Below are 56401 nucleotides of genomic sequence, written 5' to 3'. Positions count from 1 at the left end.
GCCGACCGGGACAGCGCGCTGGAGGCGATCCGTCGGGCGGCCGACGGTCTGTTCGAGCCGGACTTTGTGGAAGTACCGCAAGCCGAGGTGCCGATCAGTGACGCCATCACGTCCTATCTGTTCAATTCCCAGCTGCTGGAATGGCCCGGGGAAGATCGTCTCGTGCTGATTGCTCCCAAAGAGACCGAAGAAACGGCATCCACCCAGGCTTATTGTTCGGCCATGACGGTGGGCAATGGTCCGATCGGCCGGGTGGAGTTCGTCGAGGTCCGCCAGTCCATGCGCAATGGGGGCGGTCCGGCCTGTCTTCGGTTGCGTGTGGTGCTCACGGACCAGGAACTGGCAGCGGTGACGCCCCGGGCCCTGATGTCGGATGCGTTGTATCCGGAGCTCGTCGCCTGGGCCGAGCGGCATTATCGCGAGCAATTGGGTCCGAATGACCTGGCTGATCCGGCCCTGTTGGTCGAATCCCGCGAGGCATTGGACGCATTGACGCAGATTCTGGAATTGGGTGGCGGCTATTATCCCTTCCAGAGGGCCTGATGCGCGAAAGGCCCGCCAGGCAAGGCCTTTCGGGCCGAGGGGACGTGGTCACTATCCAAACCCGAAAATCGTGATAGTTTTCGCGCTTCAATTTCGCCGGGGAGTGGCAGATTGAGTGATCGCCAGAGTGTGACAATCGTTCTCGTGGACGATGATCCGGACGAGCATTTCCTGTTCCGGGCCGATCTCGAGGACGCGGGTATCCATTTTGAGTTCCAGGCGTTTACGCGTCCGGAAGACGCGCTCGACTGGCTGGGCGCCACCCCGGGCATTCCCGTCATGGTGCTCTCAGACCTGTCTCTGGCGGGGCATGATGCTGTGGACTTCATTGCCCGGACCGAACCCCTGATCCGTGACGGAGCCGTGGGGGTCTATTCCGGAACGCGCAATCCGGAGGTTGAGGCCAAGTGTCGTGAAGCCGGGGCGAGCTTCTACATCGTCAAACCGGTGACGCGTCCCGTCTTCGAGGAAACCCTGTCAGGCCTTAGCGTGTTCGAGTTGGAAGACCGCGATGGCAAGCTCCACCTCGTCCTGTCCAGCAGCGCGGCGGCCTGAACGTCAGACAGCGACGGCGTGGCCGGTCAAACCGCCGGCGCTGGCATATTCCTGCGTGCCCCGCGTGTAGATATTGTCGGTCTCCAGGACATCACTGGCGGCGAGTTCCGGCATTTTGGGCAGACGCTCATAGATCGGCTCAAAATCGGCATAGGTCGCTTCCATCAGCTCGTCATAACTGTCGATGACGAAGTAGGACTGTTGGAAGTCGTCATAGCGGTAGTCGGTCCGCATGATGCGTTCGAGATCGAAATGGATCCGGTTCGGCGAGCGGGCCTCCAGCGCAAAAATGCTTTCCGCTTTCGAAGAGACGATGCCCGCCCCGTAGATGCGCCGGCCTTCCGGCGTGTTGATGAGGCCGAATTCCACCGTATACCAGTAGAGGCGCGCCATGTTCTTGATCGTGTCGAACTCCAGCGAGCGCAGTCCGCCCTGACCGAAGGCCTGCATGTAGTCGGCGAACACCGGCTGGGTGAGCAGGGGGACATGACCGAACACGTCATGGAAGATGTCGGGCTCGGGCAGATAGTCCAGCTTCTCGCCATCGCGCATGAATCGTCCGGAGACGAAGCGACGGTTGGCCAGATGCTCGTAGAACTCTTTTTCTGGGATCAGGCCCGGCACCGTCACAACGGTCCAGCCGGTCAGCTTCTCCAGCTTCTCATTGACCCGGCGGAAGTCCGGGATGCCACCCTCATTGAGATTGAGCAGTTCCAGTCCGCGGAAGTGTTCCGGTGCCGCGCGCCCTTTGAGTACGCCCATCTGGCGCTCATAGAGCGTGGTCCAGATGGCGTGTTCCTCCGGTGTGTAGAGGTCCCATTTCTGGTCGATGGTAAAATCGGCGGCCGGGGTCTGTTCGGCGACAACAGGATCATTGACGGGCATGGTGCGGCATCCAGTGATCAACTAGTTTCATATGAAACTAAATATACGCGGGATTGGCGGCTGACCCAAGGGGGTGCGCGCAGGATTCCTGCACAGCACAAAAAAGGGCTGCGCAGCGCGTGCCACGCAGCCCCTGTCTGGCCCGATGTCGGCCCTAGTAGTCGATGCGGCGGACCGAGGAGATTTCCCGGTTCAGGAGGTGGAGATTGTCCACTTCGCCGGAGACTTCCTCGCAGCGGCCGCGGAAATTGGAGTCTTCGCAGACCAGCCAGCGGCCATAGCCACGGACTTCTAGGCTCATCGCGCGATCATTGAAGCCCAAGCGTTCCAGATTGTAGACCTCGTCCTCAATCTGGACAGACCGGCCGGTCTGGCTGAACCCGTCATAGAGGATGATCTCGCCGCCGCGGCTCCAGCCGCCGCCCGGATAGCCGCCCGACGGGCCGTCGAGCCGACGCAGGGACGAGACCCGGTTGGCCAGGCCGAAGCGGCCCAGATTGCTGGCATCCCCGTCGAGCACTTGGCAGCGGCCGCGATAATCGCTGTCATCACAGACTTCCCAGCGCTGGCCGCGCGGGATCTGGATGGACATGGCGTCATCATTGAAGCGGTATTCGCGCAGATTGCGGACATCGCGGTCGATCTCGATGCTCTGGCCGTAAAAGTTGGGGCTGGCGAACAGGGCCACGCTGCGGCGATAGCCGCCATCATCCCAGCCACCACCGGGATAGCCACCGCCATTCCAGTTGCCATCGACACGGCGCATGGAGGTGATCCGGTTGCGCAAGCCCAGTGCGCTCAGATCGCGCACTTCGCCTTGCACACGCTGGCAACGGCCGCGCATGTAATCGTCTTCGCACACCACCCAGGTCTCGCCGCGGGCCACGATCAGGCTGTCAGCCCGGTCATTGAAGCCCATCCGGGTCAGATTGTCCGTGTCAGTGGAGACATCGACGCGCTGGCCCTGGAAGCTCACCCCGTCATAGAGGAAGACACCATTGCGCGGACGGTCATTGCGGTCGCCGCGGCCCGGGCGGGCACCATAATCCGGCTCGGCCGAAGAGATCTCTGCCGACATGCCTCCGCCGATATTGGCAATGTCGCCATCCACCTGCATGCAGGCACCGCCGAAATTGGCGTGCTGGCAGACCCGCCAGGCGCGCCGGCCGGAATGCTGGATGGAGCGGGCTTGGTCGTTGAAATTGTATTGGCGCAGATCCGGCGAAGAGACCGACAGCGTCACCGAACGTCCGGTATAGTTCGGACCGGAATACAGGGTGATGGCTTCACCGCGCGGGCGGCTGCCGCCGCCGGGACGATGGCCACCCGGCTGGATCGGCCGCAGGGAGGTGATCTGGTTGTCCATCCGGCCCAGATTGCGTCCATCCGCCGAATAGGTGATGCACGTGCCGCGGTAATCATCATGCTGACACAGCTCCCACTGCCCGCGGACGACGCGGAAAGAGGAGGTGCGGTCGTTGAAACCGCGTGAATCCAGATTGCGGACATCGCCGGTCACACGCACCTGCTGCCCGTTGAAATTGGGACCATCGAACAGGATGATCTCCTGGGCGGATGCCGTTGCGGCAGCGAAGCCGCTGGCCAGCAGGGCCGCGATGGGTGTCAGATACTTGCGCATGATCAGTCGTCCTCTTTTTCCGTGCAGGCCGTTATCTGTCTGCACGGATACCCCAGACTGGCTGAATGCCAGTTCAGCAAGGGGTTCATTCCCCATTCATTCTCCTGGACGGGATCAGTTCGGACCCTCGTCAGTGGTCTCCTCGTCCGGTTCAGTATCACGCGACCGGCGCGAGTTCAGAAGCCCCTGCAGGAGTTGCTGGGCCGGATCGGTTTGCGTGTCTTCATCCGTTCCGTCATCGGACGTGTCCGAACCGCCCAGTCCGATCGCGTCCCTCAGCGCATTGCGCGCCGTGTCCTCGAGGCTCTGTGAACCATCGCCGCCGATGGCATTGTTCAACGCACCCTGCAGCAGGGCCCGGCCGACCGCTTCGGTATCCACGCCGATGGACACATCATTGAACCCGCCGCGGATCCGGATGGGGACGATCACGCCCTGCAGATCGCTGGCGCCACCCTGGCCCTCGATCGAGGCGACGGCGCGGGGGCGCAGCCGATAGTCCACGCTCTGCCCGGGCAGGTTCACATTGCCCAGGCCTTCCACACGCAGGAGCGGGGACAGCATCAGCAGGTCCTGATTGCTCAACTGGCCGTCGACGATGGTGAAACTGCCGCCCAGACTGGTGAAGTCTGTGGTCTGGGTTTCGCCCGTCTCTGCCGACTCACTGTCCTCGGTCGAGGTGTCCGCACTGTCGGCATTATCGCGATTGAGGAAACCGGACACATTGCGGATCGTCTGGGCGATATTGATCCCGACAATGGCGCCATCGGCGAAGTTGAAAGTGCCGTTTCCGTCCAGCGAGCTCATGATCGCCGCCTGGCTGCTGCCGGTCGCGTTGAAATTCAGGCCCATCGAGCCCGTACCCTGCAGGCGTTCAAACCCGGCCGCGGCCTGCAGGAAGGGGTAGGCGTCCAGACCGTCCAGGCTGGCTTCCAACGAGAAACTGGGCGTGGCCGAGCGGGCATTGGCGATGATGGTGACGGCGCCCTGGCCCTCATAGAGCGAGATCCGCTGCAGGCGGGCGACGAGACGGGAATTCTCCAGCACCACATTGAGGGCCGCGTCGGAGACCTCGATATCCCGATAGGTCAACTCGCCGACGGTCAGGTCAAGCTGCGCATTGACCAAGCCCAGCCCGGCCAGATCGATTTCTTCCTCGCTCCAGGGCGGCACGCCACTGCCGGAGGCCGGAGCCTCGTCCGCTGCTTCCGGCAAGTAGGGCGTGACGTTGAGCGCCGGCAGGTCCAGCGCGCCGGTGATGCGCGGCTTGGCGCCGGACAGGTCCGCGGTCAGTCCGCCGGAGCCCGTGATGTCGTCGAGACGCAGGCTTTCGGCGGTCAGGGCCAGTTGCGAGGTCGTGCCGGAAATCCGGCCCCGCGTGGAAAAGCGTTCCAGATTGTCGCCCGGCGGCAGTTCGGCGCCGGCAAAGGCGGCCAGGGCGCGGATGTTCGGGATGTCGGCGCGGATGTCACCCGCCAAGGCGATGGCCTCGCCCTCGGGAATCTCGCCGTCAAAGCCGAGATCCACAAGGCGGCCGCCCAGATTGAGCGCAATCGGGGTGGCCCGGCCTTCGAAGAAGTCCCGGATCGATCCCAGCGTGGCATCAAACTCCAGCGCCTCGCCATTGGCGGCCAGGGAGCCTTCAATGCGTGTTTCCTCATCCAGCGAGGGCAGGGCGATGGCCAGGTTCAGACCGGTAATGTTCTGGCTCTGCGTGCCGTCGGAAAAATGGATTTCCGCATTCTCGATACGCACATCACCGAAGCTCGCTTCGATCGGCAGGGCGCCCGGCTGTCGGACAAAACCGCCGGACGCGCTCGATGCCGGAGCCGGGGCGGCTTCGTCCGACGCGAAGGTCCAGTTATTGGCGCCGCCGCGCTGTTCCAGCCGGATGACCGGTTCGACCAGCACGAATTCGGTAATCTCGACCCGGCGTGACAGGAGGGGCAGGAGTTCCACCCCGACCCGCATCTGGGTCATTTCGGCAAAGGCGTCTTCGCCGAACCCGTCGGCATTGGCGATGGAGACATTGTCTGCCTGAACCTGCACACGCGGGAAGAGGGTGAGGCGGACATCGCCCGCCAGCACGATGTCCCGGTTCAAGGCTTGGCTGGCGGCCTGCTCGACCCGGTCCTTGTAGGCCGCGGCCGGGATGATGGCCGGCAGGATGAACAGGGCGGCGATGAGGACACCGACGACAACAAGCAGGCCGAGACCCAGGCGTTTCATGGGGAGAGCTCCATCCAGCGATTCCAACGCAGTCTAGCAGGCGTATTTATCGGTTTCTTGGCGAGACGGACGCCCACTTCTGGTTTAGTCTAATCCCGATTGTGTCGGAAAACCAAAGGGGAAGGTGGTATGCCGGACAAGAAATCCACCCTGTCACTCATGCATCGCCGTGAGCTCATCATTGGCCTGGCCGCGGGAACGGTTGTGCCTTTCGTCAGCGGTTGCGCCGACAATGCGGCCCTGGGTCGGTCCCAGCTCATGCTGGTGTCCGACGGTCAGCTGGCCCAGCTGTCCGATCAGGCTTGGCAGGACAGTCTGCGCCGCGAACGCGTCTTGCGCGATCCGGCCTATACCCGCCGTTTGCAACGGGTTGGCGAGCGCGTTGTACGCGCCTCCGGCCAGACCCATCACAATTGGGAATTCGTCGTCTTTGACAGCGATACGGTGAATGCCTGGGTCCTGCCGAACGGCAAGGTCGGCTTCTACAAGGGCATTCTCGACATCATGGAGACGGATGACCATCTCGCCACCGTGATGGGGCATGAGGTCGGCCATGTCGCCGGCCGCCACTCCGCCGAACGGGCCAGCCAGCAGATGGCCGCCCAGATGGGCGTCTCGCTTCTGACCAGCGCGCTGGGGTCGTCCAACACGCAATACGCCCAGTATTCCGACGATATCGGCGCGGCGCTTGGCATGGGCGTCACGCTCGGCGTGATCCTGCCGTATTCGCGCGAACATGAGTATGAGGCCGACCGGCTCGGCGTCGATTACATGGTCGGCTCCGGATACGACCCGCGCCAGGCGGTCGATTTCTGGGTCGGCATGTCGGCGATGAACACCCATAATGTGGCCGAGTTCACCTCGACCCACCCCTCCGACGACAACCGGATCGCGGCCATGCGTGCCCATATCCGCGACCGGGGCTATGTCTGAGGAGTCCAAGGTTTGACGGGCGACCGGTGAGGGGGCGCAGATCGGGCTGCAAAACCGCTGACAAGCCGGTTGCCAGTCACCCGGACTGGCGCTAGTTTCCCGCGCCTTACGCCGAGGTGCTTTGCCCTCGCGCCGCGTGCCGCCTTAGCTCAGTTGGTTAGAGCGCTAGATTGTGGATCTAGAGGTCCCCCGTTCGAACCGGGGAGGCGGTACCATTTTCCATTCTTCAGTGCCTGGAATGCCGGATCATGATTTGAACATCATTCGGCGCTAGCCTATATCTGTGAACGGAGAAGGGAGGAGTTCATGATCGCTTGGATTTTTGATCGCAACCATCGCGTCAGGATTCCGCTCGTTTTGGCGGGACTCTCTCCGGCTATTGGTGCCGTAATTTTGTCTATGATTGCTTCGGCGGGTTAAAAGCTGCGCCGACCAGTCCCACAACGACCCCCAGGAACAGATAGCCGATCACGGCTTGGAGTGAGGCGAGAACTCTCAGCCCGTCTTGTGGCTGCAAGTCCCCATAGCCGAGCGTTGTCCAGGTGACGATCGAGAAATAGAGCGCATCCCACAAGTCGATGGGCTCGGCATCGCCTTTCAGCCCGGCTCCCAAGTGGATGGCCGCGAAGCCGATTATCAGCAAAAAGCTCTGAATGCTCAAAACCCTTAGGGTTTCTCTTAATGTTGTTTCGTGCAGCGTCAGGGCAACGAGGCTCACAATCGTGGCAATGAGCATGAGGGCCGCCACGAGATAGCAAGTCAGGATCGAGGATGCGAACAAGCTCTGGAGCATCCGGTATGACGCCCCGATGAGCACGAGGTTCGAGCCGATCGGAACCAGATCAAGAAACACAACCTTGGGCGAAATGGGTTTGGCCATACGCATCGCTCTATTATTGGTGGTTGGTTTTGTTGCACCTTAAAATAGATGCGTTCTCCCAAGATTGCATCCCACGCATACCCCGCATTCTGACATCGCCAGTGGCGATCTGTGCCAGCCACGCTAGGTTCGACCGCAAGACAAGCGAGGTCGGCATGGACGGTCAGGTCATCGAACCGGAAGAGACATTCATCGCGCTCGCCGATGGCGAGATGGCGGTGCGGCGCTGGGCCAATCCGGGCAAGCCGGTCCTGCTCTTTGCGCATGCCAACGGGTTTTGCGGCTCGGCCTATACGCCCTTCCTCGCGCCCCTCGCGCGTGACTACGAGATCATCGTGCCGGATTTGCGCGGGCATGGGCGTACACGCTTGCAGGCCAATCCCGACACGCATCGCAGCTGGGATATCTATGCGCGCGACCTCCTTGCGCTGATCGGCACGCTGGGACGCCAGCCGGACATCATGGCCGGGCATTCCATGGGGGCGGTGAGTTCGCTTCTGGCGGCCTCGAAGCTGGATGTCGTGCCGCGCCTGGTCCTGATCGAGCCGGTGGTGATGCCGCCTTCGGCCTATTGGGTGTTCGGTGGTCCGCTGCGGTCCTTTTTCAAGAACCGGATGCCGATTGCGCGCCAGGCGCGCCGGCGGCGCAATGGCTGGCCGGACCGCGCGGCAGCGCTGGCCCGCTATGCCAACCACCCGACCTTCAAACGCTGGGCCCCGGGCATGCTGGAGGCCTATCTGCAGGACGGTCTGTCCGAGCAGGCGGACGGGACGATTGCGCTGTCCTGTGACCCGGCCTGGGAAGCGGCCAATTACGAGGCCCAAGGCCATGACATTGCCCGGGCGGCCCGCAAGGCCGCGTCGCGGGCGTCGGTCCTGAAGGCGGAATACGGCTCGACCGTTATCCGTCCCGCCACGCTGACCGGGCAGGGCGCTTCGCTCACCCGGATGGACGGGGTAGGGCATCTGGCGCCGATGGAAGCGCCGGACCGGGTGCGTGACTGGTTCGCCGCCCAGCTGGCGCTCTAGTCTGCGCGAATTTCCTTCGTCCCAAGTCTGGTGAGCGCGCCCCGAGCCAGCGCCGTGTCCGATGGGGCCGGCGCAAAGCAAAACGGCCGGAGCAAGGCTCCGGCCGTTCGGATGGGGTTGTCGAGGTGTTGGGGTCAGCTGTCCTGGGCGTCAGCTTCGGTTTCGGCCTCGGCGCGTTGCGTGATCAGGGCACGCGCCGCGTCAGCATTTTCCACTTCTTCCACTGTATCGATGTAGCAGCGCCCGATGCTCGGGCTGGAGATATACTCCATCGTCGGATGGTACAGCGTCGTGGAGGACGGGAAGCTGGTCGCCATGCGAATCCCGAAATCCAGGCCCTGACAGCGATCGGTCAGTGTCACCAGATAGCGCTTGCGCCCGCCGCCACGCAGCAGGACATGCTCCTCATCGAGGACAGAATAACCGTTGATGTTGAACAGCCGGATCGACTGCGGCGCGTCTTCAGGCGTGCTGGCCCAGCTGGCTGCACCCGTCATTCCCGCCGCCGCCAGGGCAGCCATAATCGCGTATTTCATGAGCACCTCTCCTTGTTCCCTCAACCTGTAGATTGCAAGGATGCGGGTGTGCCCGTCAAGCTTTAAGCCAAAATATCGCGATCGGCTCAGCCCCCGGCGTCATTGGATTCGGCCTCTGCCCGCTCGGCGATAAGGGCCTGGGCGGCCTCTTCGCTCTCGACCGCCTCGACGGTCTCGATATAGCAGCGGCGACCATCATCCAGCACGATATGCTCGTTCATCGGGTAGTAGAGCGTCGCGGTGGACGGGAAGCTGGTGGCCAGCTGGATGCCGAAATTCAGGCCCGAGCACCGGTTGCGCAGGGTCACGAGATAATGCCGGCTGACCCCGCCGTTCAGGAGGACATGTTCCCGGTCCAGAATAGTGTAGCCGTTGACATTGACCACGCGGACCGAGGAGCGGGACTCCGATGGCGTGCTGGCACAGGCTGTCACCCCGAGCAGGGCTGCGGTGGCCATGGCGATGTAGATCGGATGTTTCATCACTATCAAACTCCTAGCATCCCTCGCGTCGGAGGATATCAGGGCCCGGGCCGAATGTTAACGCGGGATTAGCCATGATGGCGCGACTCTGTTGCCCTGATTCGATCCAGTGATTCCGGAGAGCGATGTGGTCAGTCCCGTCGAAAACCCCAGCCAGGACTTCATGACCCGGACCTTGCGCCAGGCGGCGCAGGAAACCGGCACGGATTTCAATTATCTGCTCCAGACGGCGGCGCGCGAAAGCAATTTCGATGTCCGCGCCGAGGCCAGCACGTCCAGCGCATCCGGCCTGTTCCAGTTCATCGAGCAGACCTGGTTGGGCGTGATGCAGCGGCGCGGGGCTGATCATGGCTATGCGGACGCCGCGTCTGCGATCACGCGGGACGAGTCGGGCCGTTTTGTCGTTTCCGATCCGGTCCAGCGTCAGCAAATCCTGGATCTGCGCTTTGACGCCGAGGCTTCGGCCCGAATGGCCGGCGAGCTGGCAGCTGAGAATGCCAGCGTGATCCAGAGCCGTATCGGGCGCGAAGCCACCTCGGGTGAGCTCTATGCCGCCCACTTCCTCGGTGCCCAGGGAGCAGCCAGTCTGATCGAGGCCGCGCAATCGGATCCGTCCCAGCGGGCGGACCAGTTGTTTCCCGCCGCCGCCCGGGCCAATCGTGCCATTTTTTATGAGGGCGGACAGGCCCGCTCGGCCCAGGAAGTCCTGGCCGTCCTGACCCATCGGGGCGATGCGCCCGTGATGCCCTCCCATGCAGCCAGTGGTGCCAATGATGCGCAGACTGTGCGTCTGACAGGCCGGTATTCCCCGGTTCGCAATGCCGTCATGGCCCCGGTTCGTCACCAGATCGGCACGGGCGAATTGTCGCCGACCGTCGTGGAAATCCTGGCCTCTCTGGAGGCTCCGCAGGCCGCGTCCCGTCGTCGCAATTCCTGATCAGGGGCGCGGTTCGGCAAGCTTTCGTTAAGCATGTGAGACCTAGTGTCCGCCTTGCAAAACAATGAGATGATAGTGAGATGAGCGTCGTAGCGCTGCGTAACCGTTTGACCCAGGACGACATTCGCCGCCTCATCAAGGGCGAGAGCGATGAAGTGAGGGCCATGGCCGCGCGGAAGGTCTGCCGGCGGATGGATTCGCCCAATCTCACCCAGACCGAACGCGATGCCGCCCGGAGCGTGCTGGAGCTGATCGCCACCGATGCGGCCGAACTGGTGCGCCGCGCCCTGTCAGTGACGCTTCGCCAGTCTCCCAACCTGCCGCGCGAAATCGCCATTCGTCTGGCCATGGACGTGGATACGGTCGCCCTGCCAGTGATCGAGGACTCACCGGTCCTTGAGGATGAAGACCTGATGGCGGTCCTCAATAAGGCCGACACCGTCAAACGCTGTGCCGTGGCCTCCCGTGCCGACGTGTCGGAACCGATCGTGCATCGCCTGCTGGACTCCGGCGACCGCGCAGCTGTCAGCACGGCGGCCGCCAATGACGGGGCCCGGTTCGATCCGGCGGCTTATCAGCGTGCCTTCGCGGACTTCTGCGAAAATGCTGAGGTGATGGATGCCTTCGTGGCACGCTCGCACCTGCCGCTCGACATCACGGAACGCTTGATCGCCCATATCTCCGACACCGCCATGCAGCGCCTTGTGACGCGTCATGCGCTTCCGCCCCAACTGGCGGTGGAGATCGCCGAGGGCATGCGGGAACGCGCAACCGTCGACCTGGTCGATCAGGCCGGGCTTGCGCAGGATCCCAAACATTTCGTCCAGCAATTGCGCATGAATGCGCGGCTGACGCCGTCGCTGATCCTGCGGGCCCTTATGCGGGGCCATGTGGCGTTTCTGGAGCACGCCTTCGCCGAATTGGCTGGCGTAGCCCATTCCAAAGCCTGGTTGCTCATACACGATGCCGGGCCACTGGGCCTGCGCGCCATTTATGACCGGACCGGCATGCCGCCGCGTCTTTATCCGGCCATCCGGGCCTGTCTCGATGTGATCCATTCCATGCAGCTGCCGCAGGATGAGGCTGGACGCGCCCACTATCGCAGGGTTCTGGCGGAGCGGGCCATCACCCGCTTCCAGGGGCTGCCGGAAGCCGATGTCGATTACATCCTGTCCCGCTTGGACAGCGACGAGGCCGAGCTGGCCCAGGCCAGCTGAGGCACACCCTTCTGCCAGACACGAAAAAGGCCGCCCGGTAAGGCGGCCTTTTTGTTGGGGATTGGTCGGCCCGCTCAGTCTTCCCAGGGCTGGGCGAAGGCGAGGGACTGGCTTTCCAGTTCCTTGGCGAGCTCAGCAGCTACCGGATCATTCTCGTCCCGGATGTTCTGGCTGAGGGCTGCGCGGATCGCGCCGACATGGGCCAGGGCCAGCGGCATGGGGGCCTTCTGGCGCTTTTCCGGCAGGTCGATCATCTTGGTCAGCGACGAGGCCAGACGGGTGATGATCGGGAATTCATAGGTCGTTCCGACGCCGCGCAGGTCATGGGCGCGAACGAAGAGGTTCTCGCCTTCATCGCCTTTGAGCCCCTTGGTCTTCACCTCGGCGGCGGCGGCTTCGAGCTTCTGGACTTCTTCTTCCAGCCAGCCACCGAAATCGGCCCGCAGATCCTTCAGGGCCTCTTCGGCCTTTTCGATCATGTGCAGGTCGCCCTGGCTGATCGGACCGCCGACCTTGGCTTGCAGCAGGTTGGGGACCGAAATCACTTCGACATCATTTTGCTTGGCCATGGAGTGATTCCTCTTAGTTCGTGCAAGCCAGGTCCGTTGCGTTGTGCGCATCGTCCTGGTTGGTCTGGCTCAAGGTTTCTTGGATGACGGAGGCCAGGGAGGCCGCCGTGAAAGGTTTGATCAGGAATGCGTCGACACCGCACTGCCGGGCTTCGGTGATCCGGTCTTCGCGGGAATAGGCCGACAGCATGATGATGGGCAGGAAAGGCGCCGGACTGGTGGCCGAGCGTCGCAGGGTGCGCACCAGGTCCAGTCCGTCCCGCGGCTTCATCTTCCAGTCGGTGATCAGAAGGTCGACCGGTTTGCTTTTCATGACGTCCAGCGCCCGATCCACCGTGTCGGCTTCGAGCACCTCGGCGCAGCCAAAGGCTTGCAGCGTTACGCGCAGGGCACCGCGCAGGGCTGCATTGTCATCGACAAGCAGGACCCGCAAACGGGTGATGTCCTTTGTGGTGCCAGTGCAGCTCATTGTGAGGCCGGTCCAATCCGAAAATCCTGCCTGAACGCTAGCGCAGCTTGCTTAACACCAGCCTAAGCGAGATCAGGATTCGAACTGTTCGGTGAGGATACGCTCCGCCAAGTCTCGACCTTCATCATACAGCAAAGTCATGGTGACGTCGCTGGCTTCTTCGATATCGACCCGGGCGACTTCCCGGAACTCCCGATTGTCGGCTACGGCCGATACGGGCCGATGGCGCGGTTCGACAATCTCGAAACCGACCCGGGCCGTGCAGGGCAGGAGGGCGCCCCGCCAGCGGCGCGGGCGGAAGGCGCTGATCGGGGTCAGGGCGAGGACTTTCGAGTTCAGCGGCAGGATCGGGCCATGGGCCGACAGATTATAGGCTGTCGAGCCGGCCGGCGTGGCGACCAGGACACCGTCCGCCTGCAACTCGCCCATCCGGTCGCGGCCATCGATCATGATCTTGATCTTGGCGGTTTGCCGGGTTTCCCGCAGCAGAGAGACTTCGTTGATGGCCAAGGCTTCGAACGGGTTGCAGTGAATATCCTCTCCGGTCACGCGCAGCGGGTGAATGCGGACCGGGTCGGCGGAGGCCAGGCGTTCCAGCAGGCCGTCGGCCTGGAACTCGTTCATCAGGAAGCCGACAGAACCGAAATTCATCCCGTAAACGCGAGCCCCGGTTTTCAGCGATGTGTGCAGGGCATCCAGCATGAGACCGTCACCACCCAGGGCGATAATGGTCTCCGCTTCCTCGATCGGCACGCAGCCATAATGGCGCTCCAGGCGCGCTTTGGCGGCCTTGGCTTCAGGTCGGGGGCTGGCCAGGAAGGCAATCGGTTCAGTGATGGGGAGGCTCTTGCAAAGACTTGGTCGAACAAGTCTTTATTCAAGCTCTGGTTCCCATCTGACGCAAGACCTTCGCCGCCTTTTCCGCGCCGTACATGCGGAAGACATTGGCAGCCGCAGCCATCGCATCGCCTTCCAGCGACTGGTGCATCCGGCCAGCCCGTTGCAGAGCCTTGTGGATGATCGGGTAGGCCGTCCGGTCGAGATGGGCGGCCTGGCAGGCCATGGCCGCTGCCTTGACGCCGCTCATGGCCAGGGCGACTCGCCATTGCGAGGCCTTGACCCCGCACAGGTGGGCGATGGCGTGGTCGAAAACGGCCTGGTCGCCGCGTTTCACCGCGTCGAGGGCAAATTCACCGGTCAGCTTGCCGGCTTCTGCGGCGTCCGCCACCGTCTTGGCCGCGGCCAGGTCGACATCTTCCGGCGTGGCGCCGAGGGCGGCTTTCACCGTCAGGTTCTCGACCTTGTCCTTGTCCAGGCCAAAGCGGCGATAGAGTTCCTCGCGCCAGTTCTCCGGCAGCATGATGCACAGCTGGGTAGCGTATTCCGTCGACAAATCATGCCGCCGGGCCAGCGCTTCACGCAGTTTGGGGTGATCGCGGGCAACCGTCATGCAGATGCCCAGCGTATTCTCGGAAATCTCGGCCGTGTCGTTATTGGCCAGGGCGCGCAGCACGACGGCCTCGCCCGGTTTGGCCAGGGTGTCGGTGATCGCCAGGCAGATGTTCGGACGCATGGCCAGGTGGCGCCGGTGTTCCGTCGTCCCGGTCTCGGCCAGTTCGACCATGTCCTTCACCGTCAACCGTTCGCTCTTCTTGATGATCACTGCGCCGATTTCGATCGGTTCGAAGGCGAAAAAGCGGATGGCCGCGTGCGGTGCCCAGTCACAATTGGCCAGCTTGGTGGCGATGACCGACTTGGTTTCATCGTCGGCCTTGCTCGACAATGTAACGAGAAGGTCGCCGGCCACAGGCTCGGTCCGGGGCGCAAGCGGTTGCGCCAGGCACAGTTCCGTAATGCCCAGAGCCAGCTCTTTGCGCTTTCCCGGGTCCTTGAGTCTGGCCAGGGTGTTTAGGGTTTCCGCAGTATTAATGTTCATCTTTATCGCGGCTTGCGGGTTGTGGTCAGTCTGTATGAAGACAGAAACGCCTTGAAAACTTGTTAATCCGGCTGTGAAGGGCGGTGCTCACAGTGTTGGATTCGTGAGTGAATCCCCAAGTCTTCCTTTTATTGTTTTGATATCAATGCAGAACAAGCATAGGGGGTCATATCGTATGAGTCGCGCTAAGGTCGAAGTTGCCCTGTTTGACCTGTGACGGATCCGGAGCAATTCTGTGGCGTTGGCGATAAAAACAATCCCCGGGAGGTTTACATGGATGATCAGGCTAACCTGTCAGTAAAAGACCAGGTCTCCGCCGAAGAGTGGAAAGCGCGCTGTGATCTGGCGGCGCTCTACCGTCTCGTGCGCATGCACGGATGGGATGATCTCTTCTTTACCCACATTTCCATGCGGGTCCCCGGACCGGACGAGCATTTCCTGCTCAATCCGTTCGGCCTGCTCTATGAAGACGTGACCGCGAGCAATCTGGTGAAGGTGGACCTGGACGGCAATGTCCTGCCGCCCTCGCAATACGGGATCAATCCGGCCGGCTTCACGATCCACTCCGCGATCCATGACGCGCGGGAAGATGTGGCGGTGGCGATCCACCTGCACTCGGATGCCGGTGTGGCTGTTGCGGCGCAGAAGGGCGGGCTTCGCCCGATCTCGCAGCTCGCAATGAACATCATGAATGATGTGTCCTATCACGACTATGAGGGCATCGCCCTGGAAGCGGAGGAAAAGGTTCGGCTTGTAGCCGATCTGGGCGAAAAGAATCTGATGATCCTGCGCAGCCATGGGACGTTGTCGGTTGGCGACCACCCGTTTAGCGCGTATGTTCGCCTTTATCTACTGGAGCGTGCCTGCAAGATCCAGGTCATGGCCCAGGCTGGTGGGGAGCTGATCGAATGGGATCAGAAGATGCAGGATCGTGTCTTCGGCCAGTCCGACGAGATCTCCTCCAACGAATTCTTCAAGGAGATCGCCTGGGCGGCCGTGCTGGACCGCGTGCGGCGCGAAAGCCCCGGCTTCGACGCCTGACAGGGGCTCTGGCCGGAACCGGCTTGGTGGGCAGTGTGATGATCGCACCGCCTGCCCAGGCCGGGGCCTGGCCCCAGGAAAAGGGTGAGGGCCTTCTGATCTTCACCACTTTGCTGGACCGCGCCGATCAGGGCTTCGGGCCCGACGGCGAGACCGTCGATGACGGTTATTTTCACAAGGACGAAACCGCCGCTTATCTGGAATACGGGCTGACCGGTCGCACGACCTGGGTGTCCCGCCTGGCCTGGCAGTCTGTCGAGCGCCGCCAGGGCACGCGGGTCGACGCGGCCCGCGGCCTGGCGGCCAGCGAGCTGGGATTGCGCCACCGGGTCTGGTCACGCGGCCCGGACACTGTTTCCGGGCAACTCACGGTCCTGCTTCCCGGAGCCGGAGAGAATGTCTCCAATCAGCCGCTTGGATCCGGCGAAACGGCTTGGGAGGTCCGCGGCCTGTGGGGGCGTCATCTCGGCGATGACCAGTTCGCCGATCTCCAACTGTCCCATCGCTGGCGCGGCGGTGATGACCTCAACGAAGCGCGTCTGGATCTGACATGGGGCTGGCAGCCGACAGATCGCTGGCAGGTTCTGGCGCAGAGCTTTTCCGTCTGGAGTGTCGAACCGGCCCGGACGGGCCGGCCCGAATTCGAGCAGCACAAGGTTCAGCTATCGGTCGGCCGGCAATGGGGAGAAGTCCAGTACCATGTCGGTCTGGCCGCAACTCCTGCCGGTCGAAATGTCATCAATGAGCGGATGATCTTCGTCTCGGCCTGGCGCCGGTTCTGATGCCGAGGGGGTCAGAGTTTGCGGCAGGCGTGATCGAAGTCCGTGCTGAGAATGAGCGAGCCCAGTGTGCGCAGCTCATTCGTGCACCGGCCGGGCGTCCGCATGGCATGTTCGAGCACGGATAGCGGAACCCACATGCCCGTCGGGTGGGACCGGGGTGGTGGCGTGTCGCCAACCAGGACGATCCTGTAGCGCGCCCGGGCCTGCATGAAGCGCCCGCCTTCATCACTCTGGGAGATTTCGGCGAGCACTGCACTGTCAGGCTTCATCCAGTGACGCACCTTGTCCCGGTCTGCCTGACCATCCTGGAAGGAGGGCGAGAATTCGCGGCGCAAGCCAAAACCGGGTTCCTGATGGGACCGGATGAAGAATTGGGCGACGCCATCCTCGATCCGCATCAGCAGCACGTGATCCGGTTCTCCCGCATGCGTGAGAAAGGGCTGGCACCAATGGCTCACTTCACGGCCCTGAACGTCAACACGAGCATAGGTGAGGGCCGGTGCGCCCGTTTCCGCATTGATGATCCCGTCCGGCGTGAAATCCCAGCCTTCCAATGAGTCGAGCGGGTCGAACACCCAGTGGAGGCCGGCACGCCCGACTACCGGCGTGACCCGCTCCGAGAGCCGGGCCTTCACCGGTTCCCCGCAGGGTTTCGCATAGGATGCCTTCAGGACGTCGGCCCCGAACAGCTCTCCATGTTCGGCCAGACTCACCCACGGCGCGGTCGCGATGGCAGAACGCGCATCGGTATTGAGACAGTTCGATTGCCCCAGAAGCTCGCGCATTATGTGCGAGGAGCACCATCTGAAGAAAGGCTCCGGGGCTTCGACGGACATGTCCTTTGGCAAGGCGATGACGGAATTCTTGTTGAATTTCCAAAGAAATTTGCTGCCCTGTTCGGAATGGGCCCCTAGGGACAGGTAGAGGGCATTCTTGTGGATGTGTTCCAGGAACAGGGTCGGTGCTCCGCCATGAAGCCGGTTGTAATTGCTTGGCGTGGCCTGGATGCTCGGGGCAATCTGGGTTGGATTGACGTTGCCGGGCTCGGTTTTTGCCTGCAGCAGCCATTCCAGGCCGGACGGGCCTTGACGGACAAGGAAGGCCAGCCAGCCCGGCTGGGGCTGGTCGATCATCGGTGCAACAAACCCGTTTAGCCGGGGCGACGCTGATTCGATCCGCAGCCCGCGCAGCGCAAAGAAGCCGCCTGTGTCATGGATCATCGCGCCTTCGCGAAGGGACCAGTGCTCGCACTCCTCGAAGCGGATTGGTTCGACACGGATCTGGCTGTGTTCGTGCGCGTCCTGCAGCCAATGCTGGATGGTCTGGGTTCCCAGTTTCACAGCATAGCCCTCGCATGGTCGATCATCGCGGCGAGTTCAGCCTGTCTTGCGACGGACTGACCGGTTCTGTGGGTTACAACGCGTCCAAGCATGTCCAGCTTGCTTCCCCGGGCCTTGATCAGGGCCCGGTTGAGATCGATACCGCTTTCTCTGGCCACCCGGGCCAGCTGGGTCGACTGGTCGGGGGGTGAGGGGGGCTCGAACCGGTCTGTCTCGCCGAGAAGGTTCGCCAGCCAGACGTCCTCATCGATTTCGGACCGGATGGCGTCTGTCTCCCCATTTTCGATCATGCGGGTCCAACGTTCCGCATAGGTGCCGTCATGGGCATAGACTGGTGGCCTGAGCCGCATCTGGTCCTTGAGGACGGTTATGTCGTCGAGCGCCTTCAGACGCACGCCTGCCTGGTTGAGGCGTTTGCAATAGTCCTGCAGGGAGGTGCCGTCCACGTCGGCGGCCGGTGTCATCGGGCCAATCCTGCGGAACAGGTCCGTTCGGCCGACCCAACAGCTGATGGGTTCGCCGTAGAAGAAGGGGGCGTCAAAAGCGGCGTCGAGGTTGCGCCCTGGCGGCGTACAGTGGACGAAGTACGGGCGATCGTCTCGAGGGCCGCGGCCTGTGAAGATCGCGGCCTGACTCCAGACGAGTTCGGCCCGCGAGACTTTCAGGGCTTTAAGGGCGTTGGACAAATGATCCGGCAGCCAAAGGTCATCGTGATTGAGAAACGCGATGTAGGGCGTGTCGGCCAAAGCCATGCCGACGGAATTCGGGCCGGACTGTTCGCCGAACCGCTCCGGAAGATTGATGAAGCGCAGGCGCGGATCCTGAAACGCGGCGACACAGTCAGCCGTCTCCTGATCGCACTGATCACCAATGATCAGGGCTCGCCAGTTTCGGTGAGTTTGCTTGAGGACCGTTCTGAGTGCGCGTGAAAGGACGGGTGCACGGTTATAGGTTGACGCCACAATCGTGACGTCACCGCGCAATTCTCCGATAAGTTTGCGCATGAAATACCCCACGCTGTAACGTCCCCCGCAGACGTTTTGTGAGCATGCGCAGCAAAAATCAACAGATTTTGGTATTGCGGGTCATTATCAACTGACCCGCATCGCCCTACTCGTCCGTTTCGTCGAAAGTCGCACCGGTTTCCTGGGCGATGTAGGCGATCACGTCGCGGCGGTCTTCGGCATTGCGAAGGCCGACAAAGCTCATCCGGTTCTGCGGCACCAGGGCGCGCGGGTTCTCGATCCAGGCATTCAGCGTCTCCAGATCCCAGACCAGGCCGGATTCGCGAAGCCGCGGGGAATAGGCAAAGTCGGATTGGCCGGCTGCCGGCGCTCCGATCACGCCATGCAGGTTCGGGCCGATCGTGTGGCGTCCGCCTTCGGCCAGCGTGTGGCAGGACTGACAGCGACGGTATTGCCGGGCCCCATTTGCGAGATCGGCACCGTCCAGGCTGAGAACGGCACTTGCGGGGCTCTCCTCTGCTGCGGGGCTCGCCGTTTCCTCGACCGTCTGCTGAACCGGGGCCGGCGTCTCGGCTTGCGCGCTGGCCTGTGAGCCGGTTCCGCCTTCGCCGGAACCATTGCCGCAGGCTGCCAAAGCGAGAACGGAAATCACGGGGATGAGGGGGCGCAGCATGGTCAACTCCTGAACAGGTCGGTCTCTGTCATGACCTATACCTCGGTGCGTCCGCAAGGCGATGCGTCAGTGTGACGCCCGGCCATCATCCTCGCAGGCGAAGCGCGACGCACACGGAACCAAACAGGACTTCCGGCGTATTTACAGCAGGCCGGCAGGGCATGATGTCCGTAAACAGGGCCGGCGAAGCTTTTTCGCTTGAGTGTTCAGCGCATTCCGTGGCCAAGTTGACCCGGGCGCGCTTTCACCCTTTGGGATGAAGGTCTGGCCGAGGGGACAGAATGAGCAAGACCACCGGACCGGTGAGCGTCATGATATGCGGCGCCGGTCACTCGGGATCCACACTGCTGGGCATGATCCTGGGCAGTCATTCACGCACTTTCTACATGGGAGAGGGCGGCAAGGCCCGTTACCTCGGCGATACCAGAAAGCCGTTGCGCAAGCGCGTCTGCAAGATCTGCGGCGAAGCCTGCCCGGTGTGGTCGGGTTTCGAATGGGATGGCGAGCGCCCCCTGCATGCTGCGGTCGCCGATCATGTCGGCAAGCCTGTGATCATCGACAGCACCAAAGACGAGGCCTGGATCAGGGCGCGTGCCGCGGAAACCGTTGCCGTGGGCGGACGGGCTGTTCTGATCCTGCTCGGGCGGGACGGGCGGGCCGTCGTCAATTCGCGAATCCGCAAATATCCGGACCGCGACCCTGAAGGGCAGATCCGGGACTGGGTCGACAAGATGGCCTCCAGCGAAGCGCTCTTCGCGGCGTTCGAAGGCCCCAAAATCCGTGTCCGCTATGAGGACCTGGCGACGTCGACCGAGGCCGTGGCCCGCGCGCTGTGTGCGGTCGTCGGCTTGGACTTCGAGCCGGGCATGCTGCGTTTTTCCGAGACCGAACAGCATGTTCTGGGGGGCAATAGCGGCACCCAATTCATTGTTGCGCGCGAACAGATGAAGGATCCGGACGAGGCCTTTGTCAGCCTCTCGGACCGCACGCGTGACTATTACGAAAACCACTCCGGCGATATCGAGCTCGATCTGCGCTGGCGGGAGGAGATGTCCCCCGCCCACCTGGCCCTGTTCGAAGACCTGGCTGCTTCAGCCAATGCCGCATTCAAATGGGAAGGGTAGGGAATGGCGAAAGTGGATTTGGTCTTCCGCCAGATAGACGAAAGAACGCGCGATGTGGCGCTCGAACTGGCGATCAAGAATCTCCAGCCGGAGAATGTTCACGTCATCGACGATGTGCGCCCCTTCACCGAATGCGTGAACCAGATGCTGCGGATCGAGCACGACTGCGACTATGTGGTCTATGTCGATGCCGATTGCCTGATCCTGGAGGACATGCGGCCCTTCATCGATCAGTGTGACGCCCCTTATGTCGATGCCTATGTGTCAGACCGGTTCCGCGGGCGTCTGCACTGCGGTGTTCATATCACGCGATCCGACGTGGTCCGGGCGATGGCCGCAGTCGAAATTCCCAAGGACGACATGAAATATGTGCTGCGACCGGAGAGCCGGCTGCGCAATCTCGCCATGAAGAAAATGGGCGAGGCCAAGCAGTTCCGGAATTTCGACATCCTGCATGACCACTTCCAGGCGCACACCCATATTTTCATGAAATACGCCCTGCGCGAATTGCGCAGCCGCACCAAGATCCAGCGCACGCGTCTGGATCGTTCCATGATGCGCTGGACCTATGACGATACCGTGTTCTGCGACCTGACCATGGCGCGCCACGCAGTGGAATATGCCCGCAAGGAAATGCCCAAGACGGCGACGCCGGATGAGGTGCACGCCTTCATCGAGGCCCTGCCGGAACACGCCGAACGGGCGATGAAGCAGCTGGGCGTGCAGGAGAAGGGTGCGTTCACGCGGGACGAACTCGAGTCCTGGCTCGAACAGAATAATGATCGCATCGCCTATGGGCAAAAAGCTGATAAGCCGAAAATCTTCGGTCTCGGTCTGTCCAGGACGGGCACGCGCAGCCTGACAGCGGCCCTGCAGGTTCTGGGCTTCGACACGTCGCATTATCCGATCGACGAGGACACCTATATCGAACTTGCCAATGCCCAGTACGACCTGACCTTGCTGCGCTTCTATGATGGTCTGACCGATATCACCACGATCCCGTTCTACCAGCAGTTCGACAAGCTCTACCCGGGCTCGAAGTTCGTGTTGACCGTGCGCGACAAGGAGGACTGGCTCGGTTCCTGTGCCCGCCACTGGTACAACCGGCCGGCCTTCAAGGATGTCGAGGACCCGGACGAGGAAGTGCATCTGCGCATGCGCCAATTCCTGCGGGCATCGGTTTATGGCTGCTACAATTTCGATCCGGAGCGCTTTTCCTGGGTCTTTGATCGTCACGTCGAGCAGGTGAAGGCCTATTTCAAGGACCGCCCGGACGACCTTCTCATCATTGATGTCTGTGCCGGCGAAGGGTTTGAGAAACTCGCGCCCTTCCTGGACAGGCCGGTTCCGGCGACACCCTTCCCGCACAAGGGCGCGGTGCTGAGTGCGCAGATGAAGGCCGCCGGCGAACCGCAATCCATTCGCGTCGCCTGATGAGGGCCCGCAAGGGCACGAAGGAATGAACGAGACCCGCGATACGGCGGAGCCGGAGCCGCGCCCGGCTCGCCTCGACAGCGTGCGGCAGGCGGTGCGCACCCTGAAGCTGGCCGCGCAGGCGCGTCCGCTCCTGGTTCTGGTGATCGCGGCGCTGACAGTGGCGGCTGCGCTCCTGCCGGCCGCGGCCCTCTACGTGTCCAAACTCATCATTGATGGTGTCGTTGCTGCGATCGAAACCGGCTCGGAGGCGGATCGTCAAACCGCCCTGATCTGGGTCGGTGTGGAATCCGGACTTCTTGCCCTGCTGTTGGCCGCCCGGCGAGGTCTGGTCTTCTTCAAGGGGCAGTTGCACGCCGAGATCGGCTTCATTGTTTCCGAGCGCATTCTCGACAAGGCGGCCGGGTTGACCCTGGCGCAGATCGAGGACCCGGACATCCAGGAAAAGCTGATCCTGGCCCGGCAGTTTTCCGCCAGCCGTCCCTACAGCCTGATCAATCGCGTTTTTGATGTGGCCCAGCACGGCCTGACCCTGGCGTCTCTCCTGGCCCTGTTGCTTGCCAGCGCGCCCTGGTTGGCATTGCTCGTGATTGCCGGTGGTTTGCCGGTCTTCATCGGCAATGTCCGCTTCTCCGGCGACGCTTACCGCTTTTATACGGGGCGGACGCCCCAGATGCGTGAGCGCAATTATCTCGAAGGTCTCATGACGCAGGAAGGCTCTGCCCGGGAGCGCCTGCATTTCGGGCAGAGCCCCGAGCTTAAGGCGCGCTTCCGGGCGCTGTTCGACGATCTGCATGGGGATGACACGGCCCTGAAACGGCGCCAGGCCCTGTTCGGCACCCTGCTGGGACTGGTGGGGTCCGCTGTTTTTCTGGGAGGCAAGCTGTGGATTGTGGCCGTGACGATCGGTGGCGCGTTCTCGCTGGGCCAGATGACCATGCTGATCGGCTTGCTCAAACAGGGACAGGCCGCAGTGAACAATGTGCTGTCCGCCTTTTCGGGCACCTACGAAGATGTGCTGTACGTTACCAACCTCTATGACCTTCTTGATACGCCTGTTCCGCGCTCGCCCGGCCGCGCCGTGGCCGGCCCGGATCCGGAGGACGGGCTTCGCTTCCACAGCGTGACCTATCGCTATCCCGGCCAGAAACGCGCCGCACTGGATGGCGTCAGCTTCCAGCTCCAGCCCGGCATGCGGATGGGCATCGTCGGGGTCAATGGCTCCGGCAAAACCACCTTGGTGAAGCTGGCTACGGGGCTGTACGCCCCCGATGGCGGCCGGGTCACGCTGGACGGACTGGATGTGGCGGACTGGGACTCGGCCGCGCTACGATCGCGGATCGGCGTCTTGTTTCAGCCCCATGTGAACTACAAGCTCTCGGTGCGCGACAATATCAGGGCCGGAACGGGTTGGCGGCCGATCCCGGAGGGGCAGGTCGAGCGGGCGCTGGATGCCGGTCTCGCGCGATCCGTGATTGAGGATCTGCCGGGCGGCCTGGACGCGCGGCTCTCGAAGCGCTTTCCGGACGGGCTCGAACTGTCGGGCGGTCAGTGGCAACGCCTCGCCATGGCGCGGGCCCTGGTCAATGAAGACGCCGACATCCTGATACTGGATGAACCGACGGCGGCGCTGGACCCGGCCGCAGAGGCGGCCTTCCTCAATGAGGAACGGCCTGGCCAGTCGCTCATTCTGATCTCTCACCGACTGTCCAACTTGCGCACGGCGGACACGATTCTGGTGCTGGACAAGGGCAGGCTGGTCGCGGCGGGCAATCATGCCAGCCTGATGGAGGATGGCGGTCTCTATGCCGAGCTCTTCGAGCTCCAGGCGGAGGCCTATCGCTAGGCCTTTGATCTACTCGAAAAAGGCGGAGACAAACTGGCTGTCGGGGTATTTCGTGGCGTAGACATGCACGGCCGCGAACCATTCCGACCAGTCCGTGACCGTCACCGCGCCGAACCTGTGATCCGGGGCGAGCGTGTTCAGATAGTCAACAAGGCGCGCCGTGTCCGCTTCCAGCTCGGCCGCGCTGATCAGGCGTGGGTCCGGTTCGGATCCGTCATGGCCATGGTAATCGGCTTTGGTGAGAAGGGCGATGTCGAGGGCCGGATTTTCGGTCTCGTCGAGATGCCGGGCCAGGTCCCAGGCACCGCGGCCGGAGCCGCCCATCAGTTCCGTCTCGCGGGTCTTGTCGGTCAGGGAATAGGTACGTCCCATGGATGGCGGTGCTCCGCTGCCGGGCGCACAAAATGGCTGTGGCGGCCCGAAAAGGGTGGTGGATGTCGCCAGTGTCCATACTCCCTTCCCGGGATCAAGCGTCCCGAACGGCGTCAGCTTTCAGAACCGACCAGGAATTCCAGCCGGATCGAGGTGAATTCAGCCGGGTGGATCATCGATACTGACACATCCACAACCAGCTTGCCGGAGCGTTGCGCCTCCGGCGGATTATTGGTGGCGTCGCAGATCACGATGAAGGCTTCGCTGGCCTTGCTGCCGACCAGTGCACCCTGGCGCCACAGGTCGGTCAGGAAATCGGAGACCTGGCGGGTGACGATTGCCCAGGTTGAGGGGGTGTTGGGTTCGAAGACGAGGTAGCGCAAACCGCCTCGCAGTGAGGTTTCGATCAGCAGCAAGGTGCGCCGGACCGACAGATAGACAAGCGCGGGATCGCGGGTGAGCGTGCGGGCCCCGTACGCCACAATGCCATAGGTCGGAAACTCACGGATCGCATTGATCCCAATGGGATTGAGCGTGTCCTGGTCATCTGCAGAGATTTTGCGCTCCAGGCCGGTGGCCAAGCTGAGATGTCCATATGTCGTGCCGGCCGGCGCTTGCCAGGGACCAACCGCATGGTCGGTCTGCGCGTAGACACCCGCCATCATCCCGCTGGGCGGTGTCGGGACCTGCCTCATATTCACGGGCAGAAGAATATCGACCCACGGATAATAGAGCGCGCCCAGGCTGGACGTCAGGGCATCGCCGCTCTTCACCGGTCCGGCGCTCGCGCCCGTCTTGAAGGCGGCCGCCTCTTCCACGTCGAGGCCGAAGGGCATGTCGAGAATGGCAAACAGGCCCTTGTCGGTATTCTGCTCGCAATAGGTCAGGATGCGGTTGGCATGGTCGCGTTGCAGGTCCGGATCACTGATCAGGCTGATATCGGGCACGAGGACGAGACTGATATCGTCTGTCTTGTCCAGGGTTTGCAGGGCGGCTTCCAGATCGATGGGCGTATCCACGGGATCGCCCAATCCCCCTGCCAGGGTCAAAAGACTGCCTGCTTTAAGGGGCGTGTCGGACAGGGCCGCCTCATCGACGGACAGGCGGACGAAATAGGATTGCGTGTTGATGCGGTGTTCGAGCGGTGTTTCGGACTTGCTGTCGCCGCTTCGGTCCAACTGCCCGCCAACAACACCGTCATAGTCTTCCAGCACGAGGTAGCTGGCGTCATCACGCGTCAGGGTTTTGAGGGCGTTGATATCGGCAAAGCGGGCCATGAGCTGGCTGTTCAGCTCGGACATCTCCGTCTTGTCGGGGACAGGGTAGAGGACGGAAATCCGGAACACGTCCGCCGTTTCGGGATCGGCTTCGGGGGAGGACGGCTCGACCAGGATCCGGATATCATTGCCCCAAAGGCCCGGCGAAGCGGCCGAGAAAACCAGGGCGCCGGTCTGTCCGGTCGCCGCCGCGCTCCCCGCTGCCGTGACGCGGGTGATGTAGGCAATCGAGCCACCCGCCGCGAAGAAATTGTACACGGACAGGGCCAGCGGCGCATTCCAGGCGAAGCCACCGAATTCAGCGGTGTAGGCGTGCCAGGACGTAATCAGCACGGATTGCCCCGTTTCGCCACGCTCGGCCTGACCGATGAAGGCCGTATGGGAGGTGGGGGCCGCCTGGATGGAGCCTGGTGCGGGCAATTCCTCGACATAAACACCCGGTCCCTTGATTTCGGTCATTGTCCGTCTCTCCTGCGTGTTCTGGCCAAACCGGTTGTTCCGCTGCGGGGTGTCAAGTTTAGCGTGTGGCGCCCTGTTCCGGCAATGTTGCATTGACCCGCACCTCCGGCCGGTCCGCTTTGGGTCGAAATCGGTGCGTTTCCATGCTTCGGTATGTTGTCAGGCGCGCGGAAAGCCTGTTCTCTGTGCCCCGGCCGGTCCGGGCCATCAACAGTTAGAACAATCAGTGCAAGAGCACTCGGGGAGAAACATGGCGGATATCAGTCAGGCAGACGGCAAAACCGTTTCGGACAAGATCGAACCTTTGGCCGCAGGCCCGCGCCGTTATGCGCTGGGGCTGCTTCTGGTCATCTATGTGCTCAACTTCCTGGATCGCCAGGTCGTCAACATTCTGGCCGAGCCGATCAAGCTCGATCTCGGTCTGGCGGACTGGCAATTGGGAGCCCTGACCGGGTTGGCCTTTGCGCTGTTCTACACGGTGCTCGGCCTGCCCATTGCGCGCCTCGCGGAAAAGGCCAACCGGGTCTCGATCATTTCCATTGCGGCCGGTTTCTGGAGTATCTGCACCGTGGCCTGCGGCCTCGCCGGCAATTTCGTTCAGCTCCTCATTGCCCGTATCGGTGTAGGCGTGGGCGAGGCGGGCTGCACGCCGCCGGCACACTCCCTGATTTCCGACTACACACCGCCTGAAAAGCGCTCTTCAGCCATTGCCTTCTATTCCATGGGTATCCCGCTGGGGTCACTGGCTGGCATGGCGCTGGGGGGCATCATTGCCGACAGTTTCGGCTGGCGCGCCGCCTTCTTCATTGCCGGTGCTCCGGGGCTCATCCTGGCCGTCCTGGCGTGGATCACGCTGCCGGAACCGCGCAAGAGCGTGAAAAAGGTCGAAACCACGGCGCACCCCACGGTGATGGATGCCGTGCGCGAACTGGCCAGCAAGCCGGCCTTCATCTGGATGTCGCTGGGGGCCGCCATCAATGCAATGGTGTCCTACGGCCACATCGCGTTCTACGGCTCCTTCTACCTGCGCAATCACAGTGAAGGCCTCCAATCCCTGGCGGATTTCTTCAACGGATTCCTCGGTACGGAACTGGGCGCCATCGGCTTCACGGGACTGGCTCTGGGCCTGCTGATCGGCATCTTCGGTGCCATTGGCACGTTTGCCGGTGGGCAGTTCGCTGACCGCTATGTTCACAAGGATGCTCGTGCCTATGCGGCGATTCCCGCCCTGGCTGGCATTGCCGGATTTGTGCCCTTCCTGGTTGCCATGTTGAGCGGGTCCACGCTCCTGTCCCTGGGCGCCCTTGCCATCGTGACCTGCCTGAACTCGGTCTGGTACGGCCCGGTCTTTGCCAGCGCGCAAAGCTTGGTCAAGCCGCGCACCCGCGCCACGGCCTCGGCCGTGATCCTGTTCGTGATCAATCTGATCGGTCTGGGCCTGGGGCCGCTGGCCGCCGGCGTGATCTCCGATATCTTCGCCGTCCAGCATGGGCCTGCGGAAGGGCTTCGCTATTCGCTCGTCACGATCGGTGTTGTGGGCCTTCTGGCCCTGCCGGCCTTCTGGCTGGCCTCGCTGACGCTTCGCAAGGATGTCGAAGTGTAAGCCTCCCCGTATCGAGGCAAAAAGAAACAGGGACATGCGACGCATGTCCCTGTTTTAGTTTCAGCCATTGCAGGCGGACCTCGCTAAGGTCTGTATCCTTGGACAAGCTAAAGGATCTGCCCGTCATCAATCTGGAAGGCCGAGCCGGTGATCTGCCGGCCGGCATCCCCGGCGAGCATCATCAGGGCGGCGTCCAGCGCATCCTCATCCATCAGGCGGCGGCGCGGGAATTTGCTGATCTGCTTCTTTCCGCCTTCCGTGGCGAACCAGTCCGCATTGATCTCGGTCTCGATATAGCCCGGGCAGATGGCATTCACCGCTATCAAGTGGCGGGCCCATTCGCGGGCCAGGCCCTTCGTCATGGAGACGACGGCGGCCTTGGACGCGCAGTAGGCGGTCAGGCCGGGCAATTGGGTGAAGGCCGCAATCGAGGCGATATTGATGATGCGCGCTTGGCCCGCCTCAGCCGATCCGTTGGCCAGCATAAGCCGAGCGGCTTCACGCGCCCCGAAATAGACGCCCCGCACATTGACCGCAAAGGTCTGGTCGAAATGCGCCTCGCTCATGTCCAATGCCATGCCATCGCCCCCTACGCCGGCATTGTTGACCATGATGGACAATGGTCCGAGTTCGGCTTCAACGGTCTCCAGTGCGGGGCCGATCGCCGCCGTGTCCATGACATCCAGCGGAACCGCGATCGCGCGGCCGCCGGCAGCTTCGATGTCAGAGACCAGGCTTTCGAGGCGGTCGGTCCGACGCGCCAGCAAGGCGACAGCTGCGCCCGCTTGGCTCAGTTGGAGCGCAAATCGCCGGCCCAGTCCGCTGGACGCGCCGGTGACGGCCGCAACACGCCCCTGCAATGGTTGTGTCATGAGATAGACCTTTTATGGAATGGACGATGAAATCCGGGCCGGTCCGAATTCGCACGTCGGGATTTCATGGAAAAGGAAATGGCAAGCGCGACACTATGGATGGCTCGGTTCACGGGTCAACTCGGCTTGCCGGCATGATGTCATGCAGCGCCAGGGCCCAAGGGTGGCGGCGGAAGACTTGGGGCCCCTGCGCTTTCGACCGACTGGGCCAATGCCGGTATCCGCCGCCCTGAAATTCATGAGAAAAGTCGTGGCACGCGCGATCTCGCGGTCTGGCGGGCAGGGGTGTCGCGTCGCGGCGTGCCGGCTTGCCCGAACCAGATCGCCATCAGGATCAGTGCGGCGCCCAGGGCCTGGAACAGGGTGAAAGTCTCGCCCAGCACCCACCAGCCCAGCAGCACGGCCGTAAGCGGGCTGAGAAAGCCCAGGACCGAGACGGCGGCCGGATCGATCCGCGCCACGCCGCGGAACCAGATGGCATAGGTGGCCGCGGCTCCGATCAGACCCAGCCAGGCCAGCCCGGCCAGGTGTTGTCCCGTGACGGGCGGCAGGCCGGGCTCGAAAACCAGGGCCAGCGGCAGCAGCAAGAATCCGCCCGCGACCAATTGCCAGGCGGTGAAGGTCAGAAGCGGCGTGTCGCCGCGCAGTTTACGGCTGTAGACAGTGCCCCCCGCCATGGAGGCAGCGCCGATCAGGGCCGCGCCGATACCGATCGGATCCAGCCGCGCCGCTGCGGTCAGGGCGATCAGCGCCACGCCGGCCACGCCCATGAGGCCGGCCAGCAGGGCCCGCCGCCGCACCGGCGTACCCAGCACGCCCCGTGCAATCAGGATCACGAACAGGGCCTGGCTGGCCCCCAGGGTTGCCGCGACACCGCCGGGGAGGCGATAGGCGGCGATGAAGAGGCAGGTCCAGAAGATCGCGAAATTCAGCCCGCCCAGAAGCAGCACGCCGGGCCATTGCGACGGGGCGGGCAGGCGGCGGACCACAAGCAGGAGCAGGAGCCCGGCCGGCAGGGCGCGCAGCAGAGCAATGGTCAGGGGAATGCCGGCCGGCAGCATTTCCCGCGTCACCAGATAGGTGGTGCCCCAGATGATCGGGGCCAGGGCGGTCACGCCCAGCAGGGGCAGGTCGGGGCCGTTGCTGCGCATGATCTATCCTCCCTCGGCACGAAGGGGCAGGGCGATCGGCCGCATCGGGGCGGCATCGGCCCCGCGCAGGCGCAGCCCGCCGCCGATGAAGGCGAATTCATGGATCCCGTCGCGGGCGAGGTCCTCCAGATAGACCAGTTCCAGGATGGGCGTGCCCTGTTCGGCCAGGAGATAGGTGTGTACCGGGACGTAATTGTCGGGCGTTTCCGGCGGGAAGGCCTCGAAACTCAGATTGTCGGCTCCGACCACCATTGCGCCGGCCGTCTCGACCAGATAGCGCGCCGCCTCCAGGCCCAGCCCCGGCGCATCGGTCATGTAGTCCTGCGCCGTCTCATAGTCCTGCATCCGTCCCGTGCGGATCAGGACGACATCGCCTTCGCGCAAGCGCGTGCCTTGCTGCTCGAGAGCCAGCTGCAGATCCGCGACGCTGACCCGGTGATTGTCCGCCAATTGATCGACCCCGAGCGCCGCAGGCAGATCGATCAGCACGCCGCGCGCAATGATCGGCGGCAGGGCTTCGGCGCCGGCGACCTGCCAGCCGCGATCTCCCAGATGCGTATCGGCCTCGAACCCGTTCCAGATCCGGCCGTCCAAGCCAAAATGGGCCAGCGTGTCGATATGGGTTCCGGTGTGTGTGTACAGGGAGATCGCGCTGCCGGAATAGCTCACATGATCATTCATCGGCGCACCCACACCCAGCGGATCATCCACCTGGGTGCCGCGCGGCGTGTGGGTCATCCAGATCCGGTAGTGCGGATCGCCCGCAGCCTGCCAGCTGGGCATGCCGATGAAATATTCCACGGACAGATCATAGGTCTGCCTGCCATCGACCCGCGCCAGGATGGCGGCGCGGCTGGCCTCGTTCATCAGGTTGAGCCGGCCGATCTCGTCCTCCGGCCCCCAGGGGCTGGTGCCCACGCTCTGGGCGTGGCTGGCCGTATGGCCGGCAAGTGACAGGGACAGGCCCAGGACGAGCGGCAGCGTGGTCCGGGCAAGGGTTCTCAGAGTCAGGGTTTGCGGCATGACAGCCTCCGTTTGAAACGCTGTCCTGAAGCTGGACCCTTTACCTTGGAGTGATAATTCCGGTAGTTGTTGAATAACTGTTCAGCTGGGGTGAAAAATGGATCGCTATGTCGCGCTGTCCGTCTTCCGGCGGGTGATCGAGTGCAACGGGTTCAGCGCGGCCGCGCGGGATCTGGGCTATTCCAACGCCGCAGTAAGCAAGATCATCAAGGATCTTGAGGCCGATCTCGGGGCGCCTCTCATCGTGCGCACCACGCGCTCCCTCAGCCTGACCGATACGGGCCGTGATTATTTCGAGCGGGCCAGCCAATTGCTCGACGACTGGTCCGACATGGATGAAGCCGCCCGCGCCTCCAGCCGCGAGCCGCGCGGCCGGCTGCGGCTCAGCCTTCCCATGTCGCTGGGCGTGATCCGCCTGTCCGCCGTTATTGCGCGCTTCTCGGCCCGCTACCCCCATATCCGCATCGATCTGGAACTGGGCGACCGCTATGTCGATCTGGTCGGGGAAGGCTTCGATCTCGCCATCCGCGGCGGCGAGCTGCAGGATTCCAGCCTTCGCGCGCGCAAGCTCATGGCGATTGAACGGGGCCTCGTCGCGTCACCGGCCTATCTGGAGGCGCGGGGGACACCCGAAGTCCCCGACGCGCTGGCGGGTCATGACGCGCTCATTTTCTCCCTGGCCGCGTCTCCCAATGCCTGGACCCTGCAACGGGATGAGGTGCGCGAGACCGTCACTGTCCAGGGCCGGTTCCGGGCCAACAACTCGCTCGCCCTGCGCGATGCGGCGATGGCGAGCAGCGGTCTGGCCTTCATTCCGCTCATCTATGCGCGGAACGCCCTGGCCGATGGCCGCCTCGTCCGTGTCCTGCCGGACTGGTCTGGTGAGCCGCAGCATCTCTACGGCGTCTATCCGGCCCACCGGGAAACCTCCCGCAAACTCCGCCTCTTCCTGGACTTTCTGGTTCATCATCTCGCCGCACCGGACGGCCCGGTCGGTTCCGGCTGATTGTTCACCAGGATCGAAAAGAGTTCGCAAGACTGGGTGTATTAATGCATCAGGCGGGATGATCTATCTGATGGGCCTCAGTCTGGAGGACCCCATCATGATCACGCTTTCTGTCGCCTATCATTCCGGTTACGGCCACACTGCGGCCCTCGCCGAGGCCGCCTGTGAGGGCGCCGCAACACACCCCCAGGCCCGGATTCACCGCATTGATGTCAGCACGATCGACGCGGCGGGCTGGGCGCTTCTCGACCGGTCCGACGCCATCATGTTCGGCTCGCCCACCTATATGGGCGCCGTTTCCGGCCCTTTCAAAACCTTCATGGACCAGTCCTCGCGCATCTGGGCGGAGCGGGGCTGGCAGGACAAGCTGGCCGCCGGTTTCACCGTGTCCAGCTCCCAGGCCGGCGACAAGTTCGCCACGCTCAGCCAGCTCGCCACCTTCGCCGCCCAGCACGGTATGCTCTGGGTCAGTCTGGGCCTGCTGCCGGGGAATAATTCCTCTACGGGTTCGATCGAGGACATCAACCGGATCGGCGGCTCGCTGGGGGCCATGGCCCAGGCCAATAATGACCAGGGCGGCGACATTGCGCCGCCGGTCTCCGATCGTCAGACCACACGCCTGCTCGCTGCCCGCCTGGCCGACTTCACCGCCCGCTTCAAGGCCGGCTCCGACGTGGTCTGGATCGACGCGCCGGCCGCCGAAAGGCCCTCGCCGCCCCACTGATCCACCCGGCCCGGCTTGACCCCGGGGCGGTGACGTGGCTGCTTGCGGGGGAAGCGGCTCGGCCTGAATCCATGTCCGACAAGCAGCAGACCTCTTACAAGGCCGGCTCCATCTCGCTCCCCGGTGCGGTGGCGATGGGGACCGGTGTGATGATCGGTGCGGGCATATTCGCGCTGACCGGTCAGGTTGCCGAACTGGCGGGGCCGCTGTTTCCCCTGGCCTTCATCCTCGGTGCCGCGATCACCGGTTTCAGCGCCTACAGCTATATCCGGATGTCCATGGCCTGGCCGTCCGCCGGCGGGATCGCGATGATCCTGCAGAAATGCTACGGCCCCGGCGCCCTCGCAGCGGGGGCCGCGCTCCTGATGGCCTTGAGCATGGTGATTGCCGAGAGCCTCGTGGCGCGAACCTTTGCGACCTATCTCCTGCGCGCCTTCGACATTTCCGGAGGCCCGCTGGTCCCGCTGCTCGCGGTCGGCGTGATGGGTTTTGCCTTTCTGGTCAATATCTCCGGCAATCGCTCGATCGGCCTGTTCTCCATGGTCATGGCGGTGATCAAGCTGGGCGGGATCGCGCTGTTCGGCATCGCCGCCCTCTGGTCCAGCGGGCTCGGATTTGCCGCCGCATCCCCGGAGGCGGATGCCAGCGGACCGCTGGGCTTTCTGGCCTCGGTGGCCCTGACGATTCTGGCCTTCAAGGGCTTTACCACCATCACCAATAGCGGGTCGGAGATCACCGATCCGCACCGCAATGTCGGCCGCGCCATCCTGATCTCGATCCTGGTCTGCGTGCTGCTCTACCTGCTCGTCGCCTTCGGTGTCGGGTCCAGCCTCTCGCTCGACCGGATCGTGGCGGCGCGGGATTATGCCCTGGCAGAGGCTGCCGAGCCTGCCCTGGGGCGGGTCGGCTTTTTCCTGACGGTCCTGCTGGCCGTGGTGGCGACGGCCTCGGCCCTGCTGGCCAGCGTCTTCGCCGTGTCCCGCATGCTGGCCATGCTGACGGACATGGAGATGATCCCGCATCGCCATTTCGGCATGTCCGGCCCGATCCAGCGCCACACCCTGGTCTATACCGTGGTCGTGGCGTCCGTGCTGGCCGTCTTCTTCGATCTGGGCCGGATCGCCTCGCTGGGCGCCTTTTTCTACCTGGTGATGGACATGGCCGTGCATTTCGGCGTCTGGCGGTTCCGGCGCCGGGAGATCGGCGCTTCCGGCCTCGTCCTGCTCTCGGCCTTCGGCCTGGACGCGATCGTTCTGGCCGCCTTCACCGCACTCAAACTGCAGCAGGATCCGCTCATCGTCCTGATCGCCGCCCTCTCCATCACCGCGGTCTTCGGCCTGGAACGCCTCTACCTCTCCGCCTGGATCAAGCCCGACCGGCAATGAGCCCCAACCTGTTCGCTAAAGCAGGGACACATCAGTTATCGATGTTGGAAATGGGAACGTGCCGGTCATGCTTGAAGTCTTGTGGGCGCCGTTCAGTGGCACACAGAATTTAGGGTGTGTGTCCCGTTTTGCCTTCGTCGGATGAGGACGTGGCGCCTTCGGTTGGTCCCGGGGCTGCGCCCCGCTTTCGCGGGGCAGAAGCCTGCGCCCGCGAAGGCGGGTGTCAGGGATGACAAGGGGATGCGGTTGAAGAAGCGGACGTAGCGCCACGGCGTTTCCGCCTGGCGGTATGAGAGGTGTGCGGGAGACCTGACGGGTCGGATTTCGTAGTGAGTGTGAGTGACCTGACAGGTCTCCCGCACGCGGAGGTTTGATCGTCTTCCCTTGCGGGCGACGCACCGAAACCGCCTGGGTGCCAGCACGGTCGTGACCTTGTGCCGTGTGGCCCGGGCGATGGCCCTGCCGGAGCTTGGGATGTCACCCCCTCGCGCGGACAGGCTCCGCACACTTCCGGGCACAAGGGACTGAGCTCGCGCCTCTCTTCCCGGAAGTCGAGATAAGTGTCCCACAGGTTTTCAGGGTGGGGATAAGTTTGGCTGGGTCGGCACTCCCTCTCCCTGGGGAGAGGGTGGCGCGCATGCGCCGGGAGAGGGGGAAATCCCGGTGCTCTTCAGTAATCGCGAAGACCCTGCCGTCCCCCCTCATCCGCCCCTTCGGGACACCTTCTCCCCCGGGAGAAGGAGGACGATAGAGGGGGCGGAAAAATCAGGGCCAGGCACCAATTTTCGATGCTGCAGTTCAGGTTCGCACAAGCCAAGGCGCAGTCTTCAAAAAACAGGGACACACACCATTTCGCCAACTCGCTCCCCGCTCCCCACTCCCCGGGCCTCCGGCCCGCAAGCGCGACCGCGCGTCGGCCCCTGATGGGCCGCCCCATCGGAGACGTTTGCGAAGCAAACTGTCGTGAGATCAAGAAAACTGGTGCCGGCTGAGGGACTCGAACCCCCGACCCTCTGATTACAAATCAGATGCTCTACCAGCTGAGCTAAGCCGGCACGCGGGATGACGATGCATCGGGCCCGCTTGTACAGACCGGAGGCGGGGGAGGCGAGCGGGTTTTTCAGGTCGCCCGCCGCCCGCCCCAAACCAAGCCCGAAATTCAGGCCTCGATCAGTTCGGGCAAGGCGCGGCAGAAGCGCTCCACATCCTCGACTTTGCCCATCGAGACGCGCGTCCACTCATTATAATCCATGTATTGCCCGCGTACGGAGATCAGGCGTTCCGCCATCGCCGCCTGCACCGCATTGGCCTCCAGTCCCGACTTGAAATAGACGAAATTCGTCTGCGAGGGCAGATAGTCCAGACCCAGCGTGTCGAGCGTGGCGAAGACCATGTCGCGGGCCTCGGTCACCTTGGACTTGGAGAAGTCGATGAAGGCGTCATCATTGTAACAGCCAATGCCGGCGGCATAGGAAGTACAGGGCGACCAGGACATCACTACCGGACGGATCGCGGCGGCGGTCTCGGCCGAGGCGATGGCATAGCCCAGACGAATGCCGGCCATGCCGTAGATCTTGGAGAAGGTCCGCGTGACGATCACGTCATGGCCCTCACTGATCAGCGGCACGCAGGAATTGGCCTCCGGATCATCGGACAGCTCGATATAGGCTTCGTCGACGAGCACGGTCGTGGTGGCCGCCATGCGACGCACCGCGGCCTGGAAGGTGGCCGGATCGGAGACCAGACCGGTCGGATTGTTCGGATTGCACAATTGCACCAGACCGGTGTCCGGCGTGACGGCGGCCTCGATCGCGGCGAGATCGATCTCCATTTCGTCCGTGAGCGGCACGCGCTGGATCTCGGCCATGCCCAGATTGGCGGCATAGAGCGCGGTCGTGTCCCAGAACAGGCGCGGCGCCACGATCGGGCCGCGCGGCCCGTAGAGCACGGCAATGGCGCTGAGCACCTCGCCGGAGCCTGTCGTCAGCACCACCTGTTCCGGATCGACGCCATTCTTTTCCGCGATCATCGACATCAGCGAGACGGCGGCTTCCTGGTTGGCGTAATAGGCGCCCTTGCTGGCGGCATATTCGATCATGTCGAGCGCCGATTGCGAGGGCCCGTACGGGTTCTCATTGCGCGAGAGCAGGGCGACGCCTTCGGCCGGGCCCAGAAGATGGGGATCGATGGCACCAGGCGGGAAGGCGGCGTCCGTCGTGCCCGACGGGGCGGTCTGGGAACAGCCCGCCAGGCCCGCGCCAGCGAGCCCGGAAACGGTGAGACCGGCGGCGCCTGTGAACAGGGAGCGGCGAGAGAGATCGAGTGGCATGGTGATGCCTCCTTCAAAAAGACCCGGTCCGCTGCGCCCCTGTGTCAAAGGCCCAGCGAATTGTGAATGACGAGCGCCGAGGTGGCGACGAGATAGACACCGAAGACTTTCTCCAATGCCTTGGCGTTGAGCCGGTGGGCGGCCCGGACGCCGAGCGGGGCTGTGATGAAGGACATCGCCGTCACGCAGACGACGGCGATGAGATTGATATAGCCGAAACTGCCCAGGGGCAGGTCGGCCTGGCCGAGACCCAGAAGGATGAATCCGGCCGTGCCGGGCAGGGCGATGATGAAGCCGAACCCGGCGGCGGTGGCGATGGCCTGATGGATGGGGCGGCCACACGCCGTCATGACAAGAACGGCAATCGTGCCGCCGCCAATGCCCAGGAGCGCAGAAAACGCCCCGAGGAAGGTGGCAATGCCGGCGAGGATGGGGCCGCGGGGCATTTGCCGGGGTTTCATCCGGTCGGTGCGGATGAGGGGGTAGATGAAGTGGACGCCCATGATCAGCACGCCGATGGCGAAGACCCATTTGAGCGCCTGGCCATCCAGTTCGCGCGCCACTAGGAGCCCGCCACTGACACCCAGGACCAGCCAGGGGGCCCAGTCGCGGATCACTTGGAAGTCCACCGCGCCGCGCTTGTTGTGGGCATGGACCGAGCGCAGCGAGGTGACGATGATCGTGGCCAGAGAGGTGCCGATTGCGACATGGCTGATCACCATGGGCTCGACACCGAAAAAGCTGAACACCAACAGCAGGGCCGGGACCACGACGAAGCCGCCGCCAATGCCGAACAGGCCGGCGGCAAAGCCTGCCACCAGTCCGGCGAGCATGAGCACGCCGACCAATTGGCCCAATTGCATCAGTTCGAATTCCTGTCCCGGCATGGGCGTTGGTGTGACCTTTTCCGGCTGACCCCGACCGGACCAGACATAGCGGCTATCGCGCGCACGGCCAGTGCCGCATGAAAAAGGCGGCCCGTGAAGGCCGGGCCGCCCGTTTCTGGCGCGATTGCGGCGCCAATTGCTGCGCCCTGTGGCAATACCGGTCATCCGCGTTGCGCGATGCGACCGGCTGCGTACCCGCGGAGCCGGTGCTTCAGTCCTTCACGGCCACCTTGTCCATTACGGTCAGGATGACGCTCATCACGACGAAGCCGGTGAAGGTGTGGCTGCCGTCCAGGATGAGGAGCATGACCGGTTGCAGGGCGTAGAGCGTGCCGTAGAGCAGGGTCATCAGCACGAAGCCGGCCCAGAAGAAGATCCCCCATTTGATGGCGCTGGCCATTCCGTCCGCCTTGACCGCCTGCAGGGCCTTGCCGAGTAAGCCGGCAAACAGGAGGCATTGCACCAGCCCGCCGAGCATGGAGGTCGCCATGCTGGCTTCCATCCGCGCCTCGTCGGCCTCGGTGAAGCCCCACAGGCCGGACCAGAGTTCGGCGAACAGCGCGCCGTACCAGAGCGCGCCCACCATCCAGAAAGCGAGGCCCGCCACCAGTACGGCGAGCGGGTTCAATCCCAGAATTCGCGGCATTTCCTGTTTCCTCCCCCATGCCGGGCCTGTATGTCTCGCCCGGTCAGGCAGACTCGTCCGTGAGCCGCCTTTCAGACCGTCGAGTTTATCCCGTTTTTCGCGCAAGAGAAGAAAATCGAAATGGCCCGCATACTGATCACCAGCGCTCTGCCCTACATCAATGGCGTCAAGCATTTGGGGAATCTGGCCGGGTCGATGCTGCCGGCGGACGTCTATGCCCGCTTCCAGCGCCTGATGGGCCATGACGTCCTCTATATCTGCGCCACCGACGAACACGGCACGCCGGCCGAGCTGGCCGCCGCCGATGCCGGCATGGATGTGCGCGCTTATTGCGACGAGCAGCACGATATCCAGAAGCGGGCCGGAGACGGTTTCTCGCTGAGCTATGACTATTTCGGCCGCACCTCGAACGAGCCCAATATCCGCCTGACCCAGCATTTCGCCGACGTGCTCGAGGAGAAGGGGCTGATCGAGGAACGGATCGAGCACCAGGTCTTCTCCATTGATGATGACCGCTTCCTGCCGGACCGCTATGTCGAGGGCACCTGTCCGCATTGCGGTTTCGAGCGCGCCCGCGGTGACCAGTGCGACAGCTGCGGCCGCCTGCTTGAGCCGACCGATCTGAAAGAGCCGTATTCCAAGATTTCCGGCTCCAAGAATCTGGAAGTGCGCGAGACCAAACACCTTCACCTCCTGCAGACCAAGATGGAGGGGCGGATCCGCGACTGGGTCGACGCGTCGGACGGCTGGCCGTCGCTGGCCAAATCCATCGCCTATAAATGGCTCGATGAAGGCCTGCGCGACCGCTCCATCACCCGCGACCTGAAATGGGGCGTGCCGGTGACCAAGGACGGCGCACCGCGTGAGGGCTTCGAGACCAAGGTCTTCTATGTCTGGTTCGATGCCCCGATCGGCTATATCGGCGCCAGCGAGGAATGGGCCCAGGCCAATGGCGGCGACTGGGAAAGCTGGTGGCGCACTGACAAGGGCGCGGACGACGTCACCTATGTCCAGTTCATGGGCAAGGACAATGTCGCCTTCCACACCGTCTCCTTCCCGGCCACCATTCTGGGCTCGCAGGAGCCCTGGAAGACGGTCGACAAGCTGAAAGCCTTCAACTGGCTGACCTGGTATGGCGGCAAGTTCTCGACCTCCGAAAAGCGCGGCGTCTTCATGGACCAGGCGCTGGATCTCCTGCCGGGCGATTACTGGCGCTGGTATCTCACCGCCAACGCGCCGGAAGGCTCGGATAGTGCCTTCACCTGGGAGCATTTCCAGACCCTGATCAATTCCGACCTGGCCAATGTGCTGGGCAATTTCGTCAACCGGATCACCAAATACACCGCCTCCAAGTTCGACGGTCAGGTGCCGGCCACCGGCGAGTGGGGCGAGGCGGAAGACTGGATCGCGGCGGAACTGGAACAACGCCTGCCGGCGATCATCGCCAATATGGAGGCCATGGAATTCCGCAAGGCGGCCTCCGAGGTCCGCGCCGTTTGGGCCGCCGGCAATGAATACCTCACCAAGGCGGAACCCTGGGTGAAGTACAAGACGGATGTCGACGCTGCCGCCATCGGCGTGCGTACCGGGCTCAACCTGGTCGTCCTCTTCGCCATCCTGGCCCAGCCCTTCATCCCCAATGCCGCCGCCACTGTGCTGGACGCGCTGGGCATCCCGGAGGACAAGCGCTCCTGGCAATTCGGCGACGACATGAAAGCCCTGCTGGACGCCCTCCCGCACGGCCACGCCATTGAGCCGCCGGCCGTCCTCTTCGCCAAGATCGAGGATGCGCAAGTGGCGGAATGGTCCGAACGCTTCGGCGGGTCGGACGGCTAGGGGAGACGGATGAAAGCCCTTGCCCTTGCCCTCGCGCTCGGCCTGACAGCCAGCCTGCCGGCCGCCGCCCAGACGGACCCTGATTGGCGCGCTGCCGATCCGGAAGACCTGCTCCTGGTCGAGGTGGAGGATGGCACCATCGTCATCGAACTGGCCGACTGGATCGCGCCGGAGCATGCCGGACGCATGCGCCAGGCCGCCCGCGACGGCTTCTTCGACGGGCTCAGCTTCTATCGCGTCATCGACGGTTTCGTGGCCCAGGGCGGTCGCGGCGAGGAAGAGGACAGTATCGACCTGCCGCAATACCCGGTCCTGACTGGCGAGTTCACCGTGCCGGCGGACAGCGTCACTTTCACGCCCATGATCGACCGCGATCTTTACGCGCCGACCGTCGGTCATGTGCGCGGCATGCCGGCGGCGATGAATGAGACGGGCAACGAAGTCTGGCCGATCCATTGCCCGGGCACGGTCGCCATGGCGCGCGGCAATGATCCGGACAGTGGCGATGTGGAATTCTACATCGTGATCGGTCACGGCCCGCGCCATCTCGACCGCATCATGTCCGTCTTCGGCCGCGTGATTGACGGGATGGAGCATGTCCAGGCCCTGCGCCGTGGAGACCCGGCCGTGAATTCCGGCGTCATCGCCGATCCGGCGGCCCGCGACGCCATCCTGTCGATGCGCGTTGCGGCCGATTTGCCCGAGGCCGAGCAGCCGCACTATGAAATCCTGCGCACGGACAGCGAAACCTTCGCCGATGCCAAGGCCGCGCGCCGCAACCGCACCCATGACTTCTTTTTCGAAACCCCGCCGCCGGTGATCGAGGCCTGCCACATGCCCGCACCGGTCCGCCTGGTGGAGACCGCACCGTGACGACCAAGCTGGAACCCCTCGACATTGTCAGCCTCGCCATGGAGTGCGAGAGCCTGGATGATCTGACCCCCGTGCTGGAACAGGCGGCCACGTCCCAGGATCCCTGGGTGATCAATGCCGGCATCCTGGCCATCGGCCACGCCGCCCGCCGTTTCAAGAGCTTCCCGCTGGGGATGAAACAGGCGCTCTGGTCCCGGGTGCACGACTTTCCGGATCATGCCTCCAATCTGCGGGGCACCTGCCTGACGGCGCAGGATGATATCGACCACTTCAAGGCCAAGGGGATCTAGGCCATGGGGCAGGACGGGTTCTCATCCGCGGAACTCGACCGCCTGACCCGGGCCGGCCGGCTCCTGCTGGCCGCCGAGGACCGGCTCCCCGTCCTCAAGACCATTGCCTGGGATCGAAGCCATGCCGAGGCCTTCTTCGCCTCCGGTGAGCGCGAACTGCCCGATCCCGTCTACCCGCATATCGATCCGGAACCCTCGCTCGAGCGGATCGCCGAAGCCCGCCGCCTGATCGATGGCGACAGCCCGGTCCATGCCTGGCTTTTGCGCCTGTGCGAGACTTTCACCGATACGGCGCGGCTTCTGGCCGCCACCGGCACGGCCGAGTTCAACACCTATTCCCGCCGCCTCTATGGCGATCCCTCCAGCCCGATTGCTGACGGCAAGCGGACCGCGCTTGACCTCGCCGTGCGGCTGGATGATGTCCTGGCCGATTTCGACGCGGCGGCCATCCGGCTGGAACCGCCGGAGAGCCTGACCGCCCATGAACTCAAGGCGCGGCTCGACGTGGAGCTGCCCGACGTGTTCGGGACCCAGGCACCGCGTGTCGAGGTGACGCTCCAGGTCTCCGCCAAGGCGGCCGCGGGCCGCGACTATATCAAGCTGCGCGAGGATGCGGCCTTCTCGGATCTGGACGTGATCCAGCTCCTCCAGCACGAAGCCTATATCCATATCGCCACCAGCCAGAACGGGCTGCGCCAGACACATTTCCCCATTCTGGCCGAAAGCCATCCCGGCAATGCCCGGACCCAGGAAGGCCTCGCCGTCTTCGCCGAATTCATTTCCGGCGCCCTCGATCCGCGCCGTTTCCGCCGTCTCGCCGATCGCGCCATTGCCATCGACATGGCGCAGCAGGGCGCCGACTTCATCCAATTGTTCAACTTCTTCCGCGAGCGCAATTCGGCCGACCGGCCCATCGAGGCCTTCGAGAGTGCCCGCCGCGTCGTGCGCGGCGGCCTGACCTCTGGTGGCGCGCCTTTCACCAAGGACTCCATATATTTGGGTGGGCTTCTGGAAGTTCACAATTATCTTCGGGCAGCGGTCCGTGCCGGGGATGCCGGCCTCATTCGCCTGCTCTTCGTGGGCAAGATGGATCTTGGCGATCTCGACGCCATGCAGCAGCTCCAGTCGGCCGGCCTGCTCCAGGCGCCGGCCCTCCTGCCGCCCTGGGCCGGCGATCTGCGCTACCTGCTCTCCTATCTCGCCTATTCCACCTTCCTCAACGAAATCTCCCTGCGCGACGTCTCCTCACGCTACGAGCACCTGTTCGGGTGAGGGGGGCTTTCTTCCCCATGGCATGGGGAAGTGGGCCGATGCGGAGCATCGGGTCGATGGGGCGGCGCGCAGCGCCGAAAACCGTGCCGGGTGTCAACCGGCTTCGCCGGCCCCTCCGTCTCGCCCTGTGGGCGATCCACCTCCCCATGGCATGGGGAGGAAAACCATCTCCTGACACAACGCCGTCAGCACGGCATGGCTAGCATACGGACATGAAGCGCTTGATCGGCTTGCCGATCCGGCCGGACGCGGCAATCTGGTGTCGAAACGGAGACGAGGGATGCTCATGACGGTCGAAACGCCCACACGCTACGGCGTCGCCAAGCCGGACGAAATGGCCGGGCTGAGTGGTCTGGAGGCCATGCAGGCCATGATCGAGGGCCGGCTGCCAGCCCCGCCGATCGCGAAAACGCTGGGCTTTCTGATTGTCGAGGTGGAAGAGGGGCGCGCCGTGTTCGAAGGCCATCCCACGCCCGACCTGCTCAATCCGGCCGGGACAGTGCATGGCGGCTGGGCGCTGACCCTGGTGGACAGCGCCACGGCCTGCGCCGCCCATTCGCTTCTGCCGCCCGGCAAGGCCCAGACCACGGTGGAGACCAAGGCCAATTTCACCCGGCCCATCCTGCCCGATGGCCGGCCAATCCGCTGCGAGGCCCGCGTGGTGGGGCAGGGACGCCAGATCATCACGGCGGAATCCCACATCACCAATGCCGACGGCAAGATCGTCGCGCATGGCACCTCCACCCTCATGGTCATCGACCTGACGAAGCCCCGCTAGCGCGCGCAACCGAGAAGACGCATTGACCTTTGTCCGGCGGACCGCTCGAATGCGTCCAACATCGAACAAGGGGATGAGTTCAATGACACGGCATCTGCTCGCTTTGACGACGGCTATGGGTTTGGCACTGGGGGGAGCGGGTTTCGCCGCAGCCCAGGACGGGGCGGGCGATGATGCGCTGCGCCAGGCCATCACGGCGGATTACGAGGCCAATCTGGAAGGCCTCTACCAGCATTTCCACGCCCATCCGGAACTCTCCCACCAGGAACACGAGACGGCCTCCCGTCTGGCCTCCGAACTGCGCGATCTGGGCTATGAGGTCACCGAAGGCATTGGCGGCACCGGCATTGTCGCCGTGCTGGAGAATGGCGAGGGCCCGACGGTCATGCTCCGCGCTGACATGGACGGCCTTCCGGTCCCGGAACAGACCGGGCTCTCCTATGCTTCCACCGACACCGATGTCGATCATCGCGGTGTCGAGAATCCGGTCATGCATGCCTGTGCCCACGACACCCACATGACCGCCCTGGTCGGGGCGGCCCGCCAGCTGATCGAGAACCAGGATGACTGGTCCGGCACGCTGGTCCTGATCGGCCAGCCGGCCGAAGAACTGGGTGAGGGCGCCATCGCCATGATCGAGGATGGCCTGTTCGAGCGCTTCCCGACCCCGGACTTCAACCTGTCCTTCCACACCTTCTCCGCCATCCCGACCGGCACGATTACCTATGTGCCTGGCTATGCCATGGCCAATGTCGACAGTGTCGACATCTATGTTCAGGGCCGCGGCGGTCACGGTGCCTACCCGCACACGACCAAGGACCCGATCTATCTGGCCTCGATGATTGTCGTGAACCTGCAATCCCTGGTCTCGCGCGAACTCTCGCCGCTGGAACCGGGCGTGGTCACGGTCGGGGCCTTCAATGCCGGTGCCAAGCACAACATCATTTCCGATCAGGCCCATTTGCAGCTGACTGTGCGCTCCTATTCCGACGAGACGCGCGAACTCCTCCTGTCCGGCATCGAGCGCATCGCCCATGCCCAGGCCGCCGCCTATGGCCTGCTGGAATCGGAATATCCGCGCGTCGAGGTCGAGGAGATTTATACGCCGGCGCTGTACAACTCGCCGGAACTGGCTGAACGCGCCGTCGCTGCCATGCGTGAGCGCTTCGGGGCCGAGAATGTTGTCGAGACCGATCCGGTGATGGGCGGTGAGGACTATTCCCAATACCACCGCACCGAACACAATATCCCGACCTTCATGTTCTGGGTCGGCGGCACCACGCCGGGACGTCTCCAGTCCTATATCGATGACGGCGTCACCCCGCCCTCCAACCACTCCCCCTTCTTCGCCCCCGACGACCCGCAAGGCACCATCGTCCAGGCCGCCGAAGCCATGACGGCGGTGACGCTGGATATCCTGGGAACGGAATAGGCTGAGATGATGGTGAGTGTGATTTGAAATCACACTCCATTTTTAAACCTAAGCACCGTCATCCCACGGGGCCCGCAGGGCCTCCGGGGGACCTGAGCTAACCTCTCGGCGGGTTAGGAGAGGTCCCCCGGACAAGCCGGGGGATGACGGTCAGTTTGGGTGTCGCCTCACGGAGGGCGATCAATCAGCGGCCCAAAAAGAACCCGGTGATCGCGTCGCGGAATTCCGCATTCCCGAAAATGCCCAGATGGTCACCCGCACTCACATGCAGACTGGCATTCGGAATGGCATTGGCCAGCGCCTGGGGATTGGCGGCCAGATCATCATCATCGCCCACCGCAACCAGGCAGGTTTCGGCGGAAATCGTCTCAAGCGGGATCTTGTCCTGGTGCACGACCCGCGCCTGCGCCGCCAGGGCCAGCCGGTCGGCCCCGACACTGTCGGCAAACAGGCGGAAGCCGCGCGTGATCTCCGGGGCTCCCTCCGACGTGTCGGCCATCAGGGCGTCAACGATCAGCTGGTTCGGGGCGGCGCGCGTATCGACACCGCCACGCGCCACAATGCCTTCGCCGACCCCGCCGATCAGGAGTTTCCCGATCCGGTTCTCCTCGACCGCGACCAAGAGCGAGATCACCCCGCCCATGGAATAGCCGCCCAGATCAAACCGGGTCAGGCCTTCCGCATCGGCGACACCGCGCACATCCTTCGCCATGCGCACCTCGCCATAAAAAGCGCTGTCATGGGGTTTGTCCGACGCGCCATGTCCGCGCGCATGCATCACGATCACATAACGCCCGGCCGCCGCCAGCGTCTTCGCGATCCCGGAGGACTTCCACTCCCCCTGAAGATGCGAGGCAAACCCGTGCTGCAGGATCACCGCCGGATCCCCGGCCTCCCCGAACACCTCATAGGCAATCTTCACCCCGTCATCCGCCGTCCAGAATTTCATGCTGCTCCCCTTGTGTTGTTGAGGCGAGCTTAGTGTGGTGGGGCGAGGGGGCAATGCCAGCTTTTCGTCTTCGACTGCAAAGCTTTGTCATCCCGGCCGAATGGCCTGCGAAAGCAGGCCGCAGAGCCGGGACCCATTTCCGAGAGCCTTGCTGGTTCAGGCATGGGTCCCGGATCTGCGCCCGGCTCGAGGCCGGGCATCCGTCCGGGATGACAATGGAACAGAACGGACCTCAGGGTGGGGTGTCCCATCACACCCCCGTCAATTGCCTCGGCGCGTGGCACCCACTACCGTGCGCGGCGAATGCGTGAGGGGGAAATGGCATGTCCTTGATTCCGGCTGATAACCCGATTGCCGCTGTGGCGGGCCTGTTCGTCATTGCGGCGGCGGGATTCCTGATCGAGAAGACCAAGATCGGGGCGCTTCTGACCGGTGCGGTCTGGGCGATCCTGCTGGCCATTCTGGCCTCCAATATCGGGCTGATTCCGCAATCCTCGGACGGCTATGATTTCGTCTTCACCTATTTCGTGCCGATCCTGATCCCGCTCTTCCTGATGAAGGCGGACCTCAAGAAAATCTTCTTCGAGACCACCCGAACCACGCTGGCCTTCCTTCTGGCCTCACTGGGCACGGTGATCGGCGCCATCGTCGCCTTCTCGCTGGTCGATCTGGGCGATCGCGAAGCCGCTGCAGCCGGCACCTTCACCGCCACCTATATCGGTGGTTCGGTCAATTACGCGGCCCTGGTTGATCTGACCGGCTTGCGCGAGAGCGATCCCAGCTTCGTGTCCGGCGCCACGGCGGTCGACAATCTCTATTCCGGTCTCTTCCTGGCCCTGCTGGCCCTGCTGCCGGGCTGGAACTGGATCGCCAAACGCTTCGTCCAGCGTGACCACTCGCAGGCGTCGGAAGAGGAAACCGCAACGGAGACGACGTCCACGTCGGCCGCCAGCCTCATGTTCTCGGCCACCTTTGCCTTGATCGTCGTCGTGCTGGGGGATGCCATCACCGGCTGGATGGTGTCGCAATTCGGGGAGGGCGCCGGAAACTGGCGCTATGCGGTGATCACCGTGCTCGCCCTGATCCCCGCGACCGCCTTTCCCAGGACGATGGGGTCGCTGCATGGCGGGTATGAACTGGGCATTGGTCTCAGCTTCGTCTTCTTCGCCGCGATTGCCGCCGGCGCCGATGTCATCGGCCTGATCGAGACCGCGCCCATCCTGATCTTCGTGATCGGCGTGATGCTGGTTGTCCACGGGATTGTCACCTTCGGCCTCGGCGCGCTGTTCCGCCTCTCCCTGCCGGAACTGATCACCGCCTCCAACGCCGCTATCCTCGGCGCCACCACCGCACCGGCCCTGGCCGCGGCGAAGGGCTGGAAGGATCTGGTGACGCCGGGCGTGCTGGTCGGTGTGTTCGGGTATGCGATCGGCACGATCATCGCGACGGCGGTCTACCAGTTCTGGCCCGGCTGACCCGGTTCCGGATCATCCTGGGCCGTGACCGGGTCGGTGCTGATACTGTCCCGGTGCGTCTTTGATCCCATCTTGATGCCGTGATGAGTCGTTTCGGGGCCGGTTGTAACCCCGTAGCGATGCCGTGCTGAGCCGTGATTGCGCGCGGTTTCATTAAAATGCGCGATCATTGCGCGGGGTATTCAGCCGCGCAGCGTCCCGCTATCGGACCGCGCCTATCCCCCGCAAGATTACGCCATCGTCATGGCGTGGACACAGCCCTGTGGGTCGCGCTTGTCCATAGCTGCATCCAATCGGTGCCGCAGAGGCATCTAGGGGATGAAGCGATCTTGGAGGGATCAAAATGACTGTCAAACTGATCACCGGTGGACTGGTGACCCTGGCCGGTATCGGCGCGCTGGCGATGACCGCCCAGGCGCAGCCGGCCGACACGAGCAATTATGCCGGCGACACGGTCCGCATCGAGAATTTCATTGGCCGGGTGGAGGTTCGCACCGGCGGATCGGGCATTCAGGTCGAGGTGCAAAATCCGGGGGATGCCGCGGACGACCCGACCTGGTCACCCGCCGGTTCCGGTGTCGCCATTGATGGGGGACAGCGCGTCCGCAATCTCAATTGCCGCACCCGGGATGATGAAGTCTTCATTGGCCGCTGGCGCAATTCCCGCTCGATCAATGAGTATCCTGTGCTCATCATCACGGCACCGGACACGGTGAATTTCTCCATTGATGACAGTGCCTTCGTCGGCACGGCCGGGGATCTCGGCGCGATGGACCTGTCGATGAATTCCTGCGGTCATTTCTCTGCCGGCGAGGTGGCCGGGGATGCCCGCATCCGCATCAATGGCTCCGGCGATATCGATCTGGACGGGATTGGCGGCAATGCGGTCCTCAATGTGAACGGGTCCGGTGACATTGAAGCGGGCGATATTGCCGGGGATGCCACGATCGATATCAATGGTTCCGGCGATATCGAAGCGGGCGATGTCGGCGGCGGTACCGAGATCGATATCAACGGGTCCGGCGATGTCGAACTGGGCCGCCTGGCCGGTCTGGACATCGATATTTCCGGCTCCGGCGATGTCGAGGCGGCCGCTGTGAATGGTGGCTTCCGCACCTCGATTTCAGGCTCTGGTGACGTGCTCGTCCGCGGTGGACGCGCCGAACCCTTCGAGGCCTACATCAATGGATCCGGAGACATCGCTTTCCGCGGCACGGCCGTGAATGTCACCGTTCGCGAAAGCGGCGGTGGAGATGTCGATATCCGCGAAGTTGAAGGCAATATCGACTGGCGCCGCAATGGCCGCTCAATCCTTCGGGTTGGCAGCACGGACTAACGTACCGCCCCCCTAGCGTAAGTGCTGCTCAATCAGGCGCCCGGTGTTTCGCCGGGCGCCATTTTGCAGCTTCATACAAGGCGATAGCGGCCGCGTTGGAGACGTTCAGGCTTTCCACATCGCCTGTCATCGGGATGCGGACCAGCTGATCACAGGCTTCCGCCACGCGCGGCCGCAAACCCTTTTCCTCCGATCCCATCACCAGAACCACGCCCGGTCCGAGACCCTGCTTGTCCACGCCCGCCAGCGCGTCGGCCAGCTCCGTTTCACCTTCGCCGGCCAGGCCCAGCACCGTGCGACCCGCCTTGCGCATGTCCAGGAGGGTATTGGCGATATTGGTCACCCGCACATGCGCCACGCGCTCCGCAGCGCCCACCGCACTCTTGCACACCGTCCCGAACAGGGGCGGGGCCTTGCGGTCCTGCATCACCACGGCCCGCACCCCGAAGGCCGCTGCTGATCGGAGCAGGGCGCCGACATTGTGCGGGTCGGTGATCTGGTCGAGCACCAGGACCAGGCCATGGGTGGCATCCATGATTGCATTGACCGGTTCCGGTTCCAGCGCTTCGGCCTTCAGGGCGAAACCCTGGTGAACGGCGCCGGGCGGCAGATCATTGTCGATGGCGTGCGGTTCCACGATCTGTGCCTCGCGACCCTCAGGCAGATCACGGGCCGCATTGCGGGTGACTCGCAGCTCGATGATTTTGCGTTTGGGATTCGCCAGTGCAGAGAGCACGGCATGGCGCCCCCAGATCCAGCCGGAATCGCCTGCACCAGCAGGCCTGGAGCGGCGGCTGTAATCGGCCCGTTTCGGGCTGTTGCGCCTTGGGTTCTTCGTCACTATAGTCCGCGCTCCTGTTTCGGGGCTCTACCCGCTTTTCGCGTGTCCTAGCACGGCTGAAGGAAAGCTGAGAGACTTCGTTGCAGGAGCTTCTTCAGCCGGTTATGTCCGGAGCGAAGACACCCTTGGAGGGGTGGCCGAGTGGTTAAAGGCAGCAGACTGTAAATCTGCCCGCATTGCGTACGCTGGTTCGAATCCAGCCCCCTCCACCATCCTTCGCCCGTCGGGCTTGGTTTGGCCGGATGAGGCCGCCGCACAGCCCTCTCGACGCTTCCGATTGAATTGGCTAAACACCATCTCTCCCTGATCCGGGGACGCTCTTTCGGGCGGGTATAGCACAATGGTAGTGCAGCAGCCTTCCAAGCTGAGGATGCGGGTTCGATTCCCGCTACCCGCTCCAATTCTTTCCTCGAAATCTGATCCTTGAGAATGAGCCCGCCGACGCGGTGCGTGAATCCGTTTGACGTATCGCTGTCGGATGGCGCCGCCTATGCTCGGGAAATGACGAGTTTGGCCGAGACTGCTCTGGACGCCTGGCTCCTGCTGATCCTGTTCGGCGGGGCGTTTCTGGACGCCTTGCCCGGGCCCTGCCTGTTCATCTTGGGCGAACCCTTCTTTTTGATGGCCGGCCATCTCTTGCATGAGACCGGCTCTGTCTGGCCCGCCATCAGTGTGTTGGTTGGAGCGCTCCTGGCGGATCAGACCGGGTTCTGGATCGGTCAACGGGCCGCCACACCCTTGAAAAGACTGGTATGGGCGCGGTCCGGCCGACGCCGGGCCTATCGCCGCGCCCGCCAGGGCTTGCAGTCCCGGCTCATCCTGTTCGTCGCGGTCAGCCGCCTGCTCGGCCCGGTGGCCTGGATCACGCCAACCCTGGCTGGCAGCCTGGATGTGTCCTGGTTGCGCTTCAGTCTGGGGTCGGTCCTGGGCGTGGTGATCGGGGTTGGGCAATTCATCCTGTATGGCTGGTTGCTGGCCGCCGGTGTCGCGCTCGCGGGCGGCGATCTGGGCCATTGGGTGCAAGCGCATGCTCTGTCCTTGCTGATCGGAGCCAATCTGCTTGGGTTGGCCGGCATCTGGCTGTGGCGACACGTCAGCGCGTCTGGGCGAGTGACTCGATCAGGTCGACCGTACCGCTGAAAGGCTGCCGGTTTTCCAGCTCAAGTGCCACACTCTGCGCCTTGGTCCGCGCTGGCGCTGCCAAAGCCTGGGTGAGCAAGTCATCTATCTGTTTGGGTGTCGATTTTCCGGACATGGGAGGGGGAGTCAGGCCGACCTGCGCCAATCGAGAGGCATTCCAGAACTGATCCACGACCTGCGGCAGAATGAGTTGCGGGACACCGGCCCGGGCCGCCGTATCCAGGGTACCCGCGCCGCCATGATGAATGACCAGCCGGCAATGCGGAAACAGGACATCGTGCGGCGCGTCGTCATAGACATGGCACGTGTCCGGAATGGTGCGGAGACAATCAGCGAGGGACCGCGAAATCAGGGCCCTGTGCCCTGAGGCCTCGATCCGGGACAACCAGACCGGCAGGTCGTCCGCGAGCTCGTCCGGCGGCATGGAGCCCAGGCCCAGATGGACTGGAGGCGGCCCGGCTTTCAGAAAACGCGTCAGGTCAGCCGACAGGCTCCTGTCCCTCGAGGCCAGCGGCGGGTAGTCGACCCAGTATGTGTCATCCCGCGTATCCCTGGGCTGCTGGACATCGAAAACGGCGGGGAGGGCGGTGATCCTGGGCAGAGGCCGGCCGAGATGCCGGTCCAGTTTCCAGAAGGCGGCGCGGGGTGGTCTGACCAACCGGGCCCGGTGCTGGCGGACCGCCAGCCCCAAGGCCGCGAGACTGGCAGTCACCGCCAGATAGCTGGCCCTGTTCATCCACCCGGAATGGGCCCGCCGGGCAATCATGGCGCAGGGCAGGGCGCGCGTCGGGACGATGACCGGTTGCAGCGCCATCAGGGCAAAGGGGGTCTGCCAATGCTCCGCAGCGATCCGGGCCGGCATGGCAATCGGATTGGCCAGGACAAGATCGGCGCCTTCGGCGGCCTCAAGGCTGCGTTCCAGAACGTCCTCCACATGCGGGCGGATCATGCGCGGCCAGTCACGGAAGAAGGCAAACGGACCGGTCAGGGTTCCACGCTGTTCCGCCTCGCGCATCCAGCCGGCGACGGAGAAGTCCGGCGGTGCGGCAGGCTCGACACCGGATTCGCGGATTCGTTCGGTGTGATCGCGCGGAGCCAGGACAGTGACGGTGTGTCCGCGGTCCTGGAGGGCTTGGGCCAGCGTGAGGAAGGGCAGGACATCGCCGAGCGTGCCAAGGGTCTGGATCGAGATCTTCATGGCTTCAACCGCATGACCCGGCGGAGCTTGCGGCTGTCAGGCGGCGGCAGGGGTTCGATCCGGCTGTCCAGTTGAACCCGGGCGCCCAGCCTGTCAAACAGGGCCTGCAAGGCTTGGCCTGCGTTGAGGGCTGCGGATTCGTTCTCCGGGGGCAGGGTGATGATCACGCGATCAGGGCTGGTCTGGACGAGGCGAAAATCGCCGATGCCCGGGTCGGCATCAATGATCGTGTTGCGCAGAATGTCCGGCGTGATGAAGACATTCCCGTCCGGGCCGGGCAGGCTTAGGACATCATCCATCCGACCGGCGATGGCGCGGACAGCTGTGAACGGCGAGCCGCACGGGCAGGGACCGGTGTCCAGTTCCAGCAGGTCGTTCATCCGGTAGCGGACCATGACCTGCGTGCGCCGCGTGAAGTCCGTGATCAAAGGTGATTTGAGCCGGCCACCAGCGGGATCGTCCTCCCACTCGAACGCAATGTGATCCTCCAGCAGGTGCAGGCGCCCATGCGGACAGGCGATCGCGAACAGCCCTTCCGTGGCCATGTAGATCTCGCGGACGGTCACACCGAACCGCGCCTCGATGCGTTCGCGGTCGAGCGGGTCCAGGACTTCTGCTCCCGAAAAGACATGCCGCGGTGCGAGTTCGGACGGGCGGTCGCTCAACAGACGCAGGACTTTGGGCGGCGCGACCAGCACGTCCGGCTGCCAGGCTTCAACGGCCTCTGCCTGACGCTCCACGCCTTCATGCAGATCGAAGAAGCGAAGCGACAGACGCCGGCTCTCATTGGCGGCATCGTAAAGACGGCTATTGGCGGGCAGCAGGATCGCGACCTTGAGACGGTCGCGCCAGAAGCCCGGGAGCCCCCGCCCCAGGATGACGCCCAGCCAGGCATAGCGTTCTGCGTCGGACACGACATAGAAGCCCCGATTGCCACTGGTTCCGGTGCTCGCTCCGACAGCATATCCTTTGGGCGACTGATCCTTTTTCCAGGCCTCCCGGGCTTCGGCGGATGACATGCCCAGACGGTTATAGCGCTCGAAATCCGCCATGAGCCGGGCCTTGTCCTGGATGGGGAAGTCTTCAAGAGGGTGGCCGGCCAACTCCCGATAGGCCGGCACCGCGGCCACAGGTCCCGCCAGGAAGCGCTCCAGTTGGCGTGTTTGCCAGGCGGTCACATCCGCGCGTGTCTTCAGGCGCGCTGTCAGCCAGCGTGTCCGGAGATAGGCGGCGGCAATCTGAAACTGGGAGAAGAGGGAAGTCATGCCGTCCCGTTGCCCTCTTCCGTGGAAACGGGGGATGCTGGGTCATGGCAGTAGACGACCCGCCCCCCGGCCTCGCAAAACTGACGGATACGGTCGGCGCTGCGCTGACAGGCCTCGACATCGTCCAGTATCCAGCGGGCTGGCGCGCCAGGCAGGCGGTTCTCCATCACCGCCCGGTGCAGCCATTGGGCATCGACGGCGTAGAGAAGAGGACGGGTTTCGTCCGGAAAGCATATCCCGGTATGACCTCGCATGTGTCCGGGCAGGGGAAGGGCGACAACGGATCCGTCCCCCAACAGGTCGCGTCCCGGACCCAGCCCGTACGGGCATTCGATGGCGGCGAACTCGGAAAAATCGGTCACCCGGTCGATGATGTCTTCCGGCAGCAACTCCCGGAACACGCCATGGCGCAGCCGCGAGGCGCCCGGTTCGAGAAAATGCATGAGGGCGGCGCGGTCCGTGATGATGCGGGCCTGCGGATAATCCTTCAGGCCGGCGACATGGTCGGCGTGCAAATGGGTGAGAATGATCGTGTCGACCAGCGGCTTTGCGTCCGGCAGGGCATGCCGGGTGAGCCGCGGCCGAAGCACGGCATTGTAGATGTTGAGCGGGAGGGACCGGCGTCCTTTTGTGACACGCCGGGTATAGCCCGTATCGATCAGGCAGTGACCGGCCTCGGGATGCGTGAACGTCCCATAGCGGACCGGAATGCTCATCAAACCGAGTCGCCCATCCCGCAGGACAAAGCGTTCCGGTGCCCTGACCCAGGCCGAGTTGGGAAATTGCAGGTCCCGGATCATGCGGTCCCGGCCGTGAAGGTGAGATCGAGGCCGGTCTGGAAATCGATCTGTGGTGCCCAGTCCAGCCATTGCCGGGCGGCGCTCAGATCGAGGGTCTGCCGGTAAGCAAACAGGCCGACCCCATAGGCGGTCACGCGGGGTTCGGGCCGGCCGGGCAAAAGGCTGCAGGCTGTTTCGGCCAAGCGAGCCGCCGCCAGTACCGGACCCACAGGCAAACGACGCCAGCGGGGCGTGATCCCGCACCGGCTGGCCGCGGCCTCTGCGACGTCGCGCACGGGCAGGGCCACACCGCCGGAAATGTTGAAAATGCGTTGGGGAAGATCAGCCGGGGCCTGGAGCGCGGCCAGGATGGCACTCGCGACGTCATCGACATGTGTCAGGTCCGTGGCTGCGGCTCCGTCGCGCATCAGGGGCAGCGGGCCTTTTGCGGCGGCTTGGAGCAGGCGGGGCAGCAAAGCGGTGTCGCCGCGCCCGTACAGGCCGCGGGGCCGCAGAATGATGGGGTCGAGGTCGGTAGCCTCTTCCACAAGGCGCTCGGCCTGACGCTTGGTCGCGGCATAGGCATTCACGGGTTTGGGAAGCGGGCTGTCTTCGCGCAGGTTTTCCTGGTCCGCGAACCGGAAATAGACGCTGGGTGAGGAGACCAACACCAGACGACGAGCGCCGCTGGTGCGGGCCAGCTCAATGATGCGGCGGGTTCCGTGGACATTGGCGCGTTCGAAATCCGTCCATCGTCCCCACGGGCTCGACAGGGCGGCGGCATGCACGACCGCATCGGCTTCCATGTCCCTGACAGTGTCGGGACCGGTCAGGTCGTGCCGGATGATCTGGTCGGCATGAGGGCGAAGGGCCGCCAGGCGTTCCGGATCACGGCCAAGAGCCAGGACCGAATGTCCATCGGCGTGGAGACGGCGAACCAGATGGCCGCCCAGGAAGCCGGTTGCTCCGGTGACAAGCACGCGCATGGACTAGCTCTCCAGCCCGGCCCCTGCCAGCGACACACCCGCCGACGTTCCGATCATCAGGATTTTCATGCCGGGCTGGATCCGGCCTTCCATACGGGCGCAGGAGAGGGCGACGGGCAGGGAGGCCGCGACAAGGTTGCCGGTTCGCGATACTTGGTTGAACACACGGTCCCGCGCAAAGCCGCTGCGCCGGGCCATGTGGGCGAGAGCGAGCGGGGAGGCCTGGTGCGGAATGATCAGGTCGACGTCCTGTCGGGTCCAGCCCAACCCGTCCAGCAAGCGATCCAGAAAGTCGGGAAGTTTGGTGGCGGTCAGGCCGAAGAGTTCCGGGCCGTCCATCCGGAAATAGGCGTTGTCGGCAAACGCGCCGGGATCCTGATGGAAGTCAAAGCGGGTGCCGCCGGACGCGAGGGCACAGCAGTCATAGGCTTCGGCATAGGTCTCCATCTGGAAATGCCGCAAGCGGAGGCCGAGCCCACCGGAGCCGGGCTGTGGCGAAGAGGGCGGCATCGCGTTGGTGGTCGTCAGGACCATTGCGGCGGCACCATCCCCGAACAGGCCGGCCGTTTTCGGATCCGTGTCCCAGGGCAAGGCACGGGATGCGATCTCGGATGTCACGACCAGAACGGTGCGCGCCCGCTGCAGTGCGATCTGCATCTGGGCCATGTCCATGGCGACCAGCGCACTCAGGCAAGTCGCGTTGACGTCATAGGCCGGGAAAGCAAGGTGAGAGAGGCCGAGTTCGCGTTTGATCAGGGGGGCCGTCGCCGGGATGGGTTGGCGCCCGACGGCTGCGCCAAACAGCAGGAGATCGATCGTCTCCGGATCAATCCCGGCGTCTTCGATCGCGGCGCTGGCCGCTTTGACGGCCATGCTTTCCTGCGTGTCCGTCTCACTGGCGACACTGCGCGCGGCGACACCGCAGAGACCTTCCAGCCAACCCGCGGGTTTCTCGTAGCGCGCATCCAGTTCAGCCGATTCGACAATCTGTTCGGGAAGATGGTGGGCGAGGCCGCTGAGCCGTGCCGTTGTGATCGGGTTTGCGATCGCGGGTTCGATGTGGCGGATGAGCGACATGGTTTTCGCCTCCTGTGTTCTCGTCCGGCAAAGCCTAGGCAGGGGCTCGATAAGGAGGCAAGCAAAAACACGTCATTCGTGAATTCTATTTACTTGAAATTACACGAAAAATCTCGGTTCGTCGTGGATTTCCCAATCGCCAGAACAGCTTGGCCAACCCGCGGTGGGAGGCTTTGGGCTGCTGAATTCCGGCCAGGGGCGCCCGCGAGATTTGACGAAGAAGCGTGCGTTTCCCGGGCGATCCTGCCCTGCGAAGGAATTGCTTTCGGCCCGGGTGTGCATTCGGACTTGCCTAGCTGGCAATTCCTTGTGTATCAGGCGCGCACTGAATTCGGGATGTCTTGACATCCTTGTGTACCACCACCCAGTCGATCGGCCATTCGTCTCCAGATCGACATCGCATGAGGTAAGATCGATGGCGAAGGAAAAGTTTGAGCGCACCAAGCCGCACGCGAACATCGGCACGATTGGTCACGTTGACCACGGCAAGACGACGCTGACGGCTGCGATCACGATGGTTCTGGCTGAGGCCGGTGGCGGCACGGCCAAGGGTTATGACGAGATTGACTCGGCGCCGGAAGAGAAGGCGCGCGGGATCACGATCTCGACGGCACACGTTGAGTATGAGACGGAAAACCGTCACTACGCGCACGTCGACTGCCCGGGCCATGCTGACTATGTGAAGAACATGATCACGGGTGCGGCGCAGATGGACGGGGCGATCCTGGTTGTGAACGCGGCTGACGGCCCGATGCCGCAGACGCGTGAGCACATCCTGCTGGCCCGCCAGGTTGGCGTTCCGGCCCTGGTTGTGTTCCTGAACAAGGTTGACCAGGTCGACGACGAAGAGCTGCTGGAACTGGTGGAAATGGAAGTTCGCGAACTTCTGTCCTCCTACGACTTCCCGGGCGACGATATTCCGATCGTTGCGGGTTCGGCGCTGGCGGCTGTTGAAGGCCGTGACGAGAACATCGGCAAGGAGAAGATCCTTGAGCTGATGGCGGCTGTGGACGAATACATCCCGACGCCGGATCGTCCGGTTGACCAGCCCTTCCTGATGCCGATCGAAGACGTGTTCTCGATCTCTGGCCGGGGTA

General features: G+C 63.6%; 53 protein-coding genes and 4 tRNA genes (1 of these 57 cut by a window edge). 28 read left to right on the top strand and 29 right to left on the bottom strand.

The window, feature by feature from the left end; translation table 11 throughout:
• Together astB and FCS99_RS06605 are read left to right on the top strand one after the other, a co-directional pair.
• Positions 1-543 carry the final stretch of an N-succinylarginine dihydrolase gene (astB, locus tag FCS99_RS06610; RefSeq protein ID WP_171036270.1) on the top strand. The gene continues 795 nt to the left of window position 1, outside the view, so the window shows 543 of its 1338 coding nt (coding positions 796-1338); its start codon lies beyond the left edge, outside the window; it ends in the stop codon at positions 541-543.
• Positions 544-654: 111 nt separating this feature from the next.
• Positions 655-1098 (top strand): response regulator, encoded by a 444-nt coding sequence (locus FCS99_RS06605; protein WP_171036269.1) that lies wholly within the window; start codon positions 655-657, stop codon positions 1096-1098.
• A gap of 3 nt (positions 1099-1101) precedes the next feature.
• Here FCS99_RS06605 and phhA read toward each other — a convergent pair whose 3' ends face one another.
• The 3 genes from phhA to FCS99_RS06590 all read right to left on the bottom strand — a co-directional run bounded on the left by phhA (position 1102) and on the right by FCS99_RS06590 (position 5851).
• Positions 1102-1983, bottom strand: a complete 882-nt coding sequence (phhA, locus tag FCS99_RS06600; protein WP_138511297.1) for a phenylalanine 4-monooxygenase — start codon at positions 1981-1983, stop codon at positions 1102-1104.
• A 154-nt stretch (positions 1984-2137) separates the two neighbouring features.
• Positions 2138-3622: a beta/gamma crystallin-related protein gene (locus FCS99_RS06595; protein WP_171036268.1), complete on the bottom strand. Its 1485-nt coding sequence runs from the start codon at positions 3620-3622 to the stop codon at positions 2138-2140.
• A gap of 114 nt (positions 3623-3736) precedes the next feature.
• Positions 3737-5851 (bottom strand): AsmA family protein, encoded by a 2115-nt coding sequence (locus FCS99_RS06590; protein ID WP_138511295.1) that lies wholly within the window; start codon positions 5849-5851, stop codon positions 3737-3739.
• A 129-nt stretch (positions 5852-5980) separates the two neighbouring features.
• Between FCS99_RS06590 and FCS99_RS06585 the strand changes: the two genes are divergently transcribed.
• Positions 5981-6784, top strand: a complete 804-nt coding sequence (locus FCS99_RS06585) for a M48 family metallopeptidase (RefSeq protein WP_138511294.1) — start codon at positions 5981-5983, stop codon at positions 6782-6784.
• 138 nt (positions 6785-6922) lie between these two features.
• A tRNA-His gene (locus FCS99_RS06580) sits at positions 6923-6999 on the top strand.
• Between the two features lie 182 nt (positions 7000-7181).
• On the opposite strand, the gene FCS99_RS06575 is transcribed toward FCS99_RS06580, so the two are convergent.
• Positions 7182-7664 (bottom strand): potassium channel family protein, encoded by a 483-nt coding sequence (locus FCS99_RS06575; protein WP_171036267.1) that lies wholly within the window; start codon positions 7662-7664, stop codon positions 7182-7184.
• A gap of 155 nt (positions 7665-7819) precedes the next feature.
• On the opposite strand from FCS99_RS06575, the gene FCS99_RS06570 reads away from it, so the two are divergent.
• Complete coding sequence (locus FCS99_RS06570) at positions 7820-8692, top strand: alpha/beta fold hydrolase (protein WP_138511292.1); 873 nt, start codon at positions 7820-7822, stop codon at positions 8690-8692.
• A 134-nt stretch (positions 8693-8826) separates the two neighbouring features.
• Here FCS99_RS06570 and FCS99_RS06565 read toward each other — a convergent pair whose 3' ends face one another.
• Entirely contained in the window at positions 8827-9228 is a 402-nt protein-coding gene (locus FCS99_RS06565) for a DUF6491 family protein (protein WP_138511291.1), read from the bottom strand.
• An 86-nt stretch (positions 9229-9314) separates the two neighbouring features.
• Positions 9315-9710 (bottom strand): DUF6491 family protein, encoded by a 396-nt coding sequence (locus FCS99_RS06560; RefSeq protein ID WP_138511290.1) that lies wholly within the window; start codon positions 9708-9710, stop codon positions 9315-9317.
• Between the two features lie 127 nt (positions 9711-9837).
• Between FCS99_RS06560 and FCS99_RS06555 the strand changes: the two genes are divergently transcribed.
• Complete coding sequence (locus FCS99_RS06555) at positions 9838-10647, top strand: hypothetical protein (protein ID WP_138511289.1); 810 nt, start codon at positions 9838-9840, stop codon at positions 10645-10647.
• A gap of 80 nt (positions 10648-10727) precedes the next feature.
• Positions 10728-11864 (top strand): DUF2336 domain-containing protein, encoded by a 1137-nt coding sequence (locus FCS99_RS06550; RefSeq protein WP_138511288.1) that lies wholly within the window; start codon positions 10728-10730, stop codon positions 11862-11864.
• A 74-nt stretch (positions 11865-11938) separates the two neighbouring features.
• Here the strand turns inward: FCS99_RS06550 and FCS99_RS06545 are convergent, their stop codons facing one another.
• The 4 genes from FCS99_RS06545 to FCS99_RS06530 all read right to left on the bottom strand — a co-directional run bounded on the left by FCS99_RS06545 (position 11939) and on the right by FCS99_RS06530 (position 14838).
• Complete coding sequence (locus FCS99_RS06545; protein ID WP_138511287.1) at positions 11939-12433, bottom strand: Hpt domain-containing protein; 495 nt, start codon at positions 12431-12433, stop codon at positions 11939-11941.
• Between the two features lie 13 nt (positions 12434-12446).
• Positions 12447-12902 carry a response regulator gene (locus tag FCS99_RS06540; protein WP_138511286.1) on the bottom strand — a complete coding sequence of 152 codons (456 nt, stop codon included), beginning with the start codon at positions 12900-12902 and terminating at the stop codon, positions 12447-12449.
• A gap of 72 nt (positions 12903-12974) precedes the next feature.
• Entirely contained in the window at positions 12975-13727 is a 753-nt protein-coding gene (locus FCS99_RS06535) for an NAD kinase (protein WP_138511285.1), read from the bottom strand.
• Between the two features lie 52 nt (positions 13728-13779).
• Positions 13780-14838: a DUF2336 domain-containing protein gene (locus FCS99_RS06530; protein WP_138511284.1), complete on the bottom strand. Its 1059-nt coding sequence runs from the start codon at positions 14836-14838 to the stop codon at positions 13780-13782.
• A gap of 273 nt (positions 14839-15111) precedes the next feature.
• On the opposite strand from FCS99_RS06530, the gene FCS99_RS06525 reads away from it, so the two are divergent.
• The gene (locus tag FCS99_RS06525; protein WP_138511283.1) at positions 15112-15879 is read left to right on the top strand and encodes a class II aldolase/adducin family protein; all 768 of its coding nucleotides are present in this window, start codon (positions 15112-15114) and stop codon (positions 15877-15879) included.
• A gap of 38 nt (positions 15880-15917) precedes the next feature.
• On the top strand, positions 15918-16661 hold the full coding sequence (locus FCS99_RS06520) for a hypothetical protein (RefSeq protein ID WP_138511282.1): 744 nt from the start codon (positions 15918-15920) through the stop codon (positions 16659-16661).
• 11 nt (positions 16662-16672) lie between these two features.
• Here the strand turns inward: FCS99_RS06520 and FCS99_RS06515 are convergent, their stop codons facing one another.
• The 3 genes from FCS99_RS06515 to FCS99_RS06505 form a co-directional block, all read right to left on the bottom strand.
• Positions 16673-18001: an NDP-hexose 2,3-dehydratase family protein gene (locus FCS99_RS06515; RefSeq protein WP_138511281.1), complete on the bottom strand. Its 1329-nt coding sequence runs from the start codon at positions 17999-18001 to the stop codon at positions 16673-16675.
• On the bottom strand, positions 17998-19017 hold the full coding sequence (locus FCS99_RS06510; RefSeq protein WP_138511280.1) for a glycosyltransferase family 2 protein: 1020 nt from the start codon (positions 19015-19017) through the stop codon (positions 17998-18000). Before FCS99_RS06510 ends, FCS99_RS06515 begins: the two co-directional genes overlap by 4 nt.
• A gap of 94 nt (positions 19018-19111) precedes the next feature.
• Positions 19112-19639, bottom strand: a complete 528-nt coding sequence (locus FCS99_RS06505; protein ID WP_138511279.1) for a c-type cytochrome — start codon at positions 19637-19639, stop codon at positions 19112-19114.
• Between the two features lie 281 nt (positions 19640-19920).
• On the opposite strand from FCS99_RS06505, the gene FCS99_RS06500 reads away from it, so the two are divergent.
• Genes FCS99_RS06500 through FCS99_RS06490 form a run of 3 tightly spaced genes read left to right on the top strand, consistent with a single transcriptional unit; the run spans position 19921 to position 24043 of the window.
• Positions 19921-20763, top strand: a complete 843-nt coding sequence (locus FCS99_RS06500; RefSeq protein WP_233352687.1) for a sulfotransferase — start codon at positions 19921-19923, stop codon at positions 20761-20763.
• Positions 20764-20766: 3 nt separating this feature from the next.
• Positions 20767-22197, top strand: coding sequence for a sulfotransferase family protein (locus FCS99_RS06495; RefSeq protein WP_138511278.1), 1431 nt, complete (start codon positions 20767-20769; stop codon positions 22195-22197).
• A 25-nt stretch (positions 22198-22222) separates the two neighbouring features.
• Entirely contained in the window at positions 22223-24043 is a 1821-nt protein-coding gene (locus FCS99_RS06490; protein WP_138511277.1) for an ABC transporter ATP-binding protein, read from the top strand.
• 9 nt (positions 24044-24052) lie between these two features.
• Here the strand turns inward: FCS99_RS06490 and FCS99_RS06485 are convergent, their stop codons facing one another.
• The gene (locus FCS99_RS06485) at positions 24053-24415 is read right to left on the bottom strand and encodes a hypothetical protein (protein ID WP_138511276.1); all 363 of its coding nucleotides are present in this window, start codon (positions 24413-24415) and stop codon (positions 24053-24055) included.
• 113 nt (positions 24416-24528) lie between these two features.
• On the bottom strand, positions 24529-26151 hold the full coding sequence (locus FCS99_RS06480; protein WP_171036266.1) for a phage tail sheath family protein: 1623 nt from the start codon (positions 26149-26151) through the stop codon (positions 24529-24531).
• Positions 26152-26401: 250 nt separating this feature from the next.
• Here FCS99_RS06480 and FCS99_RS06475 point away from each other — a divergent pair, with 250 nt between their 5' ends.
• Complete coding sequence (locus tag FCS99_RS06475) at positions 26402-27754, top strand: spinster family MFS transporter (RefSeq protein ID WP_138511274.1); 1353 nt, start codon at positions 26402-26404, stop codon at positions 27752-27754.
• Between the two features lie 107 nt (positions 27755-27861).
• Here the strand turns inward: FCS99_RS06475 and FCS99_RS06470 are convergent, their stop codons facing one another.
• From FCS99_RS06470 to FCS99_RS06460, 3 genes are all read right to left on the bottom strand, one after another.
• A complete protein-coding gene (locus tag FCS99_RS06470) occupies positions 27862-28626 on the bottom strand; it encodes an SDR family NAD(P)-dependent oxidoreductase (protein WP_138511273.1) in 765 nt (254 codons plus the stop codon).
• Between the two features lie 236 nt (positions 28627-28862).
• Positions 28863-29777: an EamA family transporter gene (locus tag FCS99_RS06465; RefSeq protein ID WP_138511272.1), complete on the bottom strand. Its 915-nt coding sequence runs from the start codon at positions 29775-29777 to the stop codon at positions 28863-28865.
• A gap of 3 nt (positions 29778-29780) precedes the next feature.
• Positions 29781-30800 carry a cyclase family protein gene (locus tag FCS99_RS06460; protein ID WP_138511271.1) on the bottom strand — a complete coding sequence of 340 codons (1020 nt, stop codon included), beginning with the start codon at positions 30798-30800 and terminating at the stop codon, positions 29781-29783.
• Positions 30801-30897: 97 nt separating this feature from the next.
• On the opposite strand from FCS99_RS06460, the gene FCS99_RS06455 reads away from it, so the two are divergent.
• The 3 genes from FCS99_RS06455 to FCS99_RS06445 all read left to right on the top strand — a co-directional run bounded on the left by FCS99_RS06455 (position 30898) and on the right by FCS99_RS06445 (position 33915).
• The gene (locus FCS99_RS06455) at positions 30898-31806 is read left to right on the top strand and encodes a LysR family transcriptional regulator (RefSeq protein ID WP_138511270.1); all 909 of its coding nucleotides are present in this window, start codon (positions 30898-30900) and stop codon (positions 31804-31806) included.
• 97 nt (positions 31807-31903) lie between these two features.
• Positions 31904-32530: a flavodoxin family protein gene (locus tag FCS99_RS06450; protein WP_138511269.1), complete on the top strand. Its 627-nt coding sequence runs from the start codon at positions 31904-31906 to the stop codon at positions 32528-32530.
• A gap of 71 nt (positions 32531-32601) precedes the next feature.
• Entirely contained in the window at positions 32602-33915 is a 1314-nt protein-coding gene (locus tag FCS99_RS06445) for an APC family permease (protein WP_138511268.1), read from the top strand.
• Between the two features lie 979 nt (positions 33916-34894).
• Here the strand turns inward: FCS99_RS06445 and FCS99_RS06440 are convergent.
• The 4 genes from FCS99_RS06440 to FCS99_RS06425 all read right to left on the bottom strand — a co-directional run bounded on the left by FCS99_RS06440 (position 34895) and on the right by FCS99_RS06425 (position 37777).
• Positions 34895-34970, bottom strand: a tRNA-Thr gene (locus FCS99_RS06440).
• A gap of 104 nt (positions 34971-35074) precedes the next feature.
• Positions 35075-36244 (bottom strand): pyridoxal phosphate-dependent aminotransferase, encoded by a 1170-nt coding sequence (locus FCS99_RS06435; RefSeq protein WP_138511267.1) that lies wholly within the window; start codon positions 36242-36244, stop codon positions 35075-35077.
• A gap of 44 nt (positions 36245-36288) precedes the next feature.
• Entirely contained in the window at positions 36289-37131 is an 843-nt protein-coding gene (locus tag FCS99_RS06430) for a sulfite exporter TauE/SafE family protein (RefSeq protein ID WP_138511266.1), read from the bottom strand.
• A 211-nt stretch (positions 37132-37342) separates the two neighbouring features.
• On the bottom strand, positions 37343-37777 hold the full coding sequence (locus FCS99_RS06425; RefSeq protein WP_171036265.1) for a DUF1761 domain-containing protein: 435 nt from the start codon (positions 37775-37777) through the stop codon (positions 37343-37345).
• A 120-nt stretch (positions 37778-37897) separates the two neighbouring features.
• Between FCS99_RS06425 and metG the strand changes: the two genes are divergently transcribed.
• The 6 genes from metG to FCS99_RS06395 all read left to right on the top strand — a co-directional run bounded on the left by metG (position 37898) and on the right by FCS99_RS06395 (position 44258).
• On the top strand, positions 37898-39613 hold the full coding sequence (gene metG / locus FCS99_RS06420) for a methionine--tRNA ligase (protein WP_138511264.1): 1716 nt from the start codon (positions 37898-37900) through the stop codon (positions 39611-39613).
• Positions 39614-39622: 9 nt separating this feature from the next.
• Positions 39623-40486 carry a peptidylprolyl isomerase gene (locus FCS99_RS06415; RefSeq protein ID WP_138511263.1) on the top strand — a complete coding sequence of 288 codons (864 nt, stop codon included), beginning with the start codon at positions 39623-39625 and terminating at the stop codon, positions 40484-40486.
• On the top strand, positions 40483-40776 hold the full coding sequence (locus tag FCS99_RS06410) for a hypothetical protein (RefSeq protein ID WP_138511262.1): 294 nt from the start codon (positions 40483-40485) through the stop codon (positions 40774-40776). The genes FCS99_RS06415 and FCS99_RS06410 overlap by 4 nt, the downstream gene beginning before the upstream one ends.
• A gap of 3 nt (positions 40777-40779) precedes the next feature.
• On the top strand, positions 40780-42048 hold the full coding sequence (locus FCS99_RS06405) for a flavohemoglobin expression-modulating QEGLA motif protein (protein WP_138511261.1): 1269 nt from the start codon (positions 40780-40782) through the stop codon (positions 42046-42048).
• Between the two features lie 286 nt (positions 42049-42334).
• Positions 42335-42826 (top strand): PaaI family thioesterase, encoded by a 492-nt coding sequence (locus tag FCS99_RS06400; RefSeq protein WP_138511260.1) that lies wholly within the window; start codon positions 42335-42337, stop codon positions 42824-42826.
• Between the two features lie 82 nt (positions 42827-42908).
• A complete protein-coding gene (locus FCS99_RS06395; protein WP_138511259.1) occupies positions 42909-44258 on the top strand; it encodes a M20 metallopeptidase family protein in 1350 nt (449 codons plus the stop codon).
• 184 nt (positions 44259-44442) lie between these two features.
• On the opposite strand, the gene FCS99_RS06390 is transcribed toward FCS99_RS06395, so the two are convergent.
• Complete coding sequence (locus FCS99_RS06390; protein ID WP_138511258.1) at positions 44443-45207, bottom strand: alpha/beta fold hydrolase; 765 nt, start codon at positions 45205-45207, stop codon at positions 44443-44445.
• A 323-nt stretch (positions 45208-45530) separates the two neighbouring features.
• On the opposite strand from FCS99_RS06390, the gene FCS99_RS06385 reads away from it, so the two are divergent.
• Positions 45531-46682, top strand: coding sequence for a DUF819 family protein (locus FCS99_RS06385; protein ID WP_138511257.1), 1152 nt, complete (start codon positions 45531-45533; stop codon positions 46680-46682).
• Positions 46683-47025: 343 nt separating this feature from the next.
• The gene (locus FCS99_RS06380) at positions 47026-48018 is read left to right on the top strand and encodes a GIN domain-containing protein (protein ID WP_138511256.1); all 993 of its coding nucleotides are present in this window, start codon (positions 47026-47028) and stop codon (positions 48016-48018) included.
• Between the two features lie 28 nt (positions 48019-48046).
• Here the strand turns inward: FCS99_RS06380 and rlmB are convergent, their stop codons facing one another.
• On the bottom strand, positions 48047-48859 hold the full coding sequence (rlmB, locus tag FCS99_RS06375; protein WP_138511255.1) for a 23S rRNA (guanosine(2251)-2'-O)-methyltransferase RlmB: 813 nt from the start codon (positions 48857-48859) through the stop codon (positions 48047-48049).
• A 127-nt stretch (positions 48860-48986) separates the two neighbouring features.
• Here rlmB and FCS99_RS06370 point away from each other — a divergent pair.
• From FCS99_RS06370 to FCS99_RS06360, 3 genes are all read left to right on the top strand, one after another.
• Positions 48987-49071: transfer RNA gene (locus FCS99_RS06370), tRNA-Tyr, on the top strand.
• A gap of 114 nt (positions 49072-49185) precedes the next feature.
• Positions 49186-49259: transfer RNA gene (locus tag FCS99_RS06365), tRNA-Gly, on the top strand.
• Between the two features lie 110 nt (positions 49260-49369).
• Positions 49370-49999, top strand: coding sequence for a DedA family protein (locus tag FCS99_RS06360; protein ID WP_171036264.1), 630 nt, complete (start codon positions 49370-49372; stop codon positions 49997-49999).
• On the opposite strand, the gene FCS99_RS16355 is transcribed toward FCS99_RS06360, so the two are convergent.
• The 5 genes from FCS99_RS16355 to FCS99_RS06335 are packed head-to-tail and all read right to left on the bottom strand — an operon-like array spanning position 49953 to position 55304.
• Positions 49953-51197, bottom strand: a complete 1245-nt coding sequence (locus FCS99_RS16355) for a glycosyltransferase (protein ID WP_138511253.1) — start codon at positions 51195-51197, stop codon at positions 49953-49955. The genes FCS99_RS06360 and FCS99_RS16355 overlap by 47 nt on opposite strands.
• The gene (locus FCS99_RS06350; RefSeq protein ID WP_138511252.1) at positions 51194-52462 is read right to left on the bottom strand and encodes a F390 synthetase-related protein; all 1269 of its coding nucleotides are present in this window, start codon (positions 52460-52462) and stop codon (positions 51194-51196) included. The genes FCS99_RS16355 and FCS99_RS06350 overlap by 4 nt, the downstream gene beginning before the upstream one ends.
• Positions 52459-53262 carry an MBL fold metallo-hydrolase gene (locus tag FCS99_RS06345; protein WP_171036263.1) on the bottom strand — a complete coding sequence of 268 codons (804 nt, stop codon included), beginning with the start codon at positions 53260-53262 and terminating at the stop codon, positions 52459-52461. Before FCS99_RS06345 ends, FCS99_RS06350 begins: the two co-directional genes overlap by 4 nt.
• A complete protein-coding gene (locus FCS99_RS06340) occupies positions 53259-54227 on the bottom strand; it encodes an NAD-dependent epimerase/dehydratase family protein (protein WP_138511250.1) in 969 nt (322 codons plus the stop codon). Before FCS99_RS06340 ends, FCS99_RS06345 begins: the two co-directional genes overlap by 4 nt.
• Positions 54228-54230: 3 nt before the next feature.
• Positions 54231-55304 carry a 3-oxoacyl-ACP synthase III family protein gene (locus FCS99_RS06335; RefSeq protein ID WP_138511249.1) on the bottom strand — a complete coding sequence of 358 codons (1074 nt, stop codon included), beginning with the start codon at positions 55302-55304 and terminating at the stop codon, positions 54231-54233.
• A gap of 415 nt (positions 55305-55719) precedes the next feature.
• On the opposite strand from FCS99_RS06335, the gene FCS99_RS06330 reads away from it, so the two are divergent.
• Positions 55720-56401, top strand: a 682-nt coding sequence (locus tag FCS99_RS06330) for a GTP-binding protein (RefSeq protein ID WP_138511248.1), incomplete at its 3' end; no start/stop codon positions are given.

Origin of the sequence: Maricaulis alexandrii (assembly GCF_005871165.1) — a bacterium.
GTDB lineage: Bacteria > Pseudomonadota > Alphaproteobacteria > Caulobacterales > Maricaulaceae > Maricaulis > Maricaulis alexandrii.
This window is presented reverse-complemented; position numbering and strand designations above follow the sequence as displayed.

Excerpts from the sequence above, each read along its gene's own strand:
- phhA (WP_138511297.1), bottom strand. The coding sequence starts at position 1,983 with ATGCCCGTCAATGATCCTGTTGTCGCCGAACAGACCCCGGCCGCCGAT.
- FCS99_RS06595 (WP_171036268.1), bottom strand. The coding sequence starts at position 3,622 with ATGCGCAAGTATCTGACACCCATCGCGGCCCTGCTGGCCAGCGGCTTC.
- FCS99_RS06590 (WP_138511295.1), bottom strand. The coding sequence starts at position 5,851 with ATGAAACGCCTGGGTCTCGGCCTGCTTGTTGTCGTCGGTGTCCTCATC.
- FCS99_RS06585 (WP_138511294.1), top strand. The coding sequence starts at position 5,981 with ATGCCGGACAAGAAATCCACCCTGTCACTCATGCATCGCCGTGAGCTC.
- FCS99_RS06575 (WP_171036267.1), bottom strand. The coding sequence starts at position 7,664 with ATGGCCAAACCCATTTCGCCCAAGGTTGTGTTTCTTGATCTGGTTCCG.
- FCS99_RS06570 (WP_138511292.1), top strand. The coding sequence starts at position 7,820 with ATGGACGGTCAGGTCATCGAACCGGAAGAGACATTCATCGCGCTCGCC.
- FCS99_RS06565 (WP_138511291.1), bottom strand. The coding sequence starts at position 9,228 with ATGAAATACGCGATTATGGCTGCCCTGGCGGCGGCGGGAATGACGGGT.
- FCS99_RS06560 (WP_138511290.1), bottom strand. The coding sequence starts at position 9,710 with ATGAAACATCCGATCTACATCGCCATGGCCACCGCAGCCCTGCTCGGG.
- FCS99_RS06550 (WP_138511288.1), top strand. The coding sequence starts at position 10,728 with ATGAGCGTCGTAGCGCTGCGTAACCGTTTGACCCAGGACGACATTCGC.
- FCS99_RS06545 (WP_138511287.1), bottom strand. The coding sequence starts at position 12,433 with ATGGCCAAGCAAAATGATGTCGAAGTGATTTCGGTCCCCAACCTGCTG.
- FCS99_RS06540 (WP_138511286.1), bottom strand. The coding sequence starts at position 12,902 with ATGAGCTGCACTGGCACCACAAAGGACATCACCCGTTTGCGGGTCCTG.
- FCS99_RS06530 (WP_138511284.1), bottom strand. The coding sequence starts at position 14,838 with ATGAACATTAATACTGCGGAAACCCTAAACACCCTGGCCAGACTCAAG.
- FCS99_RS06525 (WP_138511283.1), top strand. The coding sequence starts at position 15,112 with ATGGATGATCAGGCTAACCTGTCAGTAAAAGACCAGGTCTCCGCCGAA.
- FCS99_RS06520 (WP_138511282.1), top strand. The coding sequence starts at position 15,918 with ATGATCGCACCGCCTGCCCAGGCCGGGGCCTGGCCCCAGGAAAAGGGT.
- FCS99_RS06505 (WP_138511279.1), bottom strand. The coding sequence starts at position 19,639 with ATGCTGCGCCCCCTCATCCCCGTGATTTCCGTTCTCGCTTTGGCAGCC.
- FCS99_RS06500 (WP_233352687.1), top strand. The coding sequence starts at position 19,921 with ATGAGCAAGACCACCGGACCGGTGAGCGTCATGATATGCGGCGCCGGT.
- FCS99_RS06495 (WP_138511278.1), top strand. The coding sequence starts at position 20,767 with ATGGCGAAAGTGGATTTGGTCTTCCGCCAGATAGACGAAAGAACGCGC.
- FCS99_RS06490 (WP_138511277.1), top strand. The coding sequence starts at position 22,223 with ATGAACGAGACCCGCGATACGGCGGAGCCGGAGCCGCGCCCGGCTCGC.
- FCS99_RS06485 (WP_138511276.1), bottom strand. The coding sequence starts at position 24,415 with ATGGGACGTACCTATTCCCTGACCGACAAGACCCGCGAGACGGAACTG.
- FCS99_RS06480 (WP_171036266.1), bottom strand. The coding sequence starts at position 26,151 with ATGACCGAAATCAAGGGACCGGGTGTTTATGTCGAGGAATTGCCCGCA.
- FCS99_RS06475 (WP_138511274.1), top strand. The coding sequence starts at position 26,402 with ATGGCGGATATCAGTCAGGCAGACGGCAAAACCGTTTCGGACAAGATC.
- FCS99_RS06470 (WP_138511273.1), bottom strand. The coding sequence starts at position 28,626 with ATGACACAACCATTGCAGGGGCGTGTTGCGGCCGTCACCGGCGCGTCC.
- FCS99_RS06465 (WP_138511272.1), bottom strand. The coding sequence starts at position 29,777 with ATGCGCAGCAACGGCCCCGACCTGCCCCTGCTGGGCGTGACCGCCCTG.
- FCS99_RS06460 (WP_138511271.1), bottom strand. The coding sequence starts at position 30,800 with ATGCCGCAAACCCTGACTCTGAGAACCCTTGCCCGGACCACGCTGCCG.
- FCS99_RS06455 (WP_138511270.1), top strand. The coding sequence starts at position 30,898 with ATGGATCGCTATGTCGCGCTGTCCGTCTTCCGGCGGGTGATCGAGTGC.
- FCS99_RS06450 (WP_138511269.1), top strand. The coding sequence starts at position 31,904 with ATGATCACGCTTTCTGTCGCCTATCATTCCGGTTACGGCCACACTGCG.
- FCS99_RS06445 (WP_138511268.1), top strand. The coding sequence starts at position 32,602 with ATGTCCGACAAGCAGCAGACCTCTTACAAGGCCGGCTCCATCTCGCTC.
- FCS99_RS06435 (WP_138511267.1), bottom strand. The coding sequence starts at position 36,244 with ATGCCACTCGATCTCTCTCGCCGCTCCCTGTTCACAGGCGCCGCCGGT.
- FCS99_RS06430 (WP_138511266.1), bottom strand. The coding sequence starts at position 37,131 with ATGCCGGGACAGGAATTCGAACTGATGCAATTGGGCCAATTGGTCGGC.
- FCS99_RS06425 (WP_171036265.1), bottom strand. The coding sequence starts at position 37,777 with ATGCCGCGAATTCTGGGATTGAACCCGCTCGCCGTACTGGTGGCGGGC.
- metG (WP_138511264.1), top strand. The coding sequence starts at position 37,898 with ATGGCCCGCATACTGATCACCAGCGCTCTGCCCTACATCAATGGCGTC.
- FCS99_RS06415 (WP_138511263.1), top strand. The coding sequence starts at position 39,623 with ATGAAAGCCCTTGCCCTTGCCCTCGCGCTCGGCCTGACAGCCAGCCTG.
- FCS99_RS06405 (WP_138511261.1), top strand. The coding sequence starts at position 40,780 with ATGGGGCAGGACGGGTTCTCATCCGCGGAACTCGACCGCCTGACCCGG.
- FCS99_RS06400 (WP_138511260.1), top strand. The coding sequence starts at position 42,335 with ATGACGGTCGAAACGCCCACACGCTACGGCGTCGCCAAGCCGGACGAA.
- FCS99_RS06395 (WP_138511259.1), top strand. The coding sequence starts at position 42,909 with ATGACACGGCATCTGCTCGCTTTGACGACGGCTATGGGTTTGGCACTG.
- FCS99_RS06390 (WP_138511258.1), bottom strand. The coding sequence starts at position 45,207 with ATGAAATTCTGGACGGCGGATGACGGGGTGAAGATTGCCTATGAGGTG.
- FCS99_RS06385 (WP_138511257.1), top strand. The coding sequence starts at position 45,531 with ATGTCCTTGATTCCGGCTGATAACCCGATTGCCGCTGTGGCGGGCCTG.
- FCS99_RS06380 (WP_138511256.1), top strand. The coding sequence starts at position 47,026 with ATGACTGTCAAACTGATCACCGGTGGACTGGTGACCCTGGCCGGTATC.
- FCS99_RS16355 (WP_138511253.1), bottom strand. The coding sequence starts at position 51,197 with ATGAAGATCTCGATCCAGACCCTTGGCACGCTCGGCGATGTCCTGCCC.
- FCS99_RS06350 (WP_138511252.1), bottom strand. The coding sequence starts at position 52,462 with ATGACTTCCCTCTTCTCCCAGTTTCAGATTGCCGCCGCCTATCTCCGG.
- FCS99_RS06345 (WP_171036263.1), bottom strand. The coding sequence starts at position 53,262 with ATGATCCGGGACCTGCAATTTCCCAACTCGGCCTGGGTCAGGGCACCG.
- FCS99_RS06340 (WP_138511250.1), bottom strand. The coding sequence starts at position 54,227 with ATGCGCGTGCTTGTCACCGGAGCAACCGGCTTCCTGGGCGGCCATCTG.
- FCS99_RS06335 (WP_138511249.1), bottom strand. The coding sequence starts at position 55,304 with ATGTCGCTCATCCGCCACATCGAACCCGCGATCGCAAACCCGATCACA.